Genomic DNA, 57671 nt, shown 5'->3' on the forward strand with positions numbered 1-57671 from the left:
CACACCTGCCGAAAAACGCGCTATTGCTATTCATGAGGCTGGTCACGCCACAGTAAGCTGGTTATTGGAACATGCAGCGCCTTTAGTTAAGGTTACCATTGTTCCACGCGGACAGAGCTTAGGTGCGGCCTGGTATTTGCCTGAAGAACGTTTAATTGTCCGTCCTCACCAAATGCTCGACGAAATGTGTGCAACTATGGGCGGTAGGGCAGCTGAAAAAGTGATGTTCGATACCATTTCTACAGGCGCATTGAGCGATTTAGAAAAAGTGAATAAACAAGCCAGGGCAATGGTGACCATTTACGGCTTGAACGAAAAATTAGGAAACATTACTTATTATGATTCATCTGGTCAGAATGAGTATAATTTCTCTAAACCATATTCAGAGGATACCGCTTTAACTATTGATAAAGAAATATCGGCATTAATTGAAGGCCAATACCAGAGAGCGATCCAGTTATTGGAAGAAAATAAAGATAAACTGATCCAGTTGGCCGATATCCTAATCGAAAAAGAAGTTTTGTTTAAAGACGATTTAGAAGTGATTTTCGGAAAACGTTTATTCGAAAGTCAAGGTGAAAGCGGAACACCAGGACATATTACGCCAGTTGAGGCTTAAATAAATAATTTCTATTATTACATTTGCTACCCTAGTTTAATCATTAGGGTAGCTTTTTTTTATAATGAAGGATAATACGACAGCGAAAGAACAAATACTGAAAAAGATAAGGAAAGCACTGTTAGAGAAGCGCGAAAACCCCTATCCTAATTTAGAAGAAAGCCCATTGTATAAAAAAAATACAGATGAGCTTGAAATATTATTTGCTGAACAGCTTACGGCTATATCCGGCAACTTTATTTTCTGCGAAGACGGGATTGATTTTTTTGAAAATATGCTGCAGCTGGCCGATAAGTTTAAATGGCGGAAAATATACTGCTGGGAACCAGAACTTCAGCAGTTTTTAAGCAAATACGAATTTCCTTTTTACCAGACCGATAAAGATTTTGAACAAGCTGAAGTAGGTATTACATTATGCGAAGCCTTAATTGCCCGTAATGGAAGCGTAATGGTAACTAACCAGGGCGCTGCAGGGAGAAGGCTCAGCATCTTTCCACACCATCACATTGTGATCGCCAAAACCAGTCAGTTAGTTTTAGATCTTAAAGATGCTTTTTTGTTATTGAAAAATAAGTATGGCAATCAGCTCCCATCCATGATCAGCAATATTACAGGACCGAGCAGAACCGCCGATATCGAAAAAACATTGGTTTTAGGTGCACATGGACCTAAAGAACTGTTTGTATTTTTGATTGACGATTTTAGTTGATTGCAGTATCAATTATTTGAGTGTATATGCTCCCAAAATTGGACAACCATTTGCCGTTTTACAATGGAATTCACTTAATCTCTCTAAAGGTTCAATACCTGTTTTGGTCCCGTTAAAAAATTCATCATAATAGCCATTACTGCTATATACAGCATGCGGGGCATTGTATAAAACAAGATTTGAGTACTTTTTAATATTGCTAATGCTAAGATCATTAACAATAGCCTTCTGCAAACCCAACATATTCTGTATTTCTGAGGCATCTTGCCCTTTGTTAAGTTTATCCACTCCTCGGTAAAAATACTTTGCATCATATCCCATTTCCAATTGTTTAGCCCTGCACATTACAGCAAAACAAAATGCCGCGTAATCACTAATTTTTTTTGAAATAGCATCAGTTTGACTTTTAATAAAAAAATGTTTTTTTGCGAAATTTAACCTATCAAAAGAAAGCACAATGGTTTTATCATCTCTTCTTTTAATGTAAACCATTTTTGCAGTCGAGTCTGTTTTCACTTCTTTAAAAACACCATTAATTCCAAAGATTCCGATTGATGCTTTTATGAGCGCAACTGAGGCACAGTTACCCCCACCGCCAAATTTGCTCAATATACCGGCAAAATGGACACGGTCTTGTTTAAATGCTGTATAAAGTTCTTGGGTGGTTACTTTCGTTATCTGGGCGCTAACATGGGTAAATCCAATAAATAAAACGATTATTGCGATCAGTTTTTTCATGATTCGAATTTGATTTATTTAATAAAGGTATTAGTTTAAAGTAAAATAATAACACGATATGGGTGATAAAATTTAGCCTATAATTATAGAATTCATTATTTACCCTGAAACCTTTTCACCACCAATTCACCTGTAGGATTTATGCAATATATGTCTTCATCATAGTTAGAATATCTTCTTGATAACACCGGTTTTAGCCCTTCATCTTCCAGTTTATGATGATCAAATGTTAAATAAAGCTCTACTCTGGAGCGGTCTTTATCCAAAGTGATGGTTTTTCTCGTTTTTACATTGTAAATATCTACTTCCTGAATTCGCCTGTAATTATAGCCCCAGCTAGAATCCTCTCCAAAATCCTTACTTCTGCCAATCACAAAATAATCATTCATTAGATGAAAGATGGTACTGATGCTCTTATCATTAAAAAGCCGTTTTCCTTTCAGGTCAACTAGATCTGCAACTTTTCTCGTTTTACCATTGGTTAAGGTGTTTTCTTCATTCAAAATCACAATTCCTATATTCTTAGGGAAATTATTTTTATTGTCGCCAAAAGCAGCGAAAGTGCTTTCATAATCCTTGCTTTTTAAAACCGTATCACCACTTTCGTTCAAAAAATAGTTTAAGTTTTTACCACTCATCGACATTGATCCTGGATAATCGGCAAAAAACAATATATCTTTTGTGGGTTTAGATGGTACTTTTTTTACGGGCACTTCAGTCTTTTTGCTTGCTGTTACAGGCATTTTTCCCATCGTTACGCGTACTTCGGTCACTTTATTTTTCTCTGCAGTCTCGGCCAGTTTCTTTTTAAAGTCTGCCTCCCTTTCAGCCTTAAGCTTTGCATTTCTGATTTTGCCTGCTTCATAGGCCGCTTTATCATCTGCTATCTTCTTTTTTCTGGCATCTTCATTCTCTTTTGCGCAAGCTGGACACATATTTTTGCCCTCCGAGTTATTCGAGCCTTTAGGGGCAAATCTGCAGTTATACCTTGCATATTCGCTTCTCGAAACATGTGATTGAGCATTTACCATTTGTACCAGAAACAGCAACAAAATAGTGATTAAGAAATTTTTCATTTTAAGTTCGTTTAATTTATTGTAAAAATACCCGAACAACCAAACGATTTATATACCCTTTACTCGGTATATTTAATATCTGCTTTATATACTATATTTATAAAATGTTGATTGCATCCGCTAATTCTCTCATCAATGGATAAAATTTTCTTCTTATTCCTATTTTTCCTAAACCCATTTCGTATATGCTTTGCCCAGCAGGGAAATCCTATTTTAATAGATACCGCCAAAAAGTTTAATATCAGTAGGCATGGTTATTTTTATGAGGACAGGAATTTAAACCTGAACATCGATTCTGTTATAAAATATAAGCAGGCCGGTAAACTCACCCCATTAACAGCAGGAAAGGTTTTTAGCAAGGGTTACACCCAATCTTATTACTGGGTTGTTTTTGATATAGAAAATAGTCTGGACCAAGCCGTACATCTGATGTTTAAGGAGCAAAGCTCAAGCATTAACCAGCTCCAGCTGTTTAAAGTAAATGAGCAGGGAGAGATTTATCCACTGGGCTTAACCGGCGATCATTTCCCTTTTAAACAACGTCCATATCGCAACAGAAGCTTTATCTATCCAATGGTTCTTTTACCCCATGAGAAAGCTACTTTTTATTTGTGGGCTGATAAACGCGGACAGAACATGTATATGCCAATGTCTATCGGCCGTGATGTGGATATTATTCAGGCAGAGATTCCACAGCACACTTTGTTTGGATTTTACACCGGTATTTTTGTTTTCGCGGTAATCTTTAACTTATTGATGTTTGCTTCGATAAGAGATAATATCCATCTATATTATGCCATTTACATCTTCTGCACCTTAATTTTTATACTGGAAGAAGAAGGATTGGCTTTTCAATGGTTTTACCCTAACTTGCCAGGCCTGCAAGATTATATGCGGTTAATTATGGCATCGCTAAGCTGTGGCTTATTAATCCAGGTAATGCAGCTGTTTGTGAATCAAAATAGCTCAAATAGTAAATTATACCGCTTTACAAACTATTATAAAAGATTCTGCTGGGCCATGTCCATTATTCCGGTATTTATGCTCTTTAAATCCTTTATTATTTTAGAAAAAACGGTTTTTTATATCAACAATTTTCTTGCGCTCCTTACCGTAATTATCATTATCATTTGTGTGATAGAAAGAATAAGATCCGGATACAAGTTGGGCTGGTATTATTTTATTGCAACCGTGATGCTGTTATTTGGCGTTTTTAATTACGTATTTAATACCTTGGGGCTTACCAATTTTAATTTGTTAAAGCCAAATGGTTTAGTGGTGGGTTTAACGGCCGAAATCATTTTTCTTTCATTTGCACTAACACAGCGTTATAACTTCCTTAAAAAAGAAAAAGAAATTTTACTGGAAGAAAAAAGCAGGCACCAGGTTGATCTGGCAGATGGGATTTTTAATGCACAGGAAGATGAAAGAACACGATTGGCCCGCGATTTACATGATGATCTGGGCGGTACACTATCGATTATAAAACTAAATATCACTGCGTTTCAGCACAAAGTTTTAAAACTTACTGAAAATGACCGCATATTTTATGATCAAACCATTGGCATGATCGAAAAGGCATGTGCAGACTTAAGGGAAATATCGCATAACCTGATGCCAAAAAACTTTGAACAACATGGTCTGATTGAAACATTAAATGAGCATTTTAAAACCCTTAACCATTCTGGTAAAATTGCATTTGAGTTCGTTTTTCAGGTAGAGCATCCTATTGATAGCGGAATGGAAATTACCATATACCGGATGGTTAACGAATTGGTCAATAACATCATCAGGCACTCTTTTGCCTCAAAGGCAACCATACAAATTTTATCATTTACAGAAAGAATTAGCATTATGGCCGAAGACAATGGCATTGGTTTCAATCCTGATATAGATAAAAAGGGTTTAGGCATGCAAAATATTCTATCGAGGGTAAATTACTTCAACGGTAAAATCCAGGTAGATAGTAATCAGAACGGCACAACTACAACTATTGATATTCCACTAAACTAATGGACAAGATTCAACAGCGCCCCATAACCATTATGATTGCAGATGATCATAAACTATTCGCTGAAGGGCTATCTGCAATCCTTTCTGAACAATCTGCTTTTAAGGTAATTGGAATGGCCGCAAATGGGAAAGAAATTTTGCACCTGCTTAATCACCAGCTGCCAGATGTTTTAATCCTCGATTTAAATATGCCCATTCTAGATGGTGAAATGGCCGCAGAAAAGGTGGGTCAGTTATTTCCTTCGGTAAAAATAATGGTATTATCAATGTATTATACAACCAAATTATCTGCTAAACTCGAGAATATCGGCGTAAAAGCTTTTATCCAGAAAGATACCAACGCAGAAACCCTATTTAAAATCATAACCGGCATACAGCGGGGAGAAAAATATTTCCAAAAAGCAAAATCTGATCCGCCTGCTTCATCTGTATTTAACGATGGTGATCATTTTCAAAAAAGCCACAACCTAACAGCGAGAGAAATGGAAATCCTTAAATTGATCAGCGAAGACTATTCTTCACAGCAGATTGCCCAAAAATTATTTATAGCTTTAAACACAGTTGATACCCACCGTAAAAATATGGCACAAAAGCTAAACGTGACGGGAAAAGCAGGATTATTAAAGTTTGCCCTTGAAAATAAGCTGCGCTAAAATTAAATTTATTTTCGAATATCGAATATAATTGATATTTTTATACTACATACCGTTTTGGTATGCGGTATTATAATTATGAGCAAAGCAATAAATACGGTAATTACCGGTACTGGGAGTTATATTCCACAAAATATTATTTCCGGTAATGAATTCTTAAACTCAACATTTTTTGAGAATGGAAATCTATTAGAGAAGGAGAATTCAGAGATCATTGATAAATTCTCTGAAATTACAGAGATCGTGGAGCGTCGTTACGCCTGTCCTGATCAGCTAAGCAATCACATTGGCGCAAAAGCCGCAGAAAAAGCAATTGAAAATGCAGGTATAGATAAAGAAACCTTAGACTATATTATTTTCTGTCATAATTTTGGCGATATCCCTTTAGGTAGTAACCGTACAGATATTTTACCATCTTTAGCTTCAAAGGTAAAGCAACAACTAGGCATTCAAAATCCAGATTGCGTTGCCTACGACATTATTTTTGGTTGCCCAGGATGGGTTCAAGGTGCAATACAGGCAGATTACTACATTAAAAGCGGAGATGCAAAACGGGTTATGGTTATTGGTGCAGAAACCTTAAGCCGAATTATCGATCCGCATGACCGTGATAGTATGATCTTTTCGGATGGTGCCGGAGCTGTAATTTTCGAGGGAGAAGAATCAGCGGAAAAAAGAGGAATCCTAGCACATAAAACAGAAACGCATGCCGTAAACTATGGCAATTTATTAACCATGGGCAAGAGTGCTCATCCTGATGAAGCCAATGGAAACCTCTACTTAAAAATGAACGGACGTAAACTATATGAGTTTGCAGTAGTTCAGGTACCGCAGGTAATTAAAAAAGCTATAGACAAAGCAGGCTTAAGTGTTGATGACGTAAACATTGTATTTGTGCACCAGGCCAATGGCAAAATGGATACCGCTATTATGAAACGTCTGTTTAAACTTTACGGAAAAGATACGGTGCCAGAAAACTTAGTTCCGATGACGATTTCGTGGTTAGGAAACAGTTCTGTTGCCACAGTACCAACCTTGCTTGACCTTGTATTAAAAGGAGAGGTTAAAGGCTATAACGTGAAAGCTGGCGATGTAGCGGTATTTGCTTCAGTAGGAGCAGGTATGCACATTAATGCTTTTATACACCGCTTCTAATTGGCTAACCGTTTTAACCCGGCCCTGGCCTGGTTTTCAATACTGCTTTCAAACTCATGATTTTTCATGGCAATGGCAGTATTGAAAGCCTCTTTTGCTTTTGCTAGGTTTTTCCTTCTTTCATAAATCTTACCCATCTGCACCGCAGCATTTGCCGCAAAATAATACTTCAGGTTTTTCCCGTCATTAATTGTTTCCTGATAAGCCGCTAATGCTTGATCGTCTTTCCCTAAATCATCATAAATTCTACCTAAACGGTAATTTAGCTCTATTCTATCTTTATCGTTAGTGTAATCCATTGCCTTCTTACCATCAATTATCTGTAAGGCCCTGCTTAAATAACCACCATCAAACAGCAGTCTGGCTTTTAAAAGGTCAACGGTTGGTATTTCTGCGACAGCTTCAGCCTTGGCTTGTTTATCCTTCTCCATATAGGTATAGCCATTTTTAACTGCCTTTGCAACAAAGGCCGTATATGTCGCTTTATCTCCTTTCAGAAGAGCGATCCAGCCCAAATGAAGGTAAGCGTCCTTTACAAAGTTTACACCCTTCGTAGTTTGTAAAAACCGGTTAAAATAAGTGCCAGCATTGAGGTCAAGTTTATTTAAATGTGCAATTCCTTCCAGATAGTCCAGGTAAGGAAAAGGCTGATAAACGCCGCCCTCTGGTCGCTTGGCTAAAATAGAAATGGCTTGTTCACTATGCCCGTTTTTTATGCATACATAACTTTGCAAATAACTTTTTAGTAAACTGGTATCGGCAATTCTCTCGGTATACTTCATTGTTTTCGCATATGCCAGCGGGCTATGTGCCACATCAGTTAATACATAAGCGTAATAAAATACCACTTCTTCGTAAAAAGGTTCATAAGATGACTTTGGCAGGTTATCAGCCAACTTTTCGAACATATTTAATCCGCTCTGCAGGTTTCCTTTAATACCGAAGGTTGAAAGCGCTGTTTTTAAAGCACCGTCGGGAAGATTACCTAACACGGCATTAATCAAACCCAGTCCTTTTAAGTTCAGATGAAAATTTGGAAACTTCTTATTATTATCCTGCAAAAGGCTGTTCGCTCTTTTAACTTCCATAGCCGCGTTAAAATACTCTCCGAAACGGCCACGAATGAGCGCCCATTGCAAATTAATTTCCGCCTGCGCATAGAGGTAGTATGGCGAATTTTTATCATCATCGCTTATTTGATCCAAACGTTTAGATTTATTTCCTTTTAAACGGTCAAAATCAGCCTTGCTCTCTGAAGTTAAAACTGTAAAATAATCTACATAATTTTCCAGAAGCGGAATAATGGAATTATTGGGATGCTGTTTCTTTTCTGTAGAGATATAAGCCCTTGCATTCCCCAACTTCAGTTCGAATATACTTTTATAAGCATTTAAGCAGTTGTTATTGAAATCGAAGTTTGCAAGTGAAAACAAAGGAGAGAGGAGCAGGGCAGACGTTATATACAAACGGAAGCTTTTATTCATTAGGGATTCTATTTCGGTTTTGTTCTATGCTGCCACGACAGCTTCACATTTAAACAAATATTTACATTAAACGCTAAAATCATATTCTTGTTTTGTGTAAGCGCAGAAATTGACCAAAACAAAAAACGTCCCGATTAAATCGGGACGTTCAAATAATCTTATAATTTAGATTAAGCTTCTGCTACTTCGTGTGTTAAAGCTTCATCAACCAAAATACGACCGCAGTGTTCACAAACGATAATTTTTTTACGTTGACGGATATCCAATTGACGTTGAGGCGGAATCTGGTTAAAACAACCAGAGCAAGAATCGCGATCGATGGTTACTACAGCCAGACCATTTACAGCATTTTTGCGTAAACGTTTATAGGCAACCAATAAACGCTCTTCGATTTGAGGCTCAGCTTTATCCGCTTTCTTTTGTAAATCCTGCTCTTCTTTTTCAGTTTCAGCAGTAATTACATCCAATTCGCCTTTTTTAACTTCCAAATCTTTCTTTCTGCCATCTAACTCTGCTTTAGCTGCTTCGTAGATTTCAGTTTTAGAAGTGATTTCGAAACCGTGTTCTTTAATTTTCTTTTCAGAAACCTGGATATCTAAACCTTGAATCTCAATTTCTTTAGTTAAAGCATCGTATTCACGGTTATTTTTAACTTCTTTTAATTGAGTATCGTATCTTTTGATGGCTGCTTGCGCATCTTTAATTGTATTTTTACGTGTTACGATCGAATCTTCAAGGTCATCAAGCTCAGCTTTGATTTTTGCAATTCTAGTTTCTAATCCTAAAACGTCATCCTCAAGATCGGCAACCTCCATTGGTAATTCTCCACGTACCTGGCGGATCTTATCAATTTTTGTGTGGATATTTTGTAATTCGTATAAAGCTTTTAGCTTTTGTTCTACGGTTTGTTCCATTAAAACAAGTAATTTATGGGGTTTGTATTTTGCTCCGTTAAACGGATTGCAAAGTTAGTAAATTTTTTCTGAATAATTTCAAGCAATAAATTTGAGGTAAATTGTTCAGTTTCAAAGTGTCCGATGTCCGCAATGATCAATTTTTCCTCTGCATCGAAAAACTCGTGATATTTAAAATCTGCGGTAATAAAAGCATCCGCACCGGCAGCAATGGCATCTTTTAACAGAAAGCTTCCTGAACCGCCACAAACTGCCACTTTTTTAATCCTTTTGCCAATTACTTCTGTGTGCCTAACCACTTTAGCCTGCATCCTGTCTTTTACCAGGTGTAAAAAATCGTAAGCATCCATGTCGTATTCCAACCAACCCACCATGCCCGAACCAACCAGTTGGTGTTTGTTTTCGAGTTTGTAAATATCGTAAGCTACCTCTTCGTAAGGATGGTTTTCGAACAGCGCAACCAGAATTTTTCGCTCGGCCTGTGTAGGGTAAACCATTTCGATACGCACTTCAGCCTCGCGATGGCGAATACCTTTTTCGCCCACAAATGGGTCTGAATCTTCATTCCCCTTAAACGTACCAAAACCATCAGCATTGAAACTACATTCGCTATAGTTGCCAATGTTCCCCGCTCCGGCATAAAACAATGCAGATCGCAATTGTTCGGCCTGGGCCTGTGGACAATAAGTAACCAGTTTTTTTAACAAACCTGCTTTTGGTAAAAGTACCTTTGTACCTGTTAAACCCAAACGTTCACAGATCCTCGCATTTACACCGGTATGGATACTGTCTAAATTGGTATGAATGGCATAAAGCGCAATGTTGTTTTTAATGGCTTTTAACACTACACGTTCCACGTAGTTTTTTCCATTGAGTTTTTTTAGTCCTTTAAAAACTATCGGATGGTGGGTAATAATCAAATTGCATCCTGTCGAAATGGCTTCATCTACAATTTTCTCTACACAATCTAAAGCCACCAAAGCAGCACGGATTTCCATGTTCGGATCGCCCACAATCAAGCCAGCGTTATCATAATCTTCCTGATAATTAAGTGGCGCAATGCTTTCTAAGTAATTGGTAATTTCAGCTAATTTCATTGGATAAATATAGAAATTTCATCGCTTTAGTTTTCTTTTTCCGTCACTTCATTCAACAGAAAAAATCCGCACCCAATTTATTTGGATACGGATGTAAATATCAAGATTTAGTTATCCTAGAATTTTCCTGCCTGCTGGAATCCACCGCCCATTCTTACCATCTGCAAGCTTTCAAAAACCATTTTCTGGTTGTGCTCAAAAGCAAGTGTTTTGTGATTTACTACGTCGATAATCGATCCGATAAAGCATAAACCAGCAGTTAGGAGGTATAAAATACCCATACCAATCTGGCCAATGATAAACCTTTGCAAACCGGGAACAGCAAAGAGTCCGATCAAGCAGAAAATCAACATATCAGATGGGTTTTTTCTTTTACTACTGTAAACCATCAGGAAATTACGCAACTGCTCTTCAGTTAAACCAGTTGTAGCTTGTTGTAAATAGGAGTATTCCTCTGGTGTTATACCTGGTAACGACATTAGAGGTGATTGAAATATATCCATGGCTTCTATGTATTTGTGGTTGAAATTTTAAACTTATTTTTATTTTTTATCAATGTGTAAATTCTATAAACGATGATTAAAAGTGCCGGAAACCCAAACCAATGTTCAGAAAAGCTTTCGGTAAACTCGCCATGTAAAATATGACTAATTGACCTGCCTATACCACATCCCGGACACCAATCCTTAAAACCCAAATTGGCTAAAGGACAAAGTGTAAAATGATGCTCGTGGCCATTTGCTGTTGCCAGTAATATTAAAGCTGTTACCCAGAAAAAAAGTTCTAGTGGAAAGCTTTTAATGTACTTCATTGTTTCACTTTTTATACAATTTAGAGGCTATGGAACTACCTTTGTTACACCGATTTGCCCTTAATCGACGAAAGGGGGATATATTTCGACCAAACGAACGATACCATCTAAGAATAAGTTTTCGTTTTTTCCCAAATCAGATTTCCATATCACAACCCAGCCAAAAATAGTTAAAAAAACCTTTACACAAATTGCGGGTTAATATTAAAAGATAAGCTTATTTTTGTGCCTTGAACATTCGAGATTTAATAAACCGATACAAAACCGACGATAGGGTAACCCAATTTACCAAAGCGTTGAATGCAACTAAAAACCCAAAGATACAATTAAAGGGATTGGTGGGCTCAGCCGATGCTATTGTTGCCCTTTCTTCTTATTTTTTATTACACAAACCCATCATGTTTGTTTTACCAGATAGGGAAGAAGCCGCTTATTTTCAATCTGACCTTGAAAGCGTATTAGATAAACAGGTTTTATTATTTCCTTCCTCATACCGTAAATCTTTTGATTTTACACAGGTAGATACAGCCAATGTGCTGGCCCGTGCAGAGGTATTGAACGAATTGAATCATGATTCGGAATACGGAAAAATTGTAGTTTCTTATCCTGAGGCCATTGCCGAAAAGGTAATTGACCGATCGGCACTTGAAAAAAATACATTAGAAATTAGCTTAGGCGCCAAACTAGGCATCGATTTTATTAATGAATTTTTAATTGATTACGATTTTGACAGAAGAGATTTTGTTTACGAACCCGGACAATTTTCTATCCGTGGCGGTATTGTAGATATCTTTTCGTTCTCATCTGATCTTCCTTACCGCATTGAGTTTTTTGGCGATGAGGTAGAAAGCATCAGAAGTTTTGAAATTGAAAGCCAGCTTTCAGTTGCCGATGTTAAATCGCTGACTATTGTACCGAATGTTCAGGCAAAATTTTTAACGGAAAGTAATATCAGTATTCTTGATTATATTGATCAGGATACGCAACTTTGGTTTAAAGACGTAGAATTTACCCTGGATATTGTTAAAGCTGGTTTTAAAAAGGCTGTTGAGCTTTGGAAAGCTTTGCCAGCAGCAGATAAAACCCAAAACCCCGAATGGATTGATCCGAAATTCGCCTTTACTGACGAAAAATTATTGGGCGATCATCTTCAGGATTTTCCTATCATCGAATTTGGAAAGCAGTTTTTTTATAAAACCGATAATCGTTTCGAATTTGAAACCAAACCCCAGCCATCCTTCAATAAAGATTTCAACCTGCTGATCCATAACCTAAAGGAGAATGAAAAAGCAGGGATTGTTAATTTTATTTTTACCGATTCGCCAAAGCAGATTGAGCGTTTATATGCCATTTTAGAGGATATTGATAAAACGGCCAAGTTTACACCAATCAACAGCATGTTGCGCGAGGGTTTTGTTGATCCGCAGATCCAAACCGCATTTTATACCGATCACCAGATTTTTGATCGTTACTATAAATATAAGCTTAAAAAAGGCTATCAGAAAAGTCAGGCCATTACCCTGAAAGATCTAAGGGAACTGAAATCAGGCGATTATGTTACCCATATCGATCACGGAATCGGCAAATACGCAGGGCTTGAAAAAGTGGAGGTAAATGGGAAAACCCAGGAGATGATCCGTTTAATTTATGCCGATAATGACCTGCTTTACGTCAACATCAACTCCTTAAACCGCATTGCCAAATACAGCGGTAAGGAAAGCGGCGTACCTAAAATGAATAAGTTGGGTACCGATGCCTGGGACAAGCTAAAAAAAACTACTAAAAAAAAAGTTAAAGATATCGCCCGGGATTTGATCAAGCTTTATGCTTTACGCAAAACCCAGGCCGGAACGGCATTTTCGCCAGATAGCTATTTACAAACTGAACTGGAGGCTTCTTTTATTTACGAAGATACCCCCGATCAGTTAAAAGCGACTCAGGATGTGAAAAAGGACATGGAATCGCCACACCCAATGGATCGTTTGGTGTGTGGTGATGTTGGCTTTGGAAAAACAGAGATCGCCGTACGTGCGGCATTTAAAGCGGTAGCAGAGGGTAAACAGGCAGCTATTTTAGTACCAACTACAATTTTGGCTTTACAGCACTTTAAAACTTTCTCATCACGATTAAAAGATTTTCCGGTTACGGTTGATTACATTAACCGTTTTAAAACCAATAAACAAATTAAAGACACCCTCGCTGAAGCCGCAGCAGGCAAAGTTGATATCCTGATCGGAACACACCGTTTGCTCAGTAAGGATGTTAAGTTTAAAGATCTCGGCATCATGATTATTGATGAAGAACAGAAGTTTGGTGTTACCGCAAAAGAACGGTTAAAAGCGGTACGCGTAAATGTTGATACCTTAACACTAACCGCAACTCCGATTCCGAGGACATTGCATTTCTCTTTAATGGGGGCGAGAGATTTATCGATCATCAGCACACCACCGCCAAACCGGCAGCCGGTTAGCACCGAATTGCATGTTTTTAATGATAAACTGATCCAGGAAGCCGTTCAGTTCGAATTAGACCGTGGCGGGCAGGTTTTCTTCATTCATAATCGCGTAAACGACTTGATGCAATTAGGCGGATTGATCCAGAAACTGGTTCCTAAGGCAAGGATCGGTATTGCGCACGGACAGTTAGACGGCGATCAACTGGAAGATGTAATGCTCGATTTTATCAATGGAGAAAAAGATGTTTTGGTAGCCACTACCATTATTGAAGCAGGTTTAGATATCCCAAATGCCAATACCATCATCATCAACCATGCTCACATGTTTGGATTAAGTGATCTGCACCAGATGCGTGGCAGGGTAGGCCGGAGCAATAAAAAGGCTTTCTGTTATTTACTCTCACCTCCTTTATCAACTTTAACCTCCGAAGCGCGTAAACGTTTAAGCGCGATTGAAGAATTTTCTGATCTGGGCAGTGGCTTTAACGTAGCCATGCGCGATTTGGATATCCGTGGAAGTGGAAATTTATTGGGTGCCGAGCAAAGTGGTTTCATTGCCGAAATCGGTTTTGAGATGTACCATAAAATATTAGACGAAGCGATACAGGAATTAAAGGAGGCTGAATTTAAAGGCCTCTTCGAAAATGAACCCGCCCGTCCTTTTGTGGGTTTTACTCAGGTAGATACCGATCTCGAATTATACATTCCTGATGCTTACATTACTAACATTACTGAGCGTTACAATTTATACACCGAGCTTTCCAAACTCAATAACGAAGCTGAATTGGCCGTTTTCGAAAAACACCTCGCCGATCGTTTCGGGCCGGTACCTCCACAGGTAAAAACCATGCTCAGCGTGGTACGTTTACAGTGGTTGGGTAAGAAATTAGGTTTTGAGAAAATCAGTTTCAAGAAAAATAGTTTACGTGGATATTTTTTAAGTGATAAACAGTCGGCTTATTTCGACTCGAATACCTTCACCAAAATTTTAACTTTTGCACAGAACCATCCTCGCATGTGCAATTTAAAAGAAGTAAAAAACACACTTAGAATTGCTTTTGATAATGTAAAAACAGTTGAGGAAGCAATCGAAACTTTAGAACTTATCGACTAAAAACGTTAATTGAGTCAGCTCATTGACTGAATTAACGTTAATTGAGTCAGTCTATTGACTGAATTAACGTTTTTTCTTATATTTGACTTAAATGGAAAGTCAAATTATCAGATCTTTAAAGCCGATTATCCTAAACAAAATTGGGAAAAATAAGGTCATCTTAATTTTCGGCACAAGGAGGGTAGGTAAAACCTGGTTAGTAGAAAGCATTGTTAAAGGTGCCAACATCAACCATCTCTCTTTAAATGGAGAAGATCAGGATGTACAGGTATTGTTGTCAACCCGAACAGCCGCAAATTATAAAAGGATTTTGGGTGATGCCAAACTGCTCATTATTGATGAAGCCCAGGTTATACCAGAAATCGGAAAAATATTAAAATTACTGATCGATACTTTTAAAGACCTCACCATTATTGCAAGTGGCTCATCTACTTTCGACTTATCGAACCAAACAGGTGAACCTTTAACTGGAAGAAGTTTAACCTATTATCTCTACCCGATAGCACAGGTTGAATTAGATAAAATGGAAAATGCCCTGCAAACCACCCAAAACCTTGAAGAAAGATTAATTTTTGGTTCTTATCCAGAGTTGTTTCATCTAAACTCATTGGCTGAAAAAGCGCAATATTTGACTGAATTGGTTAAATCATACCTGTTAAAAGACATTTTGATGTATGAGAACATCCAAAATAGCGCTAAACTGCTGGAATTATTAAAGCTTATTGCATACCAGGTGGGATCGGAAGTTTCTATTGATGAAATTTCCCGTACTTTGGGCATTAGCAAAAATACGGTAGACCGTTATCTTGATTTACTTTCGAAAGTTTTTATCATCTATAAAGTTGGTGGATACAGTAATAATTTACGGAAAGAGGTTACAAAATCATCTAAATGGTATTTTTACGACAATGGTATCCGGAATGCAATTGTAAACGATTTCAGGTTATTAGCCTTACGGAATGATCAGGGTATTTTATGGGAAAATTACTGTTTTAGTGAGCGGATTAAAAAAATGGAGTACGAACAGCAAAATTCCACCTATTACTTTTGGAGAACATATGACCAGCAGGAAATAGACCTGATTGAAATTAATAACGGAGAAATTTTAGCTGCCGATTTCAAATGGGGAAACCAAAAGAAGAAAATACCTGGTTTTTTTGCTAAAAACTACCCTCAAGCTACCTTTTCTGTAATTAACAAAGAAAATTATTTAGATTTTATATTATAAATGTTAGACCCAACCTTATTGCTCGATTTAGTGAAAATGCAAATGCCTTATGGAAAGTATAAAGGTTACCTGATCTGCAATATCCCTGAAAGTTATTTGCTTTGGTACAAGGATAAGGGGTTTCCGAAAGGGAAATTGGGCGATTTAATGGCCACGATGTTCGAAATTAGGGTGAATGGTTTGGAGTATTTATTAACGCCTTTGAAGAATCAGCAGTAATTAAATAGAGAAATCCTCCTAAATCCATGTCATCCTGAGGGGTAATTTATTATATAAAAATCAATATTAGTGACGTATAATTGATTTCTTTTGCCATACAGCACGGTCTTGCCTCGGCTCGCCGCCGCCGAAGGGCTCTTTCTTTTTGGCATCAAAAAGTAACAAAAAATGCCGGCTGAAAATTTTTCTTTTGAAGTCAGTTGTGCGGCCAGAACAGTGCAGCCCGAAAAATTTGTTAGGCCGGATTTAAGTAGAACGGAGATACCGTGCTATGGCCTAGTTGGGTGGAAATGCGAAAGCAGTTAAAATGCTGATTAATAATAACTTGCAAAATAACATCAATGGTAGCGTAGTCGAAGGATCTAACGTGCATTGATTTCTTTCAATAGATGCTGAAATAAATTCAGCAAGACGAATTATTATCTCCCGCAGATTAAAAATATTTCCACAGAAAATCTGCGTCGATCAGTGTAATCTGCGGGAAACAAACCTATATCTCACACCCATTCTCATCACAAACCGCATCATCATTTTTATTTAATGAGGTTAGTGTGGTTTTAGGTTGAGCAGATTTCCACTCGGTAAAACTTTGGGTAAGCGCATCGGTAAAAGCCTGAACAGGCTGAGCACCCGAAACACCATATTTGCGGTCCATTACAAAATAAGGTACGCCACGGATACCTAAATTCTGACTTTCATAAATATCATAACGAACAGCTTCAGCAAATTGATCGCTATTTAAAACGGCTACAGCTTCAGCCTTATCCAAACCTATTTCTACTGCAAGATCAACTAAAACATCGGTTTCGCCAATGTTTTTGCTGTTTACAAAATGGGCTTCAAATAATTTTTCTTCAGCTAAATCCTGAAGGTTATGTTTTGCTGCCAAATGGATCAAACGATGCGCATTGAAGGTATTGGCAGGGATATTTTTATCAAAATCGATTGTTAGACCAGCATTTGCTGCCATATCAACCACTTGCTTTGTCATTTGTTTGGCCTGCTCAACCGGCATTCCCTTACTTCTCGACAGGTAATCATATACCGTTTCTTTATTGGTATTGTGATACTCTGGATTGAGCTGAAAACTCTTCCAATCCACTTCAATTTCATTTTTGAAAGGTAATTTTTCTATCGCCTGTTCAAAATGTCTTTTACCGATATAACAAAACGGACACATTACGTCCGACCAGATTTCTACTTTCATAACTCAAAATTAAGCGGATTATAATTGGCTATTATAAGGTGAAAGTAAAAAGCCACTATTGTTTGGGATAGTGGCTTCCATATTAATCATAGAATGTCATTCTGAGAGACAATTTATTGTACAAAATTCATATACATTGACAAGAAAATCTTAATAATTGATCTGCTAAGACGAACCGTCATTCCCAACTTGATTGGGAATCTTAATGCCTTAGTAGGTTTGCAGGCGCATTAAGATTCCCGCCTGCGCGGGAATGACGACCGATCAGGAAGCTCAACATGGCAAACTCAATTATAACTATTTATACAATTGGTTAAATATCAGTTTAAATGTACCATGCGTTTGTGCCCTGAAAGCAATTTCTGGCCCGAAAGCAAGCAGTTTTCCTTTTCCCACCTTTGCTTCAAAAGCGGTTATCCCATCTTGAAGATAAGCCTGCCCCCAGGCCCAACCGCTACGCAATGGCGTAGCATTTTCAAACCACATTAAAGGTTTAATCTTTGCAGCCGCAATGGCATCGCCAGTGAGTTTAAAAACAGGACTATTATCGAAATATACATCGGCTTCTTTTTCCATGCCCCAATTGGCTGGTAAAGTCGTATCTACACCAACATTTAAAACACTTCCCGGAACATAATATTTTTCAGCAGGTAATCTTTTTTCCACCCCATTTACAATTTCTACCATTGCATTACGTACAGGCAGGTTTAAGTGATAAGCCAGATTGGTACTGCTGCCAATGGTTACAATATTTCCTCCAGCCTCCAAAAACTTCTTTAATTCAGGGATTGATTTATCACCACTAATTCTCCCTAAACGATTTCTAAATTCTTGAGGAATTTCTTCTGCCTTTGGTCCGAAAGTTCTGTTTCCAAAACCTGCGCCCTGAACAGATGGTATAGCCCCACCCACAAAAATGATCACATCATATTTAGATTTTAAATTTCCCGCATCAATGTCCTGCGGATAGATTACGGTAGCATTATAATGGTATTGTTCCATTAAAAACCGCACCCAACCCGAGGCCATTGAACCACCGTAGGTATCCCAAAGTGCAATTCTGGCTGTCGAAACTTTAATTTTATCCTTTGGAGCAGCAGCTATTTTTAGTTTAATATTTGCTTTTTCCAATACCGATTTTCCTGCTGATGAAACATAAAAATCTCCATTTTCAGTAGAGCGGTAAACCTCAACTTTGTTTTTCAATAAATCATTAACTGTGGTATAAGAATCATTTTGTGCGGCACTTAATAAATAGCCTGCTCCGTTTGGCAGTTTATTTTCTGGTTTTAAGAGCTCTCCATAAGGATTTTTTTCAAAGGGACCTGAAAAATCGTCCAGAATACGGTCGAACTTCACATCCATCAGGTATGCCAAAGTCCATCCTGCGGCATCATAAGGAGGAATTGGTGCACCACCTTCGTATTTAAAATCATTTGGGTGATCCTGTGGCTCAAACATATCCAAAACGTGCGGACGGAAAGCCTGATCAGTTTTTACCACATAACTTCCGGCAGGATAATTTTTACCCGCAACGGCAAATGAAGTGGTTGCTTTTTGCACCACAATTCCCGTTCTGATCAATGCATTTAAAAACTTAACGGCAGAGTTAAAATCAGGCTGATCTGCTGATAAAATATAACCTCGGGGGTCTCTGTTCGCAGGGGCTTTCATAACAGTATCGAAAGCTTTTATGCTGATCTTGTTTCTTGGTCCCAAATCTGCATCACCGCCTGCAATAGGAGCAGCCCCTTCGCCTTTTGCCACATTGTTAATGGCTTCAATTTTTTTTGGAGAGAAGGACCAGGTATCTTTTTTGCCCCGCTCGATAGAATTTCTGCCCATTTGGTAAATATTGAACAACAATTCATCGCGATAACGTTGTGCATAATTTAAAACGGAATAATTTAAGGATACCGAATAATCGATCGAATTTTTAAAATACCATTTCCTTGGTGTGATTGGATTGGGTGAATCGCCGTTCGGTAATAATCTTGAAGGAACCAGCGGAATTTCAGAAGGCGTAGGGTTCCCGATAATTTCTGTTAAAAGCCCAATCATGTTATGAAAATAGGTTGTGGTTCTTAATCCACCATTGTACCAGGTAGAATAAACCGATCCTCCGCGCTGCGTATAACCAGGTTTATTTTCTATGTTCATCCTGTTGTGCATGGCCGCACCAACTGCATCTAAACTGGTTAACAAGGTTGGGTCGAAAACATAATTAAAAGGGTCGCGGTAAGGCGGACCAGCAACAACCGTTCCCGCCGGACCAGCCTGATGGTGGTTATACATAATCTGTGGGATCCATTCTACAAAAAGCTGGCGACCGATATTCTGCGTTTCTTTAAGATTTAACATAAAAAAGTCGCGGTTATTATCATGCCCGGCATATTTTTCATACAAAACCGGCAAGCCTGAGGTTGTTCTTTTCTTTGGGTCTTTTTCTCTCATGTACCAGTTGCTTACTAACTCCTGCCCATCCGGGTTTGCATGTGTAAATAAGATGATCACATTATCCAGAATACGCAAGGTTTCAGGATCTGTTCTAGAGGTAAACTCATATATCGTTTGGATCAATTGATGGGTGCCAACTACCTCATTTGCATGCAATCCACCATCTATCCATACCACTGCTTTACCTTCTTGTGCCAATGCTTTGGCTTGCTCTGGCGTAATTTCGGCATGAGCAAGCTGTTGCGAAATCTCCTTATAACGTTCTAATTTTTTTAGATTTTCTGGCAAAGAAACAATCAGCATATATTGACTTCTGCCTTCTTCAGTTTTCCCTATATCAACCAGTTTAACACGGTTAGAAGTTGCTGCAAGCTTTTTAAAGTATGCTTCTGTTTGGGTATAATTAGCCAATTGATAATCGTCGCCGATATCAAAACCGAAATGAGATTTTGGCGTTGGTACCTCCTGCGACAGCACTGCATAGCTGTTTAGCATTAAAAGAGCAATGCAAAGCCCCTTAAAGCAATTTTTTATCATAATAAAGGTGTTTAGTTAGGTAACCAAATATAATAGGGAATCAGCACCAAAAACGGCTTGCTGTAAATTTGTTACAAGTTTCAAATCCTAATCCATACATTTGCATTGATGTAAGTTCTTAACTTTATTTTTCATCAACCGATACAGGTTCCCGGAATTACAACCGGGATTAATAGGGAATCGTGTGCAAATCACGAGCTGTCGCGCAACTGTAAATTCTGTCTTTAACAAAAAGACAACGGTTTTATCATTATGCCACTGTGCCGTTTAAAGGGATGGGAAGGCGATAAAATCGGGAATAAGTCAGGAGACCTGCCTATATTGAATTGACGGTGCTTTCGCGTTATAAAGTAATTGGTCAGGTCTGATTGTACACGATAAAATAAAATTTTATATGCTTGCTTTAAGCTTTTTGCTGATAAGTGGGCAGGCTGTGCCATAACCTTTCCTTTAATTTTTAACAAAGAGTATTACAAATATTGCTTTAAGAGCTTTTAAACGATTTATTTACTTAATCTTTAAGAGAGATGCTAACGCAAAATCTGGGCTATCCGCGAATAGGTAGCCAAAGGGAATTAAAGAAAATCTGCGAAAATTATTGGGCAGATAAAACTGGGTACAAAAATGTACTGCAGGTAGGCAAAAACATTCGCCACGAAAATTGGAAACTTCAAAAAGAAGCGGGGATTGATGTGATTCCATCAAACGATTTTTCTTTTTATGATCATGTACTCGATCATTCCTTAACTTTTGGTGCGATCCCGAAAAGGTACAATGAGGTAATCCTGAAAAAAGGAAATGAGGAACTAGATCTTTATTTCGCGATGGCAAGGGGTTACCAAAAAGAAGGACTGGATGTGGTGGCTATGGAAATGACGAAATGGTTCGATACCAATTACCATTACATTGTACCCGAGTTTTACAAAAACCAACCTTTTAAACTTTTCTCAACCAAAATTATCGATGAGTTTTACGAGGCAAAACAATTGGGGATTAACACTAAACCTGTTCTGATCGGCCCGGTTTCATACCTTTTATTGGGTAAGGAAAAAGAAACTGGGTTTGAAAAAATAGACCTGATTAAAAACCTGCTCCCGGTTTATATAGAGATTTTATCCCGCTTAGACGCGCTGAATGTAGAATATATTCAGTTTGATGAGCCATTTTTGACTTTGGATTTAAATGAAAAGGACAAAAAAGCTTATGAATATGCTTATAAAGAAATCCGGAAAGCCTTCCCAAGGTTAAAAATTGTTTTAGCGACTTATTTTGAAGGTTTAGGTAACAATTTTGCTTTAACAACCTCGTTGCCAATAAATGTTTTACATATCGATCTGGTACGTGCTGAAGATCAATTAAATGATGTTTTAGCTTCGTTAAAGGAAGACACCATTCTTTCTTTAGGTTTGGTAGATGGAAGAAACATCTGGAAAAATGATTTCGGAAAATCGCTTTCGGTCATTAATCATGCTATAGAAAAAAGAGGTCAGGATAAAGTGTGGATTGCTCCATCCTGCTCACTGATCCACTCGCCGGTTGATTTAGACAATGAGACCAACGAGCAAAATCTCTCTGCTGAAATTAAACAATGGCTGGCTTATGCAAAACAGAAAATTACGGAAGTAGCTACCTTAAAAAAACTGATCACCAACGAAAGCCCTGCATCTACCCTGCAAAAACTCGAAGAAAATAAGATTGCAATTGCTAACCGTAAAGTTTCTACAATCATCCATAATCCTGCAGTTAAACAAAGGGTTTCGGCTTTAAAAGAGCAGGATGCCGAACGTTTGAGCCCATTTTCGAGTAGAAAAATCAAACAACAGGAGCTTAACTTGCCTATTTATGCTACTACAACCATCGGATCGTTTCCGCAAACCGCAGAGGTAAGAAGCTGGCGGGCCAAGCTTAAAAATGGAACTTTTACTGTTGAAGAATATGATGACCTTATTGCAAAAGAAACTGAAAAAGCAGTAAAATGGCAGGAGGAAATCGATCTGGATGTTTTGGTTCATGGCGAGTTTGAACGCAATGACATGGTTGAATACTTTGGTGAGCAATTAGACGGTTTCGCTTTCTCTAAAAACGGTTGGGTACAGAGTTATGGGTCACGCTGTGTAAAACCACCGATTATTTTTGGTGATGTTTCGCGTCCGAAACCCATGACCGTAAAGTGGACAGCCTACGCGCAGTCGCTGACTTCAAAATACATGAAAGGGATGTTAACAGGTCCTGTAACCATCTTACAATGGTCGTTTGTACGCAATGATCAGCCCCGGTCAGAAACTTGTACACAGATTGCGCTGGCTATCCGTGATGAGGTTTGCGACCTGGAAAACGCAGGGATTAAAATCATCCAGATTGATGAACCAGCTATTAGAGAGGGTTTGCCTTTGCGCAAAGCAGACTGGCAAAACTACCTGAACTGGGCAGTAAAAGCCTTTAAAATTTCAGCCAGCGGCGTGAAAGATGATACGCAGATCCACACGCATATGTGCTATTCGGAGTTTAACGATATCATCCAAAACATTGCCGATATGGATGCAGATGTAATTACGATCGAAACCTCGCGTTCGCAGATGGAATTATTAGATGCTTTTGCCGATTTTAAATATCCAAACGAAATCGGACCCGGTGTTTATGATATTCACTCTCCGAGGGTTCCAAAACGCGAAGAAATGGTTCAGTTGCTGAAAAAAGCGAAAGCGGTTATTCCTTCAGCACAACTTTGGGTAAACCCTGATTGTGGCTTAAAAACGCGCGGATGGGACGAAACCAAAAAAGCACTGATCGAGATGGTAGAAGCAGCAAAAGAGATGCGTAAAACGGAAGAAGTCCTATCAGCAGATCTTCAGGTGAATTAATTTAATTTTAGCATTCGAGGTAATAATACGCTGATGTTAAATATTCACTCGCTGATAGTCTGAGCTTGTTGAAGACCCTTCATCGTAAATAACTGAAATAAAATGTATTGCGAAATGCTCAGGATGAGATTTTTTACTTATTAATTTTTTATCCTGATCTCAACTTTGACAACTTTCTAATCAGAAAGTTGTCAAAGCTTTTTACTCACCCTATATTTACCCCATGACCTTAGCAGAAAGAATAGAAAATTCAAAAACCAGTATTTTTAAAGCCGTTTTCCCAAATACAACCAACCATTACGATACGCTTTTTGGCGGTACTGCCATGCATTTAATGGATGAAGTTGCTTTTATCACCGCAACCCGCTTTAGCCGGCAGATTATGGTAACGGTAAGCAGCGATAGGATTGATTTTAAAAAACCGATTCCAGCAGGAACCATTGTAGAGCTTATTGGCAAGGTAAACCATGTGGGTAACACCAGTTTAAAAGTTAACGTAGAAATTTATATCGAGCAGATGTATGCAGAAGGAAGGGAACTTGCCGTGCATGGCGATTTTACTTTTGTAGCTATTGATGAAAACAAAAAACCGGTGCAGGTAATCAAATAAACTTCTAAATTTTAGTAAAAATCATCAGGTTTAAATCTTTAAATTTGGTAATGGAGCACCAACATTCGGAAGAAGAGTTAAAAAGTATAGCGAAACAATTAAGCTGTCCTGAAGGTGAGCATGGCATTAAAACAGGGGAGATGATGCACGCAAGTAATCTTGGAATGACCAGCTCGGCCATTGATGCTTTAAACCTCCAGAATAATAATACCATATTAGAAATCGGCCATGGCAATGGTGGGCACATCACTCAACTATTATCAAAAGCAGAAAATCTAAAATATTACGGAGCCGATATTTCAGAAACGATTATTGCGGAAGCCAAAAAAAATACTGCTGAATTTATTAATCAAGTTAGCTTTCAGCTTATCAATGGCACCGACCTTTCTTTTTCAGATAAACAATTCGATAAAATATTTACAGTAAACACTATATACTTTTGGAATAATCCCCTAGAATATCTCAAAGAGGTTAAGCGTATTTTAGTAGACGAAGGCCAGCTTTTACTATGTTTTGCAGATAAAACCTATTTGCAAAAACGGCCGTACATCAAATATGGTTTTAAATTGTATGATGATTATGAAGCCACGGAACTGCTGCGAAAAGCAGGATTTAAAAACATAAAAACCATCAAAAAAACTGAGCAGATTAATAATACTTCAGGCTTTATGGTAGATAGAGATTATTATATTATTTCTGCCATTGCTTAGGGAGAAATAAGCTGTCTTATTTAGAAAATAATTACTAATACAATATTAAATACAGATAAGCGTAAACTACTGGTGCAGCCAATAACAAGCCATCAAAACGATCTAATAAACCACCATGCCCTGGTAATAAACCTCCGCTATCTTTAGTATCCAAGCTGCGTTTAAGCATTGACTCCACCAAATCGCCCAGTGTACCAAAACTTGCAATTAACACGGCCATACCAGCCCAAACCCAAGCCGGACTTTCGGTAAAAAGAAAGGACAAACCGAAACCAACCAAAACGCTGGTTAACATCCCCCCAAAAAACCCTTCCCAGCTTTTCTTTGGCGAATGACGCTCGAACAATTTGCGTTTACCATATTTTACACCAAAAAGATAAGCACCGGTATCATTTGCCCAAAGCATTAACAAAAATGCGAGCGGTAAATGAAAGTTATATTCATTCCAGTTTTTTAAAAAGCCAAGGGCATGGAAAAAACAGAAAGGGATGGTTACATAAACAAAGCCAACAAATGTGTAAGAGATATTGGCAAATGGAATTTTGTTTTTCTTATACAGCTCAGTAATAAAAACCGAAAAAATTAGTGGGATACAAAGCAACAGGTACTTAACATCATACTGTAAATAATGTAGGCCTGCAGCCATTAAAAAGATTAAGGAACCTGCCATTAAACCAATATTTCGATGCGGCCTGATACCGGCATTTTTAATCAGCTTATAAAATTCGAATAAGGATAAAACACTTAGAATAAGATAGAAAATTGTAAATGCATAACTCCCTAAAAAGATAGAGCCAAGCATTACGATAGTAAAAAAGAAAGCGGTTATTGCCCTGGTTTTCATTTAAGGTAAGAGGTAAAGGGTGGAAGGTTTAAGGTCATTATCACTATTCAATTTCGTTTTCAACGATATATTCTATGGCCTTATCGAAATCGATCTTATTTACCAAAACATTTATTTCGCCAATATTATATGCCGAGAGCTGTTTATTTATTGTAACCGCAGGGATACCAGCTTCTGTTAATCCCTGTTTTAATACCTCTGCCGCAAACGCATTGCTGGTGGTATATACTTTAACCCAATTTTCGCTCACGTGATGCGCTATCTTTAAAAAATTTAAACAAAGCTATGGTAATTATTGCACTAATTAAATAGCCATACCACGGAAAACCGATCGGTTCATCAGCTTTATCAAGCGGCATATGATGTTTTTGCATATAAAAAGCCGCACAAACCGCATAAGCGTTGTTTAAAAAATGCGCAAACATGGCATACCAGATACTACCACTAAAATAATACAGATATCCGAAGCCAGCTCCTAATAACAACCTAGGCACAAAACCATAAAATTGGACATGTATAGCACTAAAAATTATTGCCGAAAGCCAGATTGCCAAGTGCGGATTGCCAAAAGACCGTTCCAATGAGCGCTGCACACCACCCCTGAACATCAATTCCTCACCAATGGCTGGTAAAACTGCAATCATGATCAGATTAATCACAAAATCAAAATTACTACGTACCGTAATCAATTGAATGGTCATTTTTGCTGCCAGCTCTTCTTTTTCTTTCATCCAAGCCTCAATTCCTTTCAAAAAGTCGGGCAAAACCATTTTTTGATTCCAGATTACTGTCCACTCCATAAAAGGCATACTCGCAATCATAATCATGATAACCAGTAAAAGCAATAAAACCTTTGGTTGTTTAAAACTATAAAACCGGGTTATCTTTATTCTTTCTGTTAAAGCGAGGGCAAGGGGTGGTAGAATGAATGTACCTATCGAGCTTAAAATCTGTATTACCTTAAAACCCGAAATATATTTGGCTTCGCCTGATAAAAGCATGTTGAAATTACTCACCAAACCCATTCCATACATAGCCATACAGATTACCAGTCCAATGATTCCGAAAACAAAAGCCCCGGCAACTGCGTAAAATAAAAGTAAAAGTAATTGTAAGAAAGGATTGATTTCCTCGCGTTTAGGTGTTACAAAATTCATTATTTGTACCTTTGTATGTTTTATTAATCGTTGAAGATAGAAAATGTCTGTAAAGATAGGAAATATAGATTTAGGTGAGTTCCCTTTATTACTCGCTCCAATGGAGGATGTAAGTGATCCACCGTTCCGTTATGTATGCAAAAAAAACGGGGCTGATATGATGTATACCGAATTTATCTCTTCGGAGGGCTTGATCAGGGATGCCGCAAAAAGCTTACAAAAACTAGATATTTTCGAATATGAAAGACCAATTGGCATCCAGATTTTTGGTGGTGATATCGAACACATGCGCGAAGCTTCAGAAATTGCTTCTGCAGCAGGTCCCGATTTGGTGGATATCAATTATGGCTGTCCGGTAAAAAATGTAGTTTGCAAAGGTGCAGGCTCCAGCTTGCTTCAGGATATTGATAAAATGGTAAAAATGACTGATGCTGTTGTTAAAGCTTCGCATTTACCTGTTACCGTAAAAACCCGCTTGGGCTGGGATGATAATACCAAAAATGTTTGTGAAGTTGCAGAACGACTTCAGGATGTAGGTATCCAGGCACTTACCATTCATGGTCGAACAAGGGCACAATTATACAAGGGAGAGGCCGATTGGAGTTTAATCCGCGAAATCAAACGCAATCCACGCATCAAAATTCCCATTTTTGGCAATGGTGATGTAGATAGTCCAGAAAAAGCAGCCAATTGGCGAATGGAATATGAGGTAGATGGTATCATGATTGGCCGTGCAGCAATCGGTTATCCATGGATTTTCCGCGAGGTAAAACACTTCTTCAAAACTGGAAAACACCTGGCCGGACCAACAATTGAGGAAAGAATTGAGGTTTGCCGTACACACTTAGAGAAATCGCTGGAATGGAAAGGTCCTAAAACCGGTATTTTCGAAATGCGTCGCCATTATGCCAACTATTTCAAAGGCCTGCCAGATTTTAAACCATATCGCATGCGTTTAGTTGCAGAGCCAGATATCAACAACATTTACAGCATTTTAGCGGAAGTGGCAGAAAAATTTGCCAACTACGACGCCACTAGTGTACTGGCTTGATTTTTGAAAGCTTTTTTCTTACATTCGTTATCATCATGGTTACAGCTATTACAGACGGGGTTAAGGTTTCAGTAGAAACCATTTATCAGCCAGAATATTCAAATCCGGCTAACGAGCATTATATGTTTGCCTATCGCGTAGAAATTTCCAATCTTTCTGATTACGCTGTTCAATTGATGCGCCGCCAATGGTTAATTTTCGATTCGAACAGTAGTAAAAGAGAGGTAGAAGGTGAAGGTGTTGTTGGTTTACAACCAATTATACAACCAGGAGAAACACATGTATATGTTTCGGGTTGTAACCTAAAAACCGATATGGGGAGCATGAAAGGTACCTATTTAATGAAACGTGATATTGATGGTTCGGAATTCGACGTTGATATTCCCGAATTTCAATTGGTAGCACCTTATAAATTGAATTAAATCCTTCTCGGTGAGCTAATTTAGCTGTTTATTAGCCTCTTTCCCCATTTTAATTTTACATTTGTAAATCCATTTTGGTTATTTAACGCCTCGTATTAATAGAATGATCCAGCTAAATCTTTTAGAATTAGTTTTAAAACAGTTTCCGACACTAAACTTCGATTCAAATGATGATATCATCAAGGTCGAAAAAATCCTAAAAGCAGAAGCAAAGTTAGAGCGTTCGATCAAAATCAACGACATAGAACAGCTTATCCTTTTCTTAAAAACCTATGGAAACAGGTTTATTCCAATTCTGAAGGATAAAAACATCGGTATTATTGTAGCAGGAAAGCGAGGTACTGTAAATTCTGCAAAATTAGACCACAACCAGATCAGTGATGAAACGCTGGAAGAATTTGAAAAGGCTTTTTCAGAAAATATACTAGACTACCTGAAATACTGCATCCGCAACAATAAATGGAACAGCCTGAGAAGTATTTTTATGAATTATCCATTTCTTATTGGAGACTTTACCCGTAACCAAATTTATGAGGTGCTAAAACATAAAAATCAATCCATTATTTCTGCGCTGTATAATGATCAGTTTGTAAATTTTATATCTGCTAATGCTTATGCCGGAGAAATTCAATATTATACCTGTTTAAGCTGCATTGATGCACTGTACTTTGACGACGATATCTTGAGCATCAATAACATTATCAGTGAAAAACAACGTACGAGCTTAAATAACAGAATATACCTTGGTAAAATCCTCTATGCAGCAACATTTTTCATTGCTTATTCTGATCAATTGAAGCAAACATTGGAAAACAATCGTCAAATTGCTTTACAGTGGATCCATCCACAACTACAGTTTGAAGATAACCATGAAAATGATTGGTCTGCATATAGAATTTTGGTTTATATTGCAGCTGCACTGGCTATTATCATTCTTATATCTGTAGGAGGAACTTCATTTATTGGTCCATCGATTTTGGGCATTAGCTTTTTGGCCCGACTGGCCAGCCGTCTTAACAAATAAGATAAAATTTAATTATTTTAAACCAAGCGTTCCGCTTTGGTCTTCAAAAAAGTTTTTAGGTTTTACCTTAAGCAAATGATAAAGATTGGTAATAATAGCCTTTAATTCAGCATAATTTTCCTTATCAATCGCTTTTTGACCATTGTTCATTATTTTTTTTGCCTGGTTTTCGTCGGTATAATCCTCTATTGGCTTAATAGCATAGTAATAAAAAAGCTCAATGTATGACTGATCATTCTGATAGTAGATTTCGTTAGCGATTTTTTGAAGTTCCCTGATTTTTGATCTAATAATGGATGATTGATTGGAGTTTAAAAATTTGATTTCATTTTTGGTTATATTATTGAAAGCATGCTCGATTTTTGGATTAGGCTTTAACAGCAATTCTTCTCTGATTTCATTCTTCTGCGCTTGATATTCTTCAATTTCAGCTACCACGTTTCTCCTGCGGATTAGATGATCGTAAGCTTGAAAAGCCTTACGTTTACGTTCATCTATATTGTATATTTTGTCGGTTAAAAGGTCACCATCAATATCAATAAGCAATTTTAAGAGCTCGATCACTTCAACACGCAATTCTTCGAGTTTTGGCACATCAGCCATTTCAAATTCATCAGAGTATATATTTTCAAGTTCTACCAAAACTTTCTCCAGTTCCTGCGTGATTTTTACTGCCGAAACCTGTTTTGCTGAAGCATTAAATACCTGGTTAATCTCTAACGTGATGGCCCCGATATAGATATTTACAGTTAAATCTCTAGATTCGCTGATATCAAAATCAATTTCAATGTCGGTACCTTTCAATAGGTTTGATGGTAGATCTTCCGAATCAATTTCGAGGTAACCAATACAGAGATTACTTGCAGGACTGGTATCCGATTTTCCTTCCACAATATTAATAATCAGTTTCTCGCCCGATGCCTTTAAAATGGTTTTGGAAATTGTTTTATAAAGCTTTTTGTTAAGTGGTAAAATATCGCTTTTCCTGAATACCTGTTCCAAATAGGTTGTACCTAAAGTATCGTCAATTTCAAGGCAGATATCATTCGGAAGCGGTTGTCCGGATATATTGTAAATGCCATGATTAATTCCGATATGCTCGTTTTCATACACCACAGTATGGTATTTATCCAGGATTTTAACGTTAAAAATATTGGTGGTTTTGGGCACTAGTTTTAAAAATTCATTGAATTTGGAATGAAAAGCAATGATACCGCTGTCAAAACCGCCATCCGTACGTGTAACCCGATAATAGCCAGAAAAATCCTGATCAACAAGGCCGGTTAAAAGTTCTTCATTATCTTTTGAGTTTACCTCATAGGCCAGCTTCACATTTTTAAGCGTAGCAGGTAAGGCCTCTTTTGTAACGGTGGTTTGTTTATTTTTAGTTCCCGCATAATAACCAGCGCCTAAAATAATAGCGGTTGTAGGATCGATGGTTGCATCTACATGAGTATCGAACACTTGAGAGAGACAGGTCCTGATGTACGGAATATATGTGGTACCACCCACCAAAATAATACGGTCTACCTCGCTGTTCTTAATATTATTCTTTTCCAGCAGGTGTTTCGTAAGCTTGATGGTTTCATCAACTTTTGGATGAATAAGCTTGTTAAAATCCTTTCTGGTGATCAAAATTTCTATATACCTTTCCGCAATTTCTATCTCTACAAAAGCCTCTTCTTTTATAGATAATTCCTTTTTTGCTTCTTCAGCACGGTAAAGCAGTTCAAAAAAAAGCTTGCTATAAGCTGTATTTTCGCCATTTACCATTTGCTTCCACAGGTTTTCCTCCTGCAGCTCCTTTTCAAGCGCGGGACAAAGCAGCTTTTCCAACACCAAATGATCTATATCCAAGCCACCCAAAAAATTATTTCCTTCATGATCAATAACCTTAAGTTCCCTATTATCTATACTCACCAGGGCCACATCAAATGTACCCCCGCCAAAATCGTAAACCAACCAATTCTTCAGTTCATCAATAGCTATATTTTGTACATTGGCATAAGCTAAACAGGCAGCAATTGGTTCTTGTAACAGCAGAACTTCATGTATTCCGGCAGCTTCTCCAGCCAATTTGGTTGCATTAGATTGTATGGTATCAAAGGATGCAGGAATGGTAATTACAGCAGCAGTAGGTTTTTCTTCAGTAATAAATCCCAGGAGTTCCTTTAAAATCAATGCCGAAAAATCAATGGCTGTTTTTGTTTCACAGCTATCTGGAACCTGATATAAATGCGCACTGCCCATCTTGCGTTTAAAACTGGAAAAAACCTGATCAGGATTAATTGTTGTCATTTCACGGGCCTTATCTCCAACCAGGATCCTATTGTTCCTGTAGGCGATAACCGAAGGCAGGGTATCTTTAAAACCGACAGGATTTTTAAAGATTGTAACTTTTCCTGCCTGAAATTTACCAATTCCGGAATTTGTGGTTCCCAGATCTATCCCAAAGTTTATATTCTCCATCTTAGCCAACAATAACAACTGCTTTTTGAATTAATGTCCGGATACCCCCTTCTGATTTGTATATGATCGGTTTTAGCACTTTGGTAATTACTAAAGCCCGTTTATCCTCATTCGATATATTTGCTTCAATTGCAACATCCCTTTCATCATAGGGCTGTCCGATTGGGTTAATCACAGTATAACCTTCCTGTTCAAGTTCATGATAAATTCGCTGGAAATTCCTTTTAAAGGCTTGAAAATCTTCAGGCTTGATCTTATTTTCAATTTCGAACAATTGGGTAATGATATCTTTCATTTAAGCCGTTTCATTTAAATTATTTTCCTAAGATAATTGAAACAGCTCGTTTTTAAAATTTATTGTAAATAAGCATTTACCTTAGGCATTAAAAAAGAAATGCGGAAAGATATATCTTTCCGCATTTACACTTTCCATAGGTAATATTTTAATCTCTGCTTCTTCCAAAAAGCATTGATGCGTAATATAATAAATTGGCCAGTGCACCAACAGCTGCTACCACATAAGTCATCGCTGCCCACCAAAGCGCATCTTTTGCCTGCGCATTTTCTTCTCGTGTTTGCATTACACCATTATTATTTTTTAACCAGGCCAATGCACGGTTACTGGCATCAAATTCGACAGGTAGCGTAATGATACTAAATATGGTCACTAATGCTAAACCCACTACACCAATCGCCAAAACAATTGGGTTTCCGGTAAAACCTATTAATAATACGCCTATTAATAATACCCATTGTAAAAGATTAGATGATATACTCACCACCGGTACCATACTGCTTCTTAACTGTAACCAATTATATGATTTCGCCTGTTGTACCGCATGTCCACATTCGTGAGCCGCTACTGCAGCTGCCGCTACGCTTCGGCTATAATATACATCTGTACTTAAATTAACGGTTTTATCTGATGGATTGTAATGATCTGTTAATTGCCCTTCGGTACTCATCACCTTCACGTCGTATATCCCATTATCATGCAGCATTCTTTCTGCTACCTCTTTGCCCGATAAACCAGAGCTTAATTGCATTTCGGCATACTTGGAAAACTTGTTTCTAAACCGCCATTGTACAAACATGCTCAGCAATAATACCGGGATGATTAATATTAAATAAACTCCCATTTTCTTTTGTATGTTTTTCATTTAGCATATATCAAAAAGCGTTCCCATATTATTTGAAGTTTAAAAAACAGTACATTTATAGTATGCCAACCGAACTTTCATACTGGGAAAAAGAATCATTTTTTAGTAATTATGATGCGATTGTAATTGGTAGCGGAATAGTAGGATTAAATGCTGCCATCCACCTTAAAAAAACAGCTCCTTCCCTAAAGATAGTCATACTCGAAAAGGGATTTTTACCTACAGGTGCAAGTACAAAAAATGCAGGTTTTGCATGTTTTGGAAGCATTTCTGAACTAATGGAGCAGGAAGAAATAATTGGTAGTGAGCGGCTTGTGGCGCTTATCGAAAAACGTTGGAAAGGCCTGCTCAAATTGCGTAATTTGCTGGGCGATAATACGATTGATTATCATGCCTCGGTGGATATGAACTATTTAAAAAAGAAGACAATTTTTCGGCTGAAATGGGTGTATCCAAAATTGAACATTTTAACCTTCTTGTTAACGATATTGTCGGATCCAATGCATTCAGTTTAAAAAATAGAAAAATCAGTCTATTTGGTTTCGAAAGTATAGGTACGTTAATCCAAAATAAATATGAAGCTCAAATTGATAGTGGCAAAATGATGTCTGCTTTAATGCAATATGCACAACAACTTGGCATTGGCATTTTTAACAATTGCACTGTAGATCAGATTAAAGAAGAATCAAAAGGTTTTCGCCTGATTACCCAAAATGGAAATTTTTTATGTAAAAGATTGATAGTTACTACAAATGCCTTTATCAAAGATCTATATCCTGATGTGGATATCAACCCAGGCCGCGGTCAGGTTTTGATAACTAAACCCATTAAAAACTTAAAGATAGAGGGTACTTTTCATTACGATAAAGGTTACTACTATTTCAGAAATATAAATAACAGAATTTTGTTGGGTGGTGGCCGAAATATTGATTTCAAAGCCGAAGAAACTACCGCTTTTGGGCAAACTGAACCTGTCCAATCGGTACTCGAACACCTACTAAAAGAAGTCATCTTACCAGCCACTAAATATGAAATTGATTATCGTTGGAGTGGGATTATGGCTTTTGGAAAAATACTAGAGCCCTTTATTGAAGAAATCCGTCCGAATTTATTTTGTGCAACCAGGTGTAATGGTATGGGTGTTGCTATCGGCTCGCAAACCGGAGAAGACGTGGCGAATTTGCTATTAAATAAATTATAGCTGTTTCTTTACCACAGAGAACACGGAGATAGCTTTCGCAAAGAATTCTTCATTGCATTCGGGATAACAGACAGTGGCAAAAAAGAGCATGTCATCAATTCCGTCATCCATTTTACATCATTTAAACACTACCGTCTTATTGCCGCTTACAAAAACCCGGTCTTCAAAAATAAGTTCCAACGCTTCTAGTAGTACTTTTTTTTCTATTTCCTTACCGGCACGGACCATTTCCTTTACCCCAAAATTATGGTCAACATGATTGGTATGCTGGGTAATAATTGGACCTTCATCCAAATTATCGGTCACAAAATGTGCGGTAGCCCCAATAATTTTTACCCCACGCTCAAAAGCCTGGCGATAAGGATTAGCACCTATAAAAGCGGGTAAAAAGGAATGATGAATATTGATGATTTTACCTGCGTAATCTTTTACAAAGTCAGCCGAAAGAATCCGCATAAACTTCGCCAATACCACGTAATCTACCTCAAATTGATTAATAATCGCTTTTACTTCAGCCTCGAATTCACTTTTATCTTTATTGTTATGATCTACGTAAAAATAAGGGATACCTAGTTTCTCTGTAAAATCCTTCAGACTTTCATAATTACCAATAACACATTGAACATTTGCCCCTAAAGTTTTAAATTGGTTTTTAATCAGTATTTCTGCCAAACAATGATACTCTTTCGTTACCAGAACAGCAATCTGCTTTTCCTGTTTGGTAATTAAATTTACCTCTGCAGCATTCGGTAAATTTTCTAAAAGTTTTTCCTTTAATTTTTCTGCATCTTCCAGGTTTCCGGTACAGGCAATTCTTGTAAAAAATGCTTTATTGGCTTCGTTTACAAACTCACGCATAGCAACAATATTCAAATGATGTGCAGCCAGCACACGGGTAATATTGGTAACTAAACCAACTTGATCGGGGCAAGAAATAAGGACAGTTAAAGCGTTCATTTATAAAATACTAATATCCAATTATAAATAATTTTTACGGTTTTATCTGGCTCATGCTGACTAATTATTTTTGGTATATCTATTTTAAATCTCCATTTTTGCTAAAATTTTTATCATTATGGAGATTGTTGGCATTGCTTTACTAATTATAATTTTAATTGTTCTGGTTATTTTATTACTTAAGAAACCACAAGCTTCTTTATCTATTATTTCAGTAGAGGATTTTGAACGGATGAGAGGTGAAAATGAAACTCTAAAAATCAATTTAGCCAAAGCAGATGAACGCGTTTCTAATTTATCTGCAGAAAAAGAACACATTACTACTTTACTTAAGGAAGAACAACAACGCTTAATTGATGAATTACAGGCTGAGCGGGATCGGCTTGCAGATGCCAACCGTGAACTCGAAAGTACAAGATCGTTTTACCTGGCTGAAAAAGAAAAGTTAACAGAACAAAAATTAAGTTACGAGCAGTCGCAACAAAAGCTGAATAAAGATTTTGAATTAATTGCCAATAAAATACTAGAAGAAAAATCCACTAAATTTATAGAGCAGAACCGCACCAACCTGGATATCATTCTCAATCCTTTGAAAGAAAATATAAAGGCTTTTGAAGATAAGGTAGAAAAAGTTTACAAAGCAGAGTCAGACGAAAGAAATATACTGAAAGGTGTAATTTCAGAACTGCAGATTCAAAGCAAACTCATCCAGGAAGATGCCAATAATTTAACCAAAGCGCTAAAAGGTGATAGTAAAAAGCAGGGAAATTGGGGAGAAATTATTCTGGAAAAGGTTCTGGAGCGCTCAGGTTTAGTTCGCGATCAGGAATACCGTATTCAAGCCTCGCACACTTCCGCCGAAGGCGGCCGCTATCAACCCGATGTAGTGATCGACCTCCCTGACGATAAACACCTTGTTGTTGATGCTAAGGTGAGCTTAGTAGCTTATGAGCGATCTGTATCAGCAGATACCGATGAAGAGCGTGAAGGCTATCTAAAACAGCACCTGGCCTCCATTAAGAATCACATTCAGGAACTTTCATCAAAAAACTACCAGGATTTATATAAAATTAATTCTCCAGATTTTGTGCTATTGTTTATTCCAATCGAATCTTCTTTCAGTATCGCGGTTCAAAAAGATGCAGAACTCTTCAATTTTGCCTGGGATAGAAGAGTAGTAATTGTAAGTCCGTCTACTTTGCTCGCTACCTTACGCACCATTGCGAGCATGTGGAAACAGGAGCGTCAAAACCGTAACGTGATGGAAATTGCCCGTTTAAGTGGCATCATGTATGATAAATTTGTGGGTTTTGTTGCCGACCTGGAAAACATTGGCAGATATATTAAAAATGGACAGGATGCTTACGATAAAGCCATTAATAAATTGTCAGTAGGCGCCGGAAATTTAACCAATACTTCAGAAAAGATTAAAAAACTCGGTGCAAAGGCGACTAAACAGATTGATACAAAGTACCTGGATTTAAATGAGTCGCAAGATTTATAGGTGCCTTAAAAATATCAACTACAACATAAAATCGTCATCTCGACTGGAACACAGTGGAATGGAGAGATCTATCTAAACAGATTTAGCTTCGCTGAGCACTTCGTGGTTCTCGACTCCGCTGCACTCCGCTCGAAATGACGAATTTTTATTTTTTAAAAGCATTCCAGCCCTGGGCTTTCAGCTCGTGTACATTATTAGATTTAGAAACCATTTTGCAACCCGAATTTTTATCGGTAACATGGCCAATTACGGTGATATCTACATCATGTTTCAGCTTTTTATAATCTTCCTGGCTAATGGTAAACAATAATTCATAATCTTCGCCACCACTTAATGCACAAACGGTTGGATCAATTCCCAATTCGCGTGCGGTTTCATAAGTCATTGGATCTAAAGGAATTTTCTCTTCGTAAATCGTCATTCCTTTATCCGACTGTTCTGCCAAATGCAAAATTTCGGAAGCTAAACCATCTGATACATCGATCATAGAAGTTGGCTTAATATTCATCTCATCTAAAAGCGCCACAATATCCATCCTGGCTTCTGGTTTCAATTGTCTTTCAATGATATAATCTTTACCCTCTAAATCGGGTTGGATCTGTGGATTTTCCAGATAGATTAATTTCTCTCTTTCTAAAATCTGCAGACCTAAATATGCACCGCCCAAATCACCGGAAACGCATAACAAATCATGTTCCTGAGCACCATTTCTGTATGCCACTTTATCTGCATCAGCATAACCAATACTGGTAATACTGATCACTAAACCTTGCTTACTTGATGACGTATCGCCCCCAATCAAATCGATGTTATATTTATTACAAGCCAGCTCAATGCCTTTATAAATTTCTTCAACTGCTTCTAATGGAAATTTGCTTGATAAACCCAGGGAAACTGTAATCTGACTTGCTTTTCCATTCATGGCATAAATATCACTCAGGTTTACCTGCACTGCTTTGTACCCCAGGTGCATTAATGGCACATAAGCCAAATCAAAGTGGATTCCTTCCAACAATAAATCGGTCGAAATTAAAGTCTGTTTGCCTTTTGCATCTAGTACTGCTGCATCATCGCCAACACCTTTTACCGAATAATCATTTTTAATTTTGAAATTAGTAGTCAGGTGTTTAATTAACCCAAATTCGCCTAATTCATTAATATCTGTGCGTTCTTTATTTTCAAACATAAATTATATTACATTATTGTCATGCTGATCCGATGGCTATCGGATTTGTTTCAGCATCTTAATAAATAAGACCCTGAAACAAGTTCAGGGTGACGGATTTATCTATTTAATATTTTCCATCCAATTTTTTCCTTCAGTAAACCTGGCAATTAACATTGCCGCAACATTATCACCGGTAGCATTTAACAAAGTAGCCATTGGATCAACCAAAGTACCTATAATCATCGCTGGTGGCAAAGCTTCAGGTGGCAATTGGTATGCCGAAATCATCAATAATTCGCCTATATAACCACCATTTGGTATTCCACCCTCAACAATACTTACCAGCACGGTAATGCCAAGCGCTAAAATTATCGTATCAACATGTACCAAATCTTTACCAAAAATGGCAAAAACAACGGCAATTTTAATAATGGAACTAATGCTCGACCCATCTTTATGTAAAGTTGATCCCAAAGGAATCGTTACATTGGTGATGTATGCCGGTACGCCCATTTTTGTAGTCCCTTCTAAGTTTGCCGGAATAGTGGCAATGCTGCTACAGGTTCCGATAGAAGTTAAAGAAGGTACAATATTATTTTTCCAAAATACTTTAATTGCCTTAAATCCACCCGCAACGAAAGCGTACAAAGTAAAAAAAACAATAAAATAAAATGCGCCAACTCCATAATACAACCCCAAAGCTTTTGCATAGGTACCAAAAAGCTGTGGACCAAATACCCCAACCTGGTAGGCAAAATAAGCACCCAGGCCAATCGGCCCCAATTTCATAATTAAAATGATGAGTTTTTTCATCACTTCATTACCTGATACCAGAAATTTTTTAAATCCTTCACCTTCCTTTTCGGCATATAAAGTTGAAAAACCTACCAGTACCGAAAAAATAATCAGCGCAAGCATATTTTTTCTGCTTCCGATTTCGAAAAATTCACCTACTGTTAAAAGTTGTGTCATTTGTTCGCCAAACGACATGATTTTCTCAGGCTCAGTTGGTAAAGTTGCATTCCCCAATTGCTGATGGATAGGAAAGATCCAAGTGGCAAATAAAGTTAAAACCGCAGAAATAAGGATAGTAGATAGGAATACCATTACCATAATGGTTAATAATCTGCCTAACTTTTTTGTTCTATCAATATTTGCAATGGCTGAGGAAACAGCAAAAAATACCAATGGAATAACAGCTGTAAACAGCAGGTTTAAAAATATATCCCCTAATGGTTTAATACTTTCAACGCTTTTCCCAAAAATTAAACCGATAATGCTTCCAGCAGTTATGCCCGCCAAAAGCCATAATAGGCCTGAATAATTTTTAAGAATACTGTTTTTTTCCATATACTTATTTTCCGTCATTGCGAGGCACGAAGCTATCTTACAACCATCGCTACCGGCAAATGCATTAAGATTGCTTCGTCGTACCTCCTCGCAATGACGATCTTTCTTACAAACCCAATTCTGCAGAAATATCCAGCATCCTTTGGATCGGTTTACGCGCCTGTTCAATAATATGATCAGGAACAGTTACTTCAGGCAAACCATTTTTAATACATAAATATAGTTTTTCCAAAGTATTTCTTTTCATGTAAGGACAATCGTTACAGGCACAGCTATTGTTTGGCGGCGCCGGAATAAATGTTTTTGTTGGATTTGCCTTTTCCATCTGATGGATAATTCCACTTTCTGTTGCCACAATAAATTCTGTAGCCGGGTTAGTGATCGTGTACTTTAGCAAACCGGTGGTAGAACCAATGTAATCAGCCATTTTCAAAACCACTTCTTCACATTCCGGGTGTGCTATAAACTTAGCATTCGGATGGCGTTCTTTCAGTTTTGTAATTTTTTCCTGTGAGAAAATTTCATGTACCATGCAGGCACCGTTCCACAATACCAGATCCCTACCTGTTTTTTTAGCAACATAAGCCCCTAAGTTTCGATCGGGTCCGAATATTATTTTTTGGTCTTTAGGTAAACTTTCTACAATCTGTACCGCATTTGTACTTGTACAAACAATATCACTTAAAGCTTTTAATTCAGCTGTACAGTTTACGTAGGTAATAACCAGGTGATCTGGATATTTTTCTTTAAATTTCCTGAATAGGTGTGGTGGACAACTATCTGCTAATGAACAACCTGCCTTTACATCCGGTAACAAAACTGTTTTGTTAGGAGATAAAATTTTGGCTGTTTCCGCCATAAAATGCACACCAGCAAACACAATTACATCAGCATCTGTTTTTGCAGCTTCTTGTGATAAACCTAAACTATCGCCAATATAATCTGCAATATCCTGTATATCAGGTTCTTGGTAATAGTGTGCAAGGATTATGGCATTTTTTTCCTTTTTTAATTTCTCAATCTCTGCAAAAAGATCGAGTGTAGGATCAATTTCTTCTTCTGCGAAACCTTTTTTGTTGATTTCTTCTAAGACATCTATGTTCATTTTAAAATTTTCCTTTTTTGAATTTTGCCGTTGGTCAAAGATAAAGCTTTCCACGTCTCAATAATTAATAAGTTATTTTAAATAAATAAATCTTGTTTGTTTATTAGTGTGTTAGTATTGTTGGCAAGTTTAGAAATTTCTTTCGTTTAGATAAGTTATTAATTGTTTACTAACATTTAGATTACATTAATCTAATATTATAGGTTTGATTTTCAGTGTTATCGAAAAGTCACTCAATTTTTATCAATAGTGGAATGTTAATTGTTTATAAGTGGGGAAAAAGTTAATTACTTGTATGAAGCTGCTTAAAAATTGCGCAAAAGATTGTGGCAAATTGTGTTTTTAGAGTAGCTTTAAACATTCAAATTTATTTGTTAGGATAATTTAGACACAGAGTTAACATTTATCAACTAGTTGTTAACATCGTGGATAAAGTAAATGTTTTTATTAATGAGGAAAGTAGATTTTCTGGTAATCGGTTCAGGTATAGCGGGTTTGAGTTTTGCACTTAAAGCTGCAAAGTTTGGTAAGGTTTTAATTGTTACGAAGTCGAATGAAGACGAATCGAATACAAAATATGCTCAGGGCGGTGTTGCAGTTGTGGTGGATAAAGGTGATTCTTTTGAAAAACATATCGAAGATACACTGATTGCAGGCGATGGATTATGCGACGAAAAAATTGTGGAAATCGTTGTAAAAGAGGGACCTCAGCGCATCCAGGAGATCATTGACTATGGTATAAATTTCGATAAAGACAACTCTGGTTTTTATGATTTAGCTAAAGAGGGGGGGCACTCTGAACACCGTGTTTTACACTATAAGGACATCACCGGATATGAGATTGAACGGGTGTTGCTGAATGAAATTCATGAGAATAACAACATAGAGATATTAACACATTACTTTGCACTGGAGTTAATTACCCAGCATCACCTTGGTGAGTTTGTGGATAAACGTACCGAAGATATTAACTGTTATGGCATATATGCCTTTAACACAGAGCTTAACGATGTGGAAAAGATTTTAGCAAATGTGACTGTTATGGCTTCGGGTGGTGCCGGACACGTGTATTCGGCCACAACAAATCCGGTTATTGCAACTGGTGATGGTATGGCTATGGTTTACCGTGCAAAGGGAAAAGTAAGAAATATGGAGTTTATTCAGTTCCATCCAACTGCTTTATATCACCCTGGAGAGTATCCATCCTTCTTAATTTCGGAAGCAGTTAGGGGTTTTGGTGGGGTTTTGAGGCGTAAGAATGGCGAGGAATTTATGCATGAGTATGATGAGCGTAAATCTTTAGCACCTCGTGATATTGTAGCCCGCGCGGTAGATAATGAAATGAAGAAATCAGGTGATGAATTTGTTTATCTTGATATTACCATGCGTAAGAAAGAGGATATTCTAAAACACTTTCCTAATATATATGCTAAATGTTTATCTATAGGAATTGATATGACGAAAGATTATATACCAGTTACTCCTGCATCTCATTATATGTGTGGTGGTATCCTGGTAGATGAATATGGTCGTTCTTCCATTAAAAATTTATATGCTTGTGGCGAATGTTCATCAACTGGTTTGCATGGAGCTAATAGATTGGCTTCCAATTCTTTATTAGAAGCTACAGTTTTTGCACATCGAATTTATCAGGATGCTATTGAAAACTTTAAAAATAACATTATTCCAGATCACATTCCAGAATGGGATTCGCATGGCGTTACACAAATTAACGAGGATGTATTGGTAACGCATAACCTGAGGGAGTTACAAAAAATTATGGGTGATTATGTGGGAATTGTACGTTCCGATTTTCGTTTGGAAAGAGCACATCGTCGCTTATTTTTAATTTACCAGGAAACGGAAGAATTTTATAAAAAGAATAAAGTTTCTGTTAAGCTTTGTGAGTTAAGAAATGTGATTCAAACGGCTTATATCGTGATAAAATCTGCCATGCAAAGAAAAGAAAGCAGGGGATTACATTATACTACAGATTATCCGGAACATGCTAATGAATTGGTAGATACTGTTTTTTAGTAGAATATCGTCAAGCTGATCCGATAGCTATCGGATTTAGTTCAGCATTTAACACGATATATAAATAATCCTTTAAAGATCCTGAAATGAATTCAGGGTGACGTAAAATAATATTATGCCTTTAATATTGCCCGTAAAAGATAAATATCCTGAAATAGGAAATGATAATTTCATTGCAGAGAATGCTACAATAGTGGGTGATGTAACTATTGGAGATAAATGTTCTGTATGGTTTAACGCCGTAATTAGAGGCGATGTGAATGCAATTACCATAGGAAATGAAACGAACATTCAGGATGGCGCGATAATACACGCTACATACTTAAAAGCTGCTACACACATTGGAAATAGGGTATCGGTTGGGCATAATGCTATAGTACATGGTTGTACCGTTCAAGATCATGTTTTGATCGGTATGGGTGCTATTGTAATGGATCATGCTGTTGTAGAATCGTATTGTATTATAGCAGCCGGATCTGTTGTATTGGAAAATACCATTTGCGAAACTGGTTATTTATATGCCGGTACACCTGCAAAAAAAATAAAGCCCATTACTGAAGAGCAAAGGGCTTTATTGAATAAATTACCAGATAATTATATCATGTATTCGGGTTGGTTTACTACCTAATTTTTCATTAAACTATACAAAATAACAAAGTGTCGTCACCCTGAATTTATTTCAGGGTCTTTCGTATTAAAGGATGCTGAAATAAATTCAGCATGACGATTGGGAGCAATAAATCAGTTTAAAATATACATCTTTCCGCTACACTGAGCTTTAGTCGAGATGACGACCGATTTATGGTGTTGGAGGTGGTATTACCAATGGATCTTCCCTTTCCCAATTGGGTTTTAAATCCATTAATGCCTTTAAATACCATACTTTTTCGGGTTGGTATCCTTCCTTAACATTTCCTGTGTCCCAGATACCATTTTTATTTTCATCATAAATAACCCTGAGCATGTACTTACCTGCCGGATATTTAGAAAAAGTAACTTTCGTATTTTGGCTAACTGGAAAAGATTTTATGACATCTTTTTTTTCATTTAGGAACTGCACCACATATCTTTTTGAAGTATCCGGAACAGTTACATTTAATAACAGAGTGGTATAAGCGTCTTGGCTTTCCAGTGTAAAGCGTTTGGTTATATCTTTATTTTTCGCATTAAATATTGCTGTAAATGCCCCAGCACCCAGTTTTATATCGTAGTTTCTTTTATGCTTCCACGGATATTTGATGTAGTATTTAAGAAAATCTACAGTATCTTTCACCACCTCGAAAGCTGTTCTTTTAACTGAATCTTCTAAAAGGGTGATTTTAGATGGATCTGCAGCAGTTATTGGAAAAGGAAAGGTTAAGGTTAACTGCTGAAAAGGGTTTAATTTGCCACCCAATAAGTTATCAGAAATAGTAAGATCCCGTGTGTAAGTATCTTTTTTACCTTTGGTAAAATTAAGCGTTTGTAAAAGCTTTCCCTGATCTTCAATAGCCACCTTTACTGAATCGAAACTCATGTCTTTAAGCCAAATTTTAGCGGTATCATTATTTTTGGTAAAATGAACGTACTTACCTGCATCTATTGCCGGAGGATCCGTAATGGTTATTTTAGGGCTTTTAAGCTGCTGATTGAAGATGATTGATATACTACCATCATTATTCAGTTTACGGTCTAATACGCGAAATTCTGGTGCAAGTTCTTTAAATATCTGCAGATTAATGTTTTCCAGGTTTTTGTCGATTACGATAGGCTCTTTTATAAATCCAACTTCATCTGATATCTGTTGGTATATTTTATCACCACCACCACTATTTTCTTTAATTGCGTAAACTTTATAGGTACCTTTTTTCAGGTTGCTTAATTTGTACGTTCCTGCGCTATCGGTGGTAGTATATATTGATGCGCGCTTTTTTCCAAAAATGGTATCTCTTTCTAAGGGCAAAATAAATACAGTAGCATCTTTCTCCGGTTCATCACTTAATGAATTAATTACTTTACCGCTGATCGATAATGAATCAATATCTGGCCCGGTTGAAAAAACATAAGATAAATTTTTAACGACATTTCCTTCGTTAACGTCTGCAACGGATTTTCCAAAGTTTAAAGTATAAGTTGTATTTTTCTCTAAAGAATCCTTAAGAATAATTTCTAATCTTTTTTGTCTCTTTCTTAACTCCGGAACTTTTTCCTGATCGGGGGAAATTGAAAATTCTTTAAACTCATCTTTCAAATTAAAATATTCGTCAAATTCAATTACGATTTTTTTAGCATTGAAATTTCTCGTCAGATTCTTTGGGGTCATGCTCAAAACTTTAGGTGGCTTGGTATCTTTTGGTCCGCCTTGTGGTGTTTGCATACTGGCACAACCGTAAAATAGGAGCAGGGTTATAACAGCTGCTAAATTTTTAAGCTTAAAATACTGATCTTTTAAATTTGGCATATTTTAATCGTTCTGACGAATTTTTATACTTTTTGGAATGTTATGATTAAAAAATATTTTTTCTTTCTTAAATAGCTTTATTTAAAGCTGTTTTTATTTTTTATAAATTACTGATTATCAGCTATTTATTAATATAAACCATTAAAACAGAAATATCTGATGGCGAAACACCTGAAATTCTCGACGCTTGACCTAATGTACGCGGTTTTATCTTAAATAATTTTTCACGTGCTTCTTTTGATATGGAAACAATTTTATTATAGTCAAAATCTGGCTTGATTTCCTTGTCTTCCATTTTTAGCATTTTAGCTACAATCTCATTTTCTTTTTCAAAATAGCTTTCGTATTTGATTTTAATTTCAGCTTGCTCAATAGTTTCTTTATCTAACGTTTTTGTAGCTTCGGCTAATGGTTTACTTACCTTAATGATATCTTGTAAACCAACATGGGGTCTGCCAACTAAACTGTGGATTTTTACATTTTGGTTTAAAACACTTGAGCCTAAACTTTCTAGCATTGGATTGGCATCGGCCATTTCAATACCCTGGCTTTTTGTAAACTTTACCAAAGTATCAGCATTGGCAATTTTTTGGTTTACTTTAGCCAAACGCTCATCTGAAATTAATCCAAGTTCATGGCCGATAGGAGAGAGGCGAATATCAGCATTGTCTTGTCTTAATAATAAACGATGTTCAGCTCTTGAAGTAAACATGCGATAAGGCTCTTCCGTTCCTTTGGTTACCAGATCATCAATTAAAACACCGATATAACTTTCAGATCTTTTCATGATCAGTTCATGTTTATCAGTAATTTTTTGGTGTGCATTTATGCCTGCCATGAAACCTTGACACGCTGCTTCTTCATAACCAGTAGTCCCATTTATCTGTCCAGCTAAAAATAAATTGCTGATCAATTTAGTTTCCAGCGTTAAAGATAATTGAGTAGGCGGGAAGAAATCATATTCTATTGCATAACCAGGTCTAAACATTTTGGCTTGTTCGAAACCAGGAATTAATCTTAAGGCTTTAAACTGTACATCTTCCGGAAGAGAAGTTGAAAAACCATTAACATAAATTTCGCAAGTATTCCATCCTTCAGGTTCAACAAAAATTTGATGTCTATCACGCTCCGCAAAACGATTAATTTTATCTTCAATAGAAGGGCAGTATCTTGGACCCAAGCCTTTGATTCGACCGGTGAACATAGGTGATTTTTCAAAACCTTCTTTCAAAGTTTCATGGACATTGTCATTGGTATAAGTAATCCAGCAACAGCGTTGATCTGTTGAAATTTCTGTATCCGTGTATGAGAATTTCCCTGGATTTTCATCTCCCCATTGTTCTTCCATTTTGGAATAGTCAAGGCTTCTACCATCAACACGGGGTGGGGTACCAGTTTTCATTCTACCAGCTTCCATGCCTAATTCAACCAGTTGTTCGGTAATCCCAGTCGATGCTCTTTCTGCTGTTCTGCCACCACCAAATTTCTTTTCGCCAATGTGCATTACACCATTTAAGAAAGTTCCATTGGTTAGTACAACTGCTGTGCTTTCTATTTCAATACCTAACGAGGTTTTAACGCCATAAACTGTATTGTCCTTTACGAGTAGAGCAACAACACTATCTTGCCATATATCTAGATTTGTTGTTCGTTCTAGTGCTAAGCGCCACTCTTCTGCAAAACGCATTCTATCTATTTGTGCTCTTGGACTCCACATAGCGGGTCCTTTTGATTTGTTGAGCATACGAAATTGAATGGTCGATTTATCAGATATTATTCCAGAATAGCCACCCATTGCATCTACTTCACGAATAATTTGTCCTTTGGCCACGCCACCCATTGCTGGGTTACAACTCATTTGGGCAATAGTACCCATGTTCATTGTTATTAATAAAACAGATGACCCTAAGTTGGCAGCAGCAGCAGCAGCTTCACATCCTGCGTGACCCGCACCAACAACAATCAAATCATATTTTGAAAACATCTTACTTACATTTTAAAATTGTTCCACGTGGAACAATTTGTTTTAAACTTCTCTTTTCATCAGGCTGATCTGATAATTATCAGATTTATTTCAGTATCTGTATCAGATGTTCCACGTGAAACATCAAAGAGAAAATAGGATTATATTCCTTTTATATTATTCTGAAAGTTCCAACCAACGCATGGTATAATCATCCAGTTTGGTTCTCATTTTTTCTATTTCCGTTGATACTTCTTGTATTTTAATATAATCAGAAGCATCTATACTATTTAAGGTTTTTGTTAACACGGCTATTTTATTTTCCGTTTCTTCCATACCTTTTTCGCTTTCTGCTAATTCCTGCTGTTCTTTAAAATTTAATTTTTTTGCAGTTTTGGCCGGAACTTCTTCTACAATAGGAACAGGAATTTTTTTATTTTCTACTTTAATTTTCGGTTGTTCCAAGCTTAAACGATATTCGGAATAATTACCGTTGTAGATTTTAACAACGCCCTCACCTTCCATAATAAAAAGTTGATCGCTCATTTTATCAAGCAAATATCTATCGTGCGAAACCAACATCAGGATACCAGGAAAATTTTCTAGAAATTCCTCCAGCACATTTAATGTGTCAATATCCAGGTCATTCGTAGGTTCATCCAAAATTAAAAAGTTTGGATTTTGCATCAGCACTTTCATCAGGTTCAAACGTTTCTTTTCACCACCGCTTAATTTCTCTACCATTCCATGTTGCTTTTTAGGAGGGAAAAGAAAAAGCGTTAATAGGGCAGAAGCAGTAATTACTGAACCATCTGCCATTTTTATATATTCGGCATCAGATTTTACAATATCAATAACGCGCTCTTTAGGATCGAAAGTTAAACCGCCTTGTTTATAATATCCGAAAACAGTAGTTTCTCCTGTTTCAACTTTACCTGCATCTGGTGTTAATTGACTGGTGATGATATTTAATAGCGTGGATTTTCCAGTTCCATTTTTTCCAGCCAAACCAATTCTATCTCCTTTTTTAAACGTATAACTGAAATCGTTGATAATAGGGCGACCGTCAAATGCTTTTGCGATGTGTTCTACCTCAATAATCTTCCCACCTTGACGCGACATCTTCATTTGTAGGTTAATACTCTGATTATCAGACTTTTTCTTGGTTTTTTCTTCTAAATCATAAAAAGCATTAATTCTGGCATTGGATTTTGTTCCACGAGCCTGTGGCATACGCCTCATCCACTCCAATTCTTTTTTTAAGAGCTGTTGGTTCTTGTGTAAAACCGTTGCATCTAAAGCTTCCCTTTCACTTTTCTTTTCTAAGAAGTAAGCATAATTTCCATTGTAATTGAAAATTTTTCCCCGGTCTAATTCTACGATGGTATTACAAACATTATCTAAAAAGTACCTATCATGTGTAACCAATAAAATTGTTTTTTGTCCAGTAGTTAATAATTTCTCTAACCATTCGATCGTATCGATATCCAAATGGTTGGTAGGCTCATCCAGTACCAGGATTTCTGGATCTTCAATTAAAAGTTTAGCTAATGCCAAACGTTTTTTTTGTCCGCCAGAGAGGGTAGATATTTTTTGCTGAAGATGAGTAATCCCCATTCGGTTAAGAATGGTTTTAATCTCATGTTCATATTCCCAGGCATTATGCTCACTTAATTCTTCATACAAGCGGTTAAGTGTTTTCTCATCGGGATTCGGATTTTCAATTAATTCTTCATACTCTTTAATGAGCTGTTGCTGCTTATTTTCAAGCGAAAAAATATGGTCGCTAATAGAAAAGCCTTCTGTAAACTGAGGTTCCTGATCTAAAAAACCGATTTTAACCGATTTATTTTTTACAATTTTACCTTCAAGGGGAGGAAACCGCTCGGCAAGTAATTTCAATAATGTACTCTTACCTGCACCATTAATACCAACCAACGCTACGCGCTGCCCGGAATTAATTCCCAAGGTTAAATTTTTAAATAACCATTCGTCATGATAACCATGCCCTAAGCCTTCTGCCGCAATTAATGTGCTCAATTTTTTTGTATTTCGGATTTATAAAGAAAAATTAGTGCAAAGGTAAGTATAAATTATCTTGGAAAGCTAAATAGATGTTTCAAAGCTGTTGTGTATCAGCTAAAAATGGCAGAAGCTTGATGTATTGAGTTTTGTATTTAAGCTTACTAGCTGAATAATAGTATTTATAAAAAGAAAACAGCGGTCGGAATCGCTCCACCGCTGCTTCAATCATTAACTAAAACTAAACTTTATCTTGTATAGTGGCCCTGTGAATATAAATTCAAGCCCTCTATTTATTGTTTTTTTAATATAAGACGCTGGTAATTGTGAAAAGTTGCAGAAAGATTGCTGGTATTATACCAGCAGTCTGTAATAATCGACGAACGCCAATTACATTTAGACGAACGCTAATGTATATGAGCGGATATGATTTATAGCTTCTAGACTAGGCGTCGCGTCATGCTGAATTTATTTTACAAGCGGAAATAGTGTTTTCACTTGCCTTGTAGCTACTTCGTGGTCAGCATTTTATTTTGCAGGAAGACCCTGAAATGAATTCAGGATGACGACCCGAGTGTGCAAAATATTCATACAGAAGAATTAGCAGCATTGTTAATCGGACTCAGGCTATTAGATTACGAGCATAAGAATTTGTTTTATTAAAAAATTTGCTTCGCAGAGCCTCCAGGTTCTACGCTATGCTCAGAATAACATGATGGGGAAGAAAAGGTGCAGACTAAACTAGTCCTACTTGGGTTCTATACCCTAAATATTCGTCTTCTTTCTGTGTCATAAGGGTTTTGGCAGCTTTTCCTTTGTCCTTATAGCCCAATAAGTGCAAGGTTCCATGAATCATAATACGGCAAACCTCATCAAATTCTGAGGTTTTGAAGGTTTTAGCATTTTCTTTTACGCGCTCGATACTAATGAATATATCACTGATGATTTGTTTTTCTTCTTCAGAATTATCGAAAGTGATGATATCAGTGTAAGTATCGTGATTTAAGTACTGCTGGTTAATACCGAGTAGATATTCGTCGCTGCAGAAAATAAAATTGAGTTCCTGCAATTTATACCCTTCCTTTTCAATAGTAGCTTTAATCCACTTTTTGATTTTGAGTTTTTGTGGAAGGTTATAGCTAACTGATTCTGTGAAAAAGGAAATTGCAGGCATGTTGTGATGTTTATGGCTGCAAATTTAATTAAAATTTAAAGCAGTTCGTCACCCTGATCCGATACCTATCGGATTTATTTCAGGGTCTATTCAAGTAAAAGATGCTGAATCAAAGTTCAGGATGACGTACCATAAGGTATTATTGCTCCATATTCAATGATTTCAAATACTCAGCAATCTTATTTTTGTAGTAATAATTTAAACTAGGTGGTAACTTCTGCAGCATATCATTTCCATTTTGCTGCTGTTTTTTAAATTGATCAAGCATTTTTTGATAGGATGGAGGAAACGCTTTTGCTGCTTTACTTTCGCGTTTTGAATCTTCTTCCTGGTCGCGCTCTGCTTTTTCTGCTTCTAACAATTTGGTTAAGAGGTCTTTCTGCCTATTTAATGTTTCTTGTTGTAAACGTTTATTTACCAGATCGCTCTCGGTTTGTTTCATTTCCTGAATGGCTTGGTTTAGATTACCCATTTTGCCAGTACCGTCTTTATTTTCTTCACGATTGAGTTTTTCTAAAGCCTGACGGATCATTTGCTGCTGCTGAGCCATTTTACCAAATTCCTGGCTCATTTGTCCTTTGCCAACCGTACCTTGATTGCCCCCTTGTTTTTGCAATTGATCACGGGCTTTTTGCATGCTCTTATTCAGCTGTTCCTGCATCTGGGAGAGTTGCTTCATTCCTTGTTTTTGTTTCTTTCCACTACCACCTTTGCTGTTTTTCTGCATATTTTGCAGCTGATTTAGCGCTTCGCTCAACATTAGCGTTAGATTATTAATAGAAGTCATGGTGAATTGCTGGAAACGGTTAGCCTCAGCCGTTCTTCTATCGCCCAAATTTTCTAAACTTTTATCAAGGTTGAAATTAATTTTATTCATTTCCTCATTAACGGTCGATTCTATCTGTGGAACGCGTTTGCTTAAACTATACAAGCTATCGGCAATAGTTTTAAGGTTATCTTTAATGCTGCGTTGTTTCTGAACATTATTGGTATAAGATGGATCAGCTGAAGTCATTTTCTTTAAAGCAAGCATTACTTTTTCCTGATCGAAAGAGGTAGTCAATAAGTTTTCCAGTAGGCGACGCAATTCTTTGGCATTCAGGTTATTCTCCATTTCTTCTCCCTGTTGCTGCATATCGCTCATTTTTTTGGATAATCTTTCCATCTGCTCACCTGCTTTTTGCTGTTTCTGGCTTGCATTTTTCGAATCTTTTTTGTCCAGGGCATCTTTACTGTCTTGCTGATCTTTTTGTATATCCTGAACATCTTTGTCAGGGTTTTCGAAAGGATTTGGCCTGTCCAAGGATTTATTTTTCTCTTCCAGCTTCTTCAGATCTTCTTTCAGGTCTTTCATTTCCTTACTTAATTCATCCTGTTTCTGCTTTAATGATTCATTATCCTGCTTTTTATCTTTAGTTTGCTGAGCAAGTTCCTTTTGCTCTTTAGCGAGCTCATTTAAACGGTCTATATCATTTTGAAGGTTTTGCTCAAATTCCAGCTGTTTATAGAGTTCTAAAATTCTGTCGAGTTCATTTTTGAGGGTTTTATTGTCCAGTTGCATTTTCGAGAGTTCGTTCTGCGTTTGGTCTTTATTTTTCTCGTTCATTAGATTTTGCAGCTTTTGCAAAAGTTCTTTTGTTTTTTCGTCTAATACATTATCAAACAGGTCTTTAATCTGTTTTTGTTTTTCAATAAGTTCTTCCGTTTGCTTTTGGTCTTGCTGTTGCTGAATATTTTTATCGTTCTGCTCCTTAATTTCTTTTACGGCGTCATCTAGCTGTTTTTGTTTGTCTAAGAGCGCTTCAATCTGTTTTTTATCTTCAAAAGAAATTTGTTTTTTATCAATAAGGCTTTCAGCCACTTTTTTGCTCTCTTTTTCAATGGTGTTGGCTAAGCGTATAGCTGATTGCATTTTCTTTTTTAACGCCTGGTTGCTCGCATTTACCTGTTCGGCAGTTTCTTTTTTAGTGGGCTGTTTAAAGGTTTTAATTTCAGATCGGGTAACTTTTGCACCATTTACGCCGTCATTATCGGCTACTTCAAAATAATATTCAATTTCCTGACCAGGTTTGGCATCAACAGCCTTTAAATCCCAGAAATAGAAAAAGTTATTTGCTGTTGCATTACTTTTAATGGCAATGTTTTTGGTAATGGTACCCACAATACGGTTATGCTCTTTGAGGATGTATTTAAAACTCAGGCGGCTAAATCCGTAATCATCGGTTACCTGGCCACTAAAATATAAAGCTTTGTTATTAACTGAATCTGGCTTTTCCTCTACCGTAATCTGCGGAGCCTGATCTTTAATCACCGTAATTTGGTGCGAAAGTGAATCTCTGATTGTAACGTATTGATTTTTAGGGGTAATACTATATTTTGAATTGGATTCGATAGTCGTGCTAAAATTAGCCTCATCGTTAATAATTTTAAGTAGGTTTTCTGTCCCATTTAGCGCAAATAGGAGTGCGTTGCTTTTTTCAGTCTTGAAATTCCAGGTAACTTTGGTGCCTTCTGGCAGGAGCATATCTCCAGCGTTGGCAATCGATTCTGATTTTTTTCCTAAATAAGCTGGATAATTTAACGTAGCTGTAGCATTAAGCAATTCAGGACGGGGCTTAACGGTAATGGTAAATATGGAAGAACTAAATCCTCCACCTTTAAAAATCAGTTTTTTATCGTTCTGTATATTTTTGATAATGTAGTTAAACTTACTAATGTTCTCTTTCTCCAATTTATAGGTGTTTTTTCCGTCTTCTACGTAAATCTCCGCCGGAATTTCATCACCAGTCAGTTTTAGTTTCAAGGTGATATCATCACCTTGTGTAGCGATTAAACTTTTATTTAAAATGCTAAAGCTGAATGGTGCTTGGGGCGCAATGTATTCATTATACCTAAAGAAGCTGTTTGTTCCTTCGCGTAAAATAGTGGGTGCTATAACGGCAATGAGTAAAATGATGGAAAGGGGAACAAAAAGATATTTTAAATATTTGCGGTTATCATTAATCCTAACCGCGGTGTAGAATGGAACTGGCCTGAGTTCAATAATCTTTTGATCGATGCTGGCCATGATGAGGCGGTTATTTTCAGGATTTTTTTCAGCTAAATGATGAAGTTGCAGGGTATTTAATAATTTATCCTTAATATCGGAAAAGTGATTTCCAATGATAACCGATGCTTCATCTAAAGTAAGGTGTTTGCCCAGCTTTAGCATGGCAAGCAAAGGTTTAACGATTAAAAAACCAACTAAAAATATACCGATAAGTAAATAAGCAAAAAATACAAAGGTTTTAAATCCAGCGGTTGGGTTGAGGTAATAAAGGCTTAAAAAAACGAGGAGATATAGCGCTAAAAGTATGGCTGAGGCATAAATACTGCCCCGCAAAATTTTGTTCAGGTAAAATTTGCGGATAAACTCATCTATCTTGCGTAATAAATCGTTGTAGTTATTGCTCACCATATCTCCGTAAATGTAAAAATTGTTCCAGTCAATTAAAAGGAAAGTATTTAAGGTAACGCGTTTATTTCAAATTGTTTATTGTATGGATTGGCTTTAGTTAAAAAGGCATCTTGTAATTTAGAGAAGAACGTTTTGTGTTCTGTGTGGCCTTTAGCTACTCTTTTTGCTGCAACAAAAGCTATTGGTTTTCCCCTCCAATTGGAGGCGTTTGGTTTTTATTGCAGATCAGAAGTGTTTAGCCACGGGCGCAGCGGCATCCCTGTAGCGCAGCGAAAGGATATAGCGGAGCACGGGAACAAACGTTGATAGCTGTACTTGCTCTGCGCTTCAAAAAAAGCACATTTTATTAAAAAATCACCACCCGGTTAACACCGCATTAATTAAAAAATCTTAATTTGTTTTATTTAATACAAAGGTTACATAGATTTTAAACGAGTATTCTGATAAAAATCTACTTTTGGCTTTTTGTATAATCATGCCAATATGAAACAATTACTTATTTCTGCACTGATGTTGTTCATTTTTACTGCTTCTTTCGGCCAAAAATTTAACTGGAACAAAAACCTGGTGATTGCACACCGTGGTGCGTGGAAGAAAAATAATTTTCCTCAAAACTCCATCGCTTCACTAAACGAAGCGGTAAAACTGGGTTGTTATGGTTCGGAATTCGACGTATGGATGACAGCAGATCACGTTTTGGTGATTAACCACGATCCAGAATTTCAGGGTTTAACAATTGAGAAGGTAAATTACGCGGATCTTTTAACCAAAACCATGACCAATGGTGAAAAGATCCCCACGTTAGAAGCTTATTTATTGGCAGGTAAAAAACAGAAAACCACGAAGCTGATTTTGGAAATAAAACCCTCATTAACTAGCAAGGAACGTGGCATAGAGGTAACTGACAAATGTGTAGAAATGGTTCAGAAATTAAAAGTAACTGACTGGGTTGAATACATCAGTTTTGATTATGACTATTGCAAACGCATTTTAACTTTATTGCCAAATGCAAAAGTTGCTTATTTAAAAGGAGAAGTTAGTGCTGAGCAAATGAAAGCAGATAAATTGACGGGTGTTGATTACCATTACAGTGTTTACCAGAAAGATAACTGGATTGAAAATGCACAAAAACTAGGTTTAACCGTAAATGCATGGACGGTAAATGCAGTACCCGAAATGCAATGGCTTTTGGCCCACAAGGTTGATTATATTACCACTAATGAACCTGAACTGCTTTTAGAAGAGATTAAAAAAACACCGGTTGCACAGGGATGGAAACTAAAATGGGCAGATGAATTTGACAATTCCGGATTGCCATTAACCAAAAACTGGGGCTATGATGTAGGTGGTAGAGGTTGGGGAAATAATGAGTTGCAATATTATACCGATGCCGATAGTGCAAATGCGATCGTTAAAAAAGGAAACCTGAATATTATTGCGCTAAAAGCGGAGAAGGAAAACAGGCATTATACATCAGCCAGGTTGGTAACCAAAGATAAATTTGATTTCAAATACGGGAGAGTAGAAGTAAGGGCGATGCTACCGAAAGGCAGAGGCTTGTGGCCTGCAATATGGGCACTTCCTACCGATTCAAAATATGGTGGTTGGCCAAAAAGTGGCGAAATTGATATTATGGAACATGTAGGATATGATCCCGACAGTGTTCATGGAACAGTGCATACCGAAAAATTCAATCATGTGATTCATACGCAGGTAGGTAAGGCTTTGAAAGTTAATAATCCTTATACAGAATACCATATTTATGCAATAGAGTGGTTTTCTGATCATATAGACTTCTTTATCGACGATCAAAAATACCTCGCTTTCAAAAATACCAAAAAGGGATCTGGCGATTGGCCATTTGATCAAAACTTCCACATCATTTTAAATTTAGCGGTAGGTGGCAATTGGGGCGGAAAAAAAGGAGTAGATGATGCTATTTTCCCGGCAACGATGAAAGTTGATTATGTAAGGGTATTTCAGAAGTGATGAAAGATGGATAAGGGAAGATGGGATTATAGATCAATAGGTCATTTTAAAGGTTTATTGTAGAAATCGGTTAAATGAGAATTGCAAACTTCCAATTGAAAACTGGAAAATATTTTATTGCTGGCATATTTCACTTAGACTAAAGACTTCAGACTAAAATTTAACTGTCAACTGGAAAATGTTAACTGAAAACTACAAATGCAGTAGCTAAGCTATATGTTAAAATTTTATGGACTCACGTAGAGAATTTTTAAAAAAAGCAGCCTTATTTACGGGAACTACTGGCATAGCCAACACTTTGCCCAGTTCGGTACTAAAAGCTATGGCCATTAATCCCGAACCTGGCAGTACATTTTATGATGCCGAACACATTGTTTTTCTGATGCAGGAAAACCGGTCTTTTGATCATATGTTCGGTAAAATGAAAGGTGTACGCGGATTTAACGATCCACATCCACACATTCAGCCTGATGGCAACAAAGTTTGGCTGCAAAAGGATGGGCAGGGCTATACGTATGCTCCGTTTCATGTTGATATTAACAAAACAAAAATTACCTGGCAAGGTGGTTTACCACACTCGTGGAATGATCAGGTAGCTGCGCGCAATGGCGGTCGTTACGATAAATGGTTACCCGTTAAAACCCCTATGACATTGGCTTACTATGACCGGAATGATATTCCTTTCTATTATGCCATGGCAGATGCTTTTACAATCTGTGATCAACATTTTTGCTCATCGTTAACCGGAACAACACCCAACAGACTGTTCTTTTTTACTGGGACCGTTCGCGGAGAAAAAAGTGCAAACCGGATTGCCGTAGTTAATAATGATCAGGCAGAATCGCAAAATAATGTATTTGTAGACTGGCCAACCTTTCAGGAAACGCTAGAAGATAATGGCATTGATTGGCGCATTTACCAAAACGAACTGTGGACTTCAAAACTCCCAGAGGGTGAAATAGATGATTGGTTGGGGAATTATGGTGATAATCCTGTGGAATATATTAGCAGGCACAACGTTAAATTATCGGCTTATTTTAGAAAAAATGGCGATAACACGGTTAAACCAGCTTTAACTGCAAAAGAGGTTCAGGAGAAGTATGATAAATTATCGCAAAGGGAAAAGAATTTGATCGATAAAGCCTTTACCACCAATATTTCTCAAAAAGATTACTTAGACCTCGAACCCCTCACGTTTAAAAACGATCAAGGCCAGTCCGAAACTATAAATGTTCCAAAAGGAGATATTTTTCATCAGTTCAGAAAGGATGTAGACAGCGGAAAATTACCAACTGTTTCCTGGTTGGTTGCCCCTCAACGTTTTTCCGATCATACCAGTTCACCTTTGTACGGAACATGGTATGTAAGCGAAGCACTGGATATCTTAACCAAAAACCCTGAAGTATGGAAGAAAACAATTTTTGTTTTAACCTATGATGAAAATGACGGATATTTTGATCACCAGCCACCTTTTATAGTTCCCAATCCTGATGACCCGAGTAGTGGAAAAACTTCTGAAGGCATAAATTATGCTACTGATTTTGAAGCAAGAAAAGGAAGTCCGATAGGTTTGGGTTACCGTGTTCCGTTGATTATTGCCTCACCGTGGAGCAAAGGTGGTTTTGTAAATTCGCAGGTATTTGACCATACCTCATCATTAATGTTTATGGAGAAGTGGCTGGCAAAAAAGACGGGCAAAACCATAAAAAGTAATAACATTAGCGATTGGCGAAGGAATATCTGCGGTGATTTAACCTCTGTGTTTAGGCCATACAATGGAGAAGAAATCAAATCTCCTGAGCCCTTAAAACGCGATGTTGTGGTGGCTAATATTGGTAATGCAAAAAACAAACCCGCACAGGTTGGTCCTACTGCATTGAATAAAACCGAAGTGGCCAAAATCAATAAATATGAATCTTTCTCAAGTGAAACATCGAGCCATGCGCCTAAGCAGGAAAATGGCACCAAACAGGCCTGTGCATTGCCTTATCATTTAACGGTTGATGCAAATTTGGTTAATCATGAAATTGCACTTACTTTCCAATCGGTAAAGACCTTGTTTGGTAGCAAGATTGAAACTGTTGGCGCACCTTTTAATATGAATACCATTGCGAAATTTAAAGGTGTTGTGGGCAAAACATGGGCCTATGCTGTAAAAGCAGGCGATATAGTACAGGATAGCATTAAACTGGATGATTTTGATAATGAAGTTTACGATCTTACAGTAAGCGGCCCGAATGGATTTTATAGAAATTTTGTAGGCAGCAAAAAAAATCCTTCCATTGTTGTAAAAGCATACCCAGAGCAAGGTGGTTTGGTAAGCAAAAAGCTTACAGGTAAGCTGGTTTTCGCTTTTGAGAACACAGGTACCAACTTAGTTACGCTTCAAATTTTAGATAACAAATATAAATCAGGAAGTAAAACAATAAGTATTAGGCCAAAATCAGGTGCAAATGTTTCATTTAACTTGGCTAAAAATGCAAATTGGTACGATTTCAGTATTGTGCAGC

45 protein-coding genes and 1 riboswitch (2 of these 46 running past the window's edge) are annotated in these 57671 nt (G+C 37.1%); of the genes, 21 read left to right on the forward strand and 24 right to left on the reverse strand.

All coding sequences use genetic code 11. The features are described from left to right. Both ftsH and OQX63_RS08750 read left to right on the forward strand, forming a co-directional pair. Positions 1 to 619 carry the 3' portion of an ATP-dependent zinc metalloprotease FtsH gene (gene ftsH, locus OQX63_RS08745; protein WP_265850502.1) on the forward strand. 1400 nt of this gene lie to the left of the window's left edge, so the window shows 619 of its 2019 coding nt (coding positions 1401–2019); its start codon lies off the left edge, out of view; its stop codon occupies positions 617 to 619. 64 nt (positions 620 to 683) lie between these two features. Next, a complete protein-coding gene (locus OQX63_RS08750; RefSeq protein ID WP_265850503.1) occupies positions 684 to 1328 on the forward strand; it encodes a LutC/YkgG family protein in 645 nt (214 codons plus the stop codon). A 12-nt stretch (positions 1329 to 1340) separates the two neighbouring features. Here OQX63_RS08750 and OQX63_RS08755 read toward each other — a convergent pair whose 3' ends face one another. After that, positions 1341 to 2066, reverse strand: coding sequence for a hypothetical protein (locus tag OQX63_RS08755; RefSeq protein WP_265850504.1), 726 nt, complete (start codon positions 2064 to 2066; stop codon positions 1341 to 1343). Between the two features lie 95 nt (positions 2067 to 2161). Continuing rightward, complete coding sequence (locus OQX63_RS08760; protein ID WP_265850505.1) at positions 2162 to 3142, reverse strand: cell envelope integrity protein TolA; 981 nt, start codon at positions 3140 to 3142, stop codon at positions 2162 to 2164. 135 nt (positions 3143 to 3277) lie between these two features. On the opposite strand from OQX63_RS08760, the gene OQX63_RS08765 reads away from it, so the two are divergent. The 3 genes from OQX63_RS08765 (at position 3278) to OQX63_RS08775 (ending at position 6963) form a co-directional block, all read left to right on the forward strand. Beyond that, positions 3278 to 5155 (forward strand): 7TM diverse intracellular signaling domain-containing protein, encoded by a 1878-nt coding sequence (locus tag OQX63_RS08765; RefSeq protein ID WP_265850506.1) that lies wholly within the window; start codon positions 3278 to 3280, stop codon positions 5153 to 5155. Then, a complete protein-coding gene (locus OQX63_RS08770; protein ID WP_265850507.1) occupies positions 5155 to 5808 on the forward strand; it encodes a response regulator in 654 nt (217 codons plus the stop codon). Before OQX63_RS08765 ends, OQX63_RS08770 begins: the two co-directional genes overlap by 1 nt. Before the next feature lie 78 nt (positions 5809 to 5886). Further along, positions 5887 to 6963 (forward strand): 3-oxoacyl-ACP synthase III family protein, encoded by a 1077-nt coding sequence (locus OQX63_RS08775; protein ID WP_265850508.1) that lies wholly within the window; start codon positions 5887 to 5889, stop codon positions 6961 to 6963. Here OQX63_RS08775 and OQX63_RS08780 read toward each other — a convergent pair. From OQX63_RS08780 to OQX63_RS08800, 5 genes are all read right to left on the reverse strand, one after another. After that, positions 6960 to 8447, reverse strand: a complete 1488-nt coding sequence (locus OQX63_RS08780; protein ID WP_265850509.1) for a tetratricopeptide repeat protein — start codon at positions 8445 to 8447, stop codon at positions 6960 to 6962. The two genes, OQX63_RS08775 and OQX63_RS08780, sit on opposite strands and share 4 nt — an antisense overlap. 170 nt (positions 8448 to 8617) lie before the next feature. After that, entirely contained in the window at positions 8618 to 9361 is a 744-nt protein-coding gene (locus OQX63_RS08785; RefSeq protein ID WP_090497436.1) for a zinc ribbon domain-containing protein, read from the reverse strand. After that, positions 9361 to 10458: a Nif3-like dinuclear metal center hexameric protein gene (locus OQX63_RS08790; RefSeq protein WP_265850510.1), complete on the reverse strand. Its 1098-nt coding sequence runs from the start codon at positions 10456 to 10458 to the stop codon at positions 9361 to 9363. Before OQX63_RS08790 ends, OQX63_RS08785 begins: the two co-directional genes overlap by 1 nt. A gap of 116 nt (positions 10459 to 10574) precedes the next feature. Next, positions 10575 to 10961: a TM2 domain-containing protein gene (locus OQX63_RS08795; protein ID WP_090497432.1), complete on the reverse strand. Its 387-nt coding sequence runs from the start codon at positions 10959 to 10961 to the stop codon at positions 10575 to 10577. A gap of 5 nt (positions 10962 to 10966) precedes the next feature. Continuing rightward, on the reverse strand, positions 10967 to 11269 hold the full coding sequence (locus tag OQX63_RS08800; RefSeq protein WP_265850511.1) for a DUF2752 domain-containing protein: 303 nt from the start codon (positions 11267 to 11269) through the stop codon (positions 10967 to 10969). 230 nt (positions 11270 to 11499) lie between these two features. On the opposite strand from OQX63_RS08800, the gene mfd reads away from it, so the two are divergent. The 3 genes from mfd (at position 11500) to OQX63_RS08815 (ending at position 16285) form a co-directional block, all read left to right on the forward strand. Continuing rightward, positions 11500 to 14838, forward strand: a complete 3339-nt coding sequence (mfd, locus tag OQX63_RS08805; protein ID WP_265850512.1) for a transcription-repair coupling factor — start codon at positions 11500 to 11502, stop codon at positions 14836 to 14838. Positions 14839 to 14929: 91 nt separating this feature from the next. Further along, a complete protein-coding gene (locus OQX63_RS08810; RefSeq protein ID WP_265850513.1) occupies positions 14930 to 16066 on the forward strand; it encodes an ATP-binding protein in 1137 nt (378 codons plus the stop codon). Then, positions 16067 to 16285, forward strand: coding sequence for a DUF3820 family protein (locus OQX63_RS08815; protein ID WP_265850514.1), 219 nt, complete (start codon positions 16067 to 16069; stop codon positions 16283 to 16285). It begins immediately after the preceding gene. Between the two features lie 490 nt (positions 16286 to 16775). Here the strand turns inward: OQX63_RS08815 and OQX63_RS08820 are convergent, their stop codons facing one another. Together OQX63_RS08820 and OQX63_RS08825 are read right to left on the reverse strand one after the other, a co-directional pair. After that, entirely contained in the window at positions 16776 to 17492 is a 717-nt protein-coding gene (locus OQX63_RS08820) for a DsbA family oxidoreductase (protein WP_265850515.1), read from the reverse strand. A 297-nt stretch (positions 17493 to 17789) separates the two neighbouring features. After that, positions 17790 to 20486, reverse strand: coding sequence for a M14 metallopeptidase family protein (locus tag OQX63_RS08825; protein ID WP_265850516.1), 2697 nt, complete (start codon positions 20484 to 20486; stop codon positions 17790 to 17792). Positions 20487 to 20614: 128 nt separating this feature from the next. After that, positions 20615 to 20821: riboswitch (cobalamin riboswitch) on the forward strand. Between the two features lie 192 nt (positions 20822 to 21013). Between OQX63_RS08825 and metE the strand changes: the two genes are divergently transcribed. The 3 genes from metE to OQX63_RS08840 all read left to right on the forward strand — a co-directional run bounded on the left by metE (position 21014) and on the right by OQX63_RS08840 (position 24667). Continuing rightward, positions 21014 to 23347 carry a 5-methyltetrahydropteroyltriglutamate--homocysteine S-methyltransferase gene (gene metE, locus OQX63_RS08830; RefSeq protein WP_265850517.1) on the forward strand — a complete coding sequence of 778 codons (2334 nt, stop codon included), beginning with the start codon at positions 21014 to 21016 and terminating at the stop codon, positions 23345 to 23347. Between the two features lie 223 nt (positions 23348 to 23570). Then, entirely contained in the window at positions 23571 to 23957 is a 387-nt protein-coding gene (locus tag OQX63_RS08835; protein WP_090497417.1) for an acyl-CoA thioesterase, read from the forward strand. A 50-nt stretch (positions 23958 to 24007) separates the two neighbouring features. After that, on the forward strand, positions 24008 to 24667 hold the full coding sequence (locus tag OQX63_RS08840) for a class I SAM-dependent methyltransferase (RefSeq protein ID WP_265850518.1): 660 nt from the start codon (positions 24008 to 24010) through the stop codon (positions 24665 to 24667). 34 nt (positions 24668 to 24701) lie between these two features. Here OQX63_RS08840 and OQX63_RS08845 read toward each other — a convergent pair whose 3' ends face one another. The 3 genes from OQX63_RS08845 to OQX63_RS08855 are packed head-to-tail and all read right to left on the reverse strand — an operon-like array spanning position 24702 to position 26668. Continuing rightward, positions 24702 to 25511, reverse strand: a complete 810-nt coding sequence (locus OQX63_RS08845; RefSeq protein ID WP_265850519.1) for a phosphatidate cytidylyltransferase — start codon at positions 25509 to 25511, stop codon at positions 24702 to 24704. A gap of 43 nt (positions 25512 to 25554) precedes the next feature. Beyond that, complete coding sequence (locus tag OQX63_RS08850; RefSeq protein ID WP_265850520.1) at positions 25555 to 25761, reverse strand: putative signal transducing protein; 207 nt, start codon at positions 25759 to 25761, stop codon at positions 25555 to 25557. Further along, complete coding sequence (locus OQX63_RS08855; RefSeq protein WP_265850521.1) at positions 25742 to 26668, reverse strand: CPBP family intramembrane glutamic endopeptidase; 927 nt, start codon at positions 26666 to 26668, stop codon at positions 25742 to 25744. Before OQX63_RS08855 ends, OQX63_RS08850 begins: the two co-directional genes overlap by 20 nt. Positions 26669 to 26711: 43 nt before the next feature. Between OQX63_RS08855 and dusB the strand changes: the two genes are divergently transcribed. The 3 genes from dusB to OQX63_RS08870 all read left to right on the forward strand — a co-directional run bounded on the left by dusB (position 26712) and on the right by OQX63_RS08870 (position 29165). Then, a complete protein-coding gene (dusB, locus tag OQX63_RS08860; RefSeq protein WP_265850522.1) occupies positions 26712 to 27719 on the forward strand; it encodes a tRNA dihydrouridine synthase DusB in 1008 nt (335 codons plus the stop codon). Between the two features lie 35 nt (positions 27720 to 27754). Then, positions 27755 to 28141 (forward strand): Co2+/Mg2+ efflux protein ApaG, encoded by a 387-nt coding sequence (gene apaG, locus OQX63_RS08865; RefSeq protein ID WP_265850523.1) that lies wholly within the window; start codon positions 27755 to 27757, stop codon positions 28139 to 28141. Positions 28142 to 28244: 103 nt separating this feature from the next. Beyond that, positions 28245 to 29165, forward strand: coding sequence for a hypothetical protein (locus OQX63_RS08870; RefSeq protein ID WP_265850524.1), 921 nt, complete (start codon positions 28245 to 28247; stop codon positions 29163 to 29165). 12 nt (positions 29166 to 29177) lie between these two features. On the opposite strand, the gene OQX63_RS08875 is transcribed toward OQX63_RS08870, so the two are convergent. From OQX63_RS08875 to OQX63_RS08885, 3 genes are all read right to left on the reverse strand, one after another. Continuing rightward, positions 29178 to 31634, reverse strand: coding sequence for an Hsp70 family protein (locus OQX63_RS08875; RefSeq protein ID WP_265850525.1), 2457 nt, complete (start codon positions 31632 to 31634; stop codon positions 29178 to 29180). Position 31635: 1 nt separating this feature from the next. Continuing rightward, positions 31636 to 31929, reverse strand: a complete 294-nt coding sequence (locus tag OQX63_RS08880; protein WP_265850526.1) for a hypothetical protein — start codon at positions 31927 to 31929, stop codon at positions 31636 to 31638. A gap of 148 nt (positions 31930 to 32077) precedes the next feature. Then, positions 32078 to 32773: a zinc metallopeptidase gene (locus tag OQX63_RS08885; protein ID WP_265850660.1), complete on the reverse strand. Its 696-nt coding sequence runs from the start codon at positions 32771 to 32773 to the stop codon at positions 32078 to 32080. Positions 32774 to 32826: 53 nt separating this feature from the next. Between OQX63_RS08885 and OQX63_RS08890 the strand changes: the two genes are divergently transcribed. Next, entirely contained in the window at positions 32827 to 33309 is a 483-nt protein-coding gene (locus tag OQX63_RS08890; protein WP_265850527.1) for an FAD-dependent oxidoreductase, read from the forward strand. After that, the gene (locus OQX63_RS08895) at positions 33237 to 33995 is read left to right on the forward strand and encodes an NAD(P)/FAD-dependent oxidoreductase (protein WP_265850528.1); all 759 of its coding nucleotides are present in this window, start codon (positions 33237 to 33239) and stop codon (positions 33993 to 33995) included. Before OQX63_RS08890 ends, OQX63_RS08895 begins: the two co-directional genes overlap by 73 nt. 117 nt (positions 33996 to 34112) lie before the next feature. Here OQX63_RS08895 and purU read toward each other — a convergent pair whose 3' ends face one another. Then, positions 34113 to 34952, reverse strand: coding sequence for a formyltetrahydrofolate deformylase (purU, locus tag OQX63_RS08900; protein ID WP_265850529.1), 840 nt, complete (start codon positions 34950 to 34952; stop codon positions 34113 to 34115). 118 nt (positions 34953 to 35070) lie between these two features. Here purU and OQX63_RS08905 point away from each other — a divergent pair, with 118 nt between their 5' ends. Further along, positions 35071 to 36456 (forward strand): DNA recombination protein RmuC, encoded by a 1386-nt coding sequence (locus tag OQX63_RS08905; RefSeq protein ID WP_265850530.1) that lies wholly within the window; start codon positions 35071 to 35073, stop codon positions 36454 to 36456. 145 nt (positions 36457 to 36601) lie between these two features. On the opposite strand, the gene thiL is transcribed toward OQX63_RS08905, so the two are convergent. From thiL to nadA, 3 genes are all read right to left on the reverse strand, one after another. After that, on the reverse strand, positions 36602 to 37642 hold the full coding sequence (gene thiL, locus OQX63_RS08910) for a thiamine-phosphate kinase (protein ID WP_265850531.1): 1041 nt from the start codon (positions 37640 to 37642) through the stop codon (positions 36602 to 36604). Between the two features lie 102 nt (positions 37643 to 37744). Next, a complete protein-coding gene (locus OQX63_RS08915) occupies positions 37745 to 38974 on the reverse strand; it encodes a dicarboxylate/amino acid:cation symporter (RefSeq protein WP_265850532.1) in 1230 nt (409 codons plus the stop codon). A gap of 106 nt (positions 38975 to 39080) precedes the next feature. After that, a complete protein-coding gene (nadA, locus tag OQX63_RS08920; protein WP_416276529.1) occupies positions 39081 to 40121 on the reverse strand; it encodes a quinolinate synthase NadA in 1041 nt (346 codons plus the stop codon). Between the two features lie 408 nt (positions 40122 to 40529). On the opposite strand from nadA, the gene nadB reads away from it, so the two are divergent. Both nadB and OQX63_RS08930 read left to right on the forward strand, forming a co-directional pair. Next, positions 40530 to 42116 (forward strand): L-aspartate oxidase, encoded by a 1587-nt coding sequence (nadB, locus tag OQX63_RS08925; RefSeq protein ID WP_265850534.1) that lies wholly within the window; start codon positions 40530 to 40532, stop codon positions 42114 to 42116. Between the two features lie 115 nt (positions 42117 to 42231). Beyond that, on the forward strand, positions 42232 to 42744 hold the full coding sequence (locus tag OQX63_RS08930; protein ID WP_265850535.1) for a gamma carbonic anhydrase family protein: 513 nt from the start codon (positions 42232 to 42234) through the stop codon (positions 42742 to 42744). Positions 42745 to 42915: 171 nt separating this feature from the next. Here the strand turns inward: OQX63_RS08930 and OQX63_RS08935 are convergent, their stop codons facing one another. The 5 genes from OQX63_RS08935 to OQX63_RS08955 form a co-directional block, all read right to left on the reverse strand. Then, positions 42916 to 44556, reverse strand: a complete 1641-nt coding sequence (locus tag OQX63_RS08935) for an Ig-like domain-containing protein (RefSeq protein WP_265850536.1) — start codon at positions 44554 to 44556, stop codon at positions 42916 to 42918. A 121-nt stretch (positions 44557 to 44677) separates the two neighbouring features. Continuing rightward, positions 44678 to 46540 (reverse strand): tRNA uridine-5-carboxymethylaminomethyl(34) synthesis enzyme MnmG, encoded by a 1863-nt coding sequence (mnmG, locus tag OQX63_RS08940; RefSeq protein WP_265850537.1) that lies wholly within the window; start codon positions 46538 to 46540, stop codon positions 44678 to 44680. A gap of 156 nt (positions 46541 to 46696) precedes the next feature. Then, positions 46697 to 48559 carry an ABC-F family ATP-binding cassette domain-containing protein gene (locus tag OQX63_RS08945; protein ID WP_265850538.1) on the reverse strand — a complete coding sequence of 621 codons (1863 nt, stop codon included), beginning with the start codon at positions 48557 to 48559 and terminating at the stop codon, positions 46697 to 46699. 718 nt (positions 48560 to 49277) lie between these two features. Then, positions 49278 to 49715 (reverse strand): rRNA maturation RNase YbeY, encoded by a 438-nt coding sequence (ybeY, locus tag OQX63_RS08950; protein ID WP_265850539.1) that lies wholly within the window; start codon positions 49713 to 49715, stop codon positions 49278 to 49280. Between the two features lie 139 nt (positions 49716 to 49854). Further along, complete coding sequence (locus tag OQX63_RS08955; protein WP_265850540.1) at positions 49855 to 53172, reverse strand: DUF4175 family protein; 3318 nt, start codon at positions 53170 to 53172, stop codon at positions 49855 to 49857. 483 nt (positions 53173 to 53655) lie between these two features. On the opposite strand from OQX63_RS08955, the gene OQX63_RS08960 reads away from it, so the two are divergent. After that, the gene (locus OQX63_RS08960) at positions 53656 to 55161 is read left to right on the forward strand and encodes a glycerophosphodiester phosphodiesterase family protein (RefSeq protein WP_265850541.1); all 1506 of its coding nucleotides are present in this window, start codon (positions 53656 to 53658) and stop codon (positions 55159 to 55161) included. A 229-nt stretch (positions 55162 to 55390) separates the two neighbouring features. Continuing rightward, a protein-coding gene (locus OQX63_RS08965; RefSeq protein WP_265850542.1) for a phosphocholine-specific phospholipase C crosses the window boundary here: on the forward strand, positions 55391 to 57671 show its 5' portion. 89 nt of this gene lie beyond the right edge of the window; 2281 of the gene's 2370 nt are visible here — the first part of the coding sequence; the start codon lies at positions 55391 to 55393; its stop codon lies beyond the right edge, outside the window.

Origin of the sequence: Pedobacter sp. PF22-3 (genome assembly GCF_026239555.1) — a bacterium.
Taxonomy (GTDB): Bacteria; Bacteroidota; Bacteroidia; order Sphingobacteriales; family Sphingobacteriaceae; genus Pedobacter.

What these genes read in the sequence shown, in the direction of transcription:
- OQX63_RS08750 (WP_265850503.1), top strand. Translation starts at nt 684, where the DNA reads ATGAAGGATAATACGACAGCGAAAGAACAAATACTGAAAAAGATAAGG.
- OQX63_RS08755 (WP_265850504.1), bottom strand. Translation starts at nt 2,066, where the DNA reads ATGAAAAAACTGATCGCAATAATCGTTTTATTTATTGGATTTACCCAT.
- OQX63_RS08760 (WP_265850505.1), bottom strand. Translation starts at nt 3,142, where the DNA reads ATGAAAAATTTCTTAATCACTATTTTGTTGCTGTTTCTGGTACAAATG.
- OQX63_RS08765 (WP_265850506.1), top strand. Translation starts at nt 3,278, where the DNA reads ATGGATAAAATTTTCTTCTTATTCCTATTTTTCCTAAACCCATTTCGT.
- OQX63_RS08770 (WP_265850507.1), top strand. Translation starts at nt 5,155, where the DNA reads ATGGACAAGATTCAACAGCGCCCCATAACCATTATGATTGCAGATGAT.
- OQX63_RS08775 (WP_265850508.1), top strand. Translation starts at nt 5,887, where the DNA reads ATGAGCAAAGCAATAAATACGGTAATTACCGGTACTGGGAGTTATATT.
- OQX63_RS08780 (WP_265850509.1), bottom strand. Translation starts at nt 8,447, where the DNA reads ATGAATAAAAGCTTCCGTTTGTATATAACGTCTGCCCTGCTCCTCTCT.
- OQX63_RS08785 (WP_090497436.1), bottom strand. Translation starts at nt 9,361, where the DNA reads ATGGAACAAACCGTAGAACAAAAGCTAAAAGCTTTATACGAATTACAA.
- OQX63_RS08790 (WP_265850510.1), bottom strand. Translation starts at nt 10,458, where the DNA reads ATGAAATTAGCTGAAATTACCAATTACTTAGAAAGCATTGCGCCACTT.
- OQX63_RS08795 (WP_090497432.1), bottom strand. Translation starts at nt 10,961, where the DNA reads ATGGATATATTTCAATCACCTCTAATGTCGTTACCAGGTATAACACCA.
- OQX63_RS08800 (WP_265850511.1), bottom strand. Translation starts at nt 11,269, where the DNA reads ATGAAGTACATTAAAAGCTTTCCACTAGAACTTTTTTTCTGGGTAACA.
- OQX63_RS08810 (WP_265850513.1), top strand. Translation starts at nt 14,930, where the DNA reads ATGGAAAGTCAAATTATCAGATCTTTAAAGCCGATTATCCTAAACAAA.
- OQX63_RS08815 (WP_265850514.1), top strand. Translation starts at nt 16,067, where the DNA reads ATGTTAGACCCAACCTTATTGCTCGATTTAGTGAAAATGCAAATGCCT.
- OQX63_RS08820 (WP_265850515.1), bottom strand. Translation starts at nt 17,492, where the DNA reads ATGAAAGTAGAAATCTGGTCGGACGTAATGTGTCCGTTTTGTTATATC.
- OQX63_RS08825 (WP_265850516.1), bottom strand. Translation starts at nt 20,486, where the DNA reads ATGATAAAAAATTGCTTTAAGGGGCTTTGCATTGCTCTTTTAATGCTA.
- metE (WP_265850517.1), top strand. Translation starts at nt 21,014, where the DNA reads ATGCTAACGCAAAATCTGGGCTATCCGCGAATAGGTAGCCAAAGGGAA.
- OQX63_RS08835 (WP_090497417.1), top strand. Translation starts at nt 23,571, where the DNA reads ATGACCTTAGCAGAAAGAATAGAAAATTCAAAAACCAGTATTTTTAAA.
- OQX63_RS08840 (WP_265850518.1), top strand. Translation starts at nt 24,008, where the DNA reads ATGGAGCACCAACATTCGGAAGAAGAGTTAAAAAGTATAGCGAAACAA.
- OQX63_RS08845 (WP_265850519.1), bottom strand. Translation starts at nt 25,511, where the DNA reads ATGAAAACCAGGGCAATAACCGCTTTCTTTTTTACTATCGTAATGCTT.
- OQX63_RS08855 (WP_265850521.1), bottom strand. Translation starts at nt 26,668, where the DNA reads ATGAATTTTGTAACACCTAAACGCGAGGAAATCAATCCTTTCTTACAA.
- dusB (WP_265850522.1), top strand. Translation starts at nt 26,712, where the DNA reads ATGTCTGTAAAGATAGGAAATATAGATTTAGGTGAGTTCCCTTTATTA.
- apaG (WP_265850523.1), top strand. Translation starts at nt 27,755, where the DNA reads ATGGTTACAGCTATTACAGACGGGGTTAAGGTTTCAGTAGAAACCATT.
- OQX63_RS08870 (WP_265850524.1), top strand. Translation starts at nt 28,245, where the DNA reads ATGATCCAGCTAAATCTTTTAGAATTAGTTTTAAAACAGTTTCCGACA.
- OQX63_RS08875 (WP_265850525.1), bottom strand. Translation starts at nt 31,634, where the DNA reads ATGGAGAATATAAACTTTGGGATAGATCTGGGAACCACAAATTCCGGA.
- OQX63_RS08880 (WP_265850526.1), bottom strand. Translation starts at nt 31,929, where the DNA reads ATGAAAGATATCATTACCCAATTGTTCGAAATTGAAAATAAGATCAAG.
- OQX63_RS08885 (WP_265850660.1), bottom strand. Translation starts at nt 32,773, where the DNA reads ATGGGAGTTTATTTAATATTAATCATCCCGGTATTATTGCTGAGCATG.
- OQX63_RS08895 (WP_265850528.1), top strand. Translation starts at nt 33,237, where the DNA reads ATGGGTGTATCCAAAATTGAACATTTTAACCTTCTTGTTAACGATATT.
- purU (WP_265850529.1), bottom strand. Translation starts at nt 34,952, where the DNA reads ATGAACGCTTTAACTGTCCTTATTTCTTGCCCCGATCAAGTTGGTTTA.
- OQX63_RS08905 (WP_265850530.1), top strand. Translation starts at nt 35,071, where the DNA reads ATGGAGATTGTTGGCATTGCTTTACTAATTATAATTTTAATTGTTCTG.
- thiL (WP_265850531.1), bottom strand. Translation starts at nt 37,642, where the DNA reads ATGTTTGAAAATAAAGAACGCACAGATATTAATGAATTAGGCGAATTT.
- OQX63_RS08915 (WP_265850532.1), bottom strand. Translation starts at nt 38,974, where the DNA reads ATGGAAAAAAACAGTATTCTTAAAAATTATTCAGGCCTATTATGGCTT.
- nadB (WP_265850534.1), top strand. Translation starts at nt 40,530, where the DNA reads ATGAGGAAAGTAGATTTTCTGGTAATCGGTTCAGGTATAGCGGGTTTG.
- OQX63_RS08930 (WP_265850535.1), top strand. Translation starts at nt 42,232, where the DNA reads ATGCCTTTAATATTGCCCGTAAAAGATAAATATCCTGAAATAGGAAAT.
- OQX63_RS08935 (WP_265850536.1), bottom strand. Translation starts at nt 44,556, where the DNA reads ATGCCAAATTTAAAAGATCAGTATTTTAAGCTTAAAAATTTAGCAGCT.
- mnmG (WP_265850537.1), bottom strand. Translation starts at nt 46,540, where the DNA reads ATGTTTTCAAAATATGATTTGATTGTTGTTGGTGCGGGTCACGCAGGA.
- ybeY (WP_265850539.1), bottom strand. Translation starts at nt 49,715, where the DNA reads ATGCCTGCAATTTCCTTTTTCACAGAATCAGTTAGCTATAACCTTCCA.
- OQX63_RS08955 (WP_265850540.1), bottom strand. Translation starts at nt 53,172, where the DNA reads ATGGTGAGCAATAACTACAACGATTTATTACGCAAGATAGATGAGTTT.
- OQX63_RS08960 (WP_265850541.1), top strand. Translation starts at nt 53,656, where the DNA reads ATGAAACAATTACTTATTTCTGCACTGATGTTGTTCATTTTTACTGCT.